52 protein-coding genes are annotated in these 55,023 nt (G+C 73.5%); 22 read left to right on the forward strand and 30 right to left on the reverse strand.

Features of this window, described 5'->3' with window-relative positions; genetic code table 11:
• Positions 1-81: 81 nt before the first annotated feature.
• The 3 genes from V1258_RS08365 to V1258_RS08375 all read right to left on the reverse strand — a co-directional run bounded on the left by V1258_RS08365 (position 82) and on the right by V1258_RS08375 (position 2,547).
• On the reverse strand, positions 82-567 hold the full coding sequence (locus V1258_RS08365) for a hypothetical protein (protein ID WP_329749208.1): 486 nt from the start codon (positions 565-567) through the stop codon (positions 82-84).
• Between the two features lie 67 nt (positions 568-634).
• Positions 635-1,444, reverse strand: a complete 810-nt coding sequence (locus V1258_RS08370) for a methyltransferase domain-containing protein (RefSeq protein WP_329749209.1) — start codon at positions 1,442-1,444, stop codon at positions 635-637.
• Between the two features lie 56 nt (positions 1,445-1,500).
• Complete coding sequence (locus V1258_RS08375; RefSeq protein WP_329749210.1) at positions 1,501-2,547, reverse strand: FUSC family protein; 1,047 nt, start codon at positions 2,545-2,547, stop codon at positions 1,501-1,503.
• Between the two features lie 239 nt (positions 2,548-2,786).
• Between V1258_RS08375 and V1258_RS08380 the strand changes: the two genes are divergently transcribed.
• The 4 genes from V1258_RS08380 to V1258_RS08395 all read left to right on the forward strand — a co-directional run bounded on the left by V1258_RS08380 (position 2,787) and on the right by V1258_RS08395 (position 6,435).
• Complete coding sequence (locus tag V1258_RS08380; protein WP_329749211.1) at positions 2,787-4,322, forward strand: purine-cytosine permease family protein; 1,536 nt, start codon at positions 2,787-2,789, stop codon at positions 4,320-4,322.
• Positions 4,319-4,888 carry a cysteine hydrolase family protein gene (locus V1258_RS08385; RefSeq protein ID WP_329749212.1) on the forward strand — a complete coding sequence of 190 codons (570 nt, stop codon included), beginning with the start codon at positions 4,319-4,321 and terminating at the stop codon, positions 4,886-4,888. Before V1258_RS08380 ends, V1258_RS08385 begins: the two co-directional genes overlap by 4 nt.
• 88 nt (positions 4,889-4,976) lie before the next feature.
• Positions 4,977-5,540 (forward strand): DUF488 domain-containing protein, encoded by a 564-nt coding sequence (locus tag V1258_RS08390; protein ID WP_329749213.1) that lies wholly within the window; start codon positions 4,977-4,979, stop codon positions 5,538-5,540.
• Positions 5,541-5,607: 67 nt separating this feature from the next.
• Positions 5,608-6,435: an SDR family oxidoreductase gene (locus tag V1258_RS08395; RefSeq protein WP_442878603.1), complete on the forward strand. Its 828-nt coding sequence runs from the start codon at positions 5,608-5,610 to the stop codon at positions 6,433-6,435.
• 106 nt (positions 6,436-6,541) lie between these two features.
• On the opposite strand, the gene V1258_RS08400 is transcribed toward V1258_RS08395, so the two are convergent.
• The 6 genes from V1258_RS08400 to V1258_RS08425 all read right to left on the reverse strand — a co-directional run bounded on the left by V1258_RS08400 (position 6,542) and on the right by V1258_RS08425 (position 14,433).
• Positions 6,542-7,525 (reverse strand): TerC family protein, encoded by a 984-nt coding sequence (locus tag V1258_RS08400; protein WP_329749215.1) that lies wholly within the window; start codon positions 7,523-7,525, stop codon positions 6,542-6,544.
• A 173-nt stretch (positions 7,526-7,698) separates the two neighbouring features.
• Positions 7,699-9,240 (reverse strand): histidine ammonia-lyase, encoded by a 1,542-nt coding sequence (hutH, locus tag V1258_RS08405; protein WP_329749216.1) that lies wholly within the window; start codon positions 9,238-9,240, stop codon positions 7,699-7,701.
• A gap of 54 nt (positions 9,241-9,294) precedes the next feature.
• Entirely contained in the window at positions 9,295-10,629 is a 1,335-nt protein-coding gene (locus V1258_RS08410; protein ID WP_329749217.1) for an amidohydrolase family protein, read from the reverse strand.
• An 11-nt stretch (positions 10,630-10,640) separates the two neighbouring features.
• On the reverse strand, positions 10,641-12,323 hold the full coding sequence (hutU, locus tag V1258_RS08415; protein ID WP_329749218.1) for a urocanate hydratase: 1,683 nt from the start codon (positions 12,321-12,323) through the stop codon (positions 10,641-10,643).
• Positions 12,324-12,631: 308 nt separating this feature from the next.
• Positions 12,632-13,417 (reverse strand): IclR family transcriptional regulator, encoded by a 786-nt coding sequence (locus V1258_RS08420; RefSeq protein WP_329749219.1) that lies wholly within the window; start codon positions 13,415-13,417, stop codon positions 12,632-12,634.
• A gap of 11 nt (positions 13,418-13,428) precedes the next feature.
• On the reverse strand, positions 13,429-14,433 hold the full coding sequence (locus V1258_RS08425; RefSeq protein ID WP_329749220.1) for a formate/nitrite transporter family protein: 1,005 nt from the start codon (positions 14,431-14,433) through the stop codon (positions 13,429-13,431).
• Between the two features lie 231 nt (positions 14,434-14,664).
• On the opposite strand from V1258_RS08425, the gene hutG reads away from it, so the two are divergent.
• Complete coding sequence (gene hutG, locus V1258_RS08430; RefSeq protein ID WP_329749221.1) at positions 14,665-15,768, forward strand: formimidoylglutamase; 1,104 nt, start codon at positions 14,665-14,667, stop codon at positions 15,766-15,768.
• 15 nt (positions 15,769-15,783) lie between these two features.
• On the opposite strand, the gene V1258_RS08435 is transcribed toward hutG, so the two are convergent.
• The 3 genes from V1258_RS08435 to V1258_RS08445 form a co-directional block, all read right to left on the reverse strand.
• Complete coding sequence (locus V1258_RS08435) at positions 15,784-16,215, reverse strand: GNAT family N-acetyltransferase (RefSeq protein WP_329749222.1); 432 nt, start codon at positions 16,213-16,215, stop codon at positions 15,784-15,786.
• The gene (locus V1258_RS08440) at positions 16,212-16,742 is read right to left on the reverse strand and encodes a DinB family protein (RefSeq protein WP_329749223.1); all 531 of its coding nucleotides are present in this window, start codon (positions 16,740-16,742) and stop codon (positions 16,212-16,214) included. The genes V1258_RS08435 and V1258_RS08440 overlap by 4 nt, the downstream gene beginning before the upstream one ends.
• Before the next feature lie 189 nt (positions 16,743-16,931).
• On the reverse strand, positions 16,932-17,576 hold the full coding sequence (locus V1258_RS08445) for a GNAT family N-acetyltransferase (RefSeq protein WP_329749224.1): 645 nt from the start codon (positions 17,574-17,576) through the stop codon (positions 16,932-16,934).
• Between the two features lie 95 nt (positions 17,577-17,671).
• On the opposite strand from V1258_RS08445, the gene V1258_RS08450 reads away from it, so the two are divergent.
• Together V1258_RS08450 and V1258_RS08455 are read left to right on the forward strand one after the other, a co-directional pair.
• Positions 17,672-18,826 carry a phosphotransferase family protein gene (locus tag V1258_RS08450; protein WP_329749225.1) on the forward strand — a complete coding sequence of 385 codons (1,155 nt, stop codon included), beginning with the start codon at positions 17,672-17,674 and terminating at the stop codon, positions 18,824-18,826.
• An 84-nt stretch (positions 18,827-18,910) separates the two neighbouring features.
• Positions 18,911-19,699, forward strand: coding sequence for a fructosamine kinase family protein (locus V1258_RS08455; RefSeq protein WP_329749226.1), 789 nt, complete (start codon positions 18,911-18,913; stop codon positions 19,697-19,699).
• 21 nt (positions 19,700-19,720) lie between these two features.
• On the opposite strand, the gene V1258_RS08460 is transcribed toward V1258_RS08455, so the two are convergent.
• The gene (locus tag V1258_RS08460; RefSeq protein ID WP_329749227.1) at positions 19,721-20,602 is read right to left on the reverse strand and encodes a helix-turn-helix domain-containing protein; all 882 of its coding nucleotides are present in this window, start codon (positions 20,600-20,602) and stop codon (positions 19,721-19,723) included.
• 103 nt (positions 20,603-20,705) lie between these two features.
• Here V1258_RS08460 and V1258_RS08465 point away from each other — a divergent pair, with 103 nt between their 5' ends.
• Positions 20,706-21,365, forward strand: coding sequence for a TIGR03086 family metal-binding protein (locus V1258_RS08465; protein WP_329749228.1), 660 nt, complete (start codon positions 20,706-20,708; stop codon positions 21,363-21,365).
• Between the two features lie 61 nt (positions 21,366-21,426).
• Here V1258_RS08465 and V1258_RS08470 read toward each other — a convergent pair whose 3' ends face one another.
• The 10 genes from V1258_RS08470 to V1258_RS08515 all read right to left on the reverse strand — a co-directional run bounded on the left by V1258_RS08470 (position 21,427) and on the right by V1258_RS08515 (position 31,453).
• Positions 21,427-22,851: a hypothetical protein gene (locus tag V1258_RS08470; RefSeq protein ID WP_329749229.1), complete on the reverse strand. Its 1,425-nt coding sequence runs from the start codon at positions 22,849-22,851 to the stop codon at positions 21,427-21,429.
• A gap of 223 nt (positions 22,852-23,074) precedes the next feature.
• Entirely contained in the window at positions 23,075-24,418 is a 1,344-nt protein-coding gene (gene gdhA / locus V1258_RS08475; RefSeq protein WP_329749230.1) for an NADP-specific glutamate dehydrogenase, read from the reverse strand.
• Positions 24,419-24,620: 202 nt separating this feature from the next.
• The gene (locus V1258_RS08480; RefSeq protein ID WP_329746024.1) at positions 24,621-24,833 is read right to left on the reverse strand and encodes a helix-turn-helix transcriptional regulator; all 213 of its coding nucleotides are present in this window, start codon (positions 24,831-24,833) and stop codon (positions 24,621-24,623) included.
• 11 nt (positions 24,834-24,844) lie between these two features.
• Positions 24,845-25,234 (reverse strand): hypothetical protein, encoded by a 390-nt coding sequence (locus tag V1258_RS08485; protein ID WP_329749231.1) that lies wholly within the window; start codon positions 25,232-25,234, stop codon positions 24,845-24,847.
• A 100-nt stretch (positions 25,235-25,334) separates the two neighbouring features.
• On the reverse strand, positions 25,335-26,126 hold the full coding sequence (locus V1258_RS08490) for a CPBP family intramembrane glutamic endopeptidase (RefSeq protein ID WP_329749232.1): 792 nt from the start codon (positions 26,124-26,126) through the stop codon (positions 25,335-25,337).
• Between the two features lie 297 nt (positions 26,127-26,423).
• A complete protein-coding gene (locus tag V1258_RS08495) occupies positions 26,424-27,146 on the reverse strand; it encodes a glycerophosphodiester phosphodiesterase (protein ID WP_329749233.1) in 723 nt (240 codons plus the stop codon).
• Positions 27,143-27,913, reverse strand: a complete 771-nt coding sequence (locus V1258_RS08500) for a glycerophosphodiester phosphodiesterase (protein WP_329749234.1) — start codon at positions 27,911-27,913, stop codon at positions 27,143-27,145. Before V1258_RS08500 ends, V1258_RS08495 begins: the two co-directional genes overlap by 4 nt.
• A 41-nt stretch (positions 27,914-27,954) precedes the next feature.
• Complete coding sequence (locus tag V1258_RS08505) at positions 27,955-29,358, reverse strand: ABC transporter substrate-binding protein (protein WP_329749235.1); 1,404 nt, start codon at positions 29,356-29,358, stop codon at positions 27,955-27,957.
• Positions 29,359-29,390: 32 nt separating this feature from the next.
• Positions 29,391-30,338: a carbohydrate ABC transporter permease gene (locus V1258_RS08510; protein WP_329749236.1), complete on the reverse strand. Its 948-nt coding sequence runs from the start codon at positions 30,336-30,338 to the stop codon at positions 29,391-29,393.
• Positions 30,335-31,453 (reverse strand): carbohydrate ABC transporter permease, encoded by a 1,119-nt coding sequence (locus V1258_RS08515; protein WP_329749237.1) that lies wholly within the window; start codon positions 31,451-31,453, stop codon positions 30,335-30,337. The genes V1258_RS08510 and V1258_RS08515 overlap by 4 nt, the downstream gene beginning before the upstream one ends.
• Positions 31,454-31,963: 510 nt before the next feature.
• On the opposite strand from V1258_RS08515, the gene V1258_RS08520 reads away from it, so the two are divergent.
• Both V1258_RS08520 and V1258_RS08525 read left to right on the forward strand, forming a co-directional pair.
• Positions 31,964-33,013 carry a LacI family DNA-binding transcriptional regulator gene (locus tag V1258_RS08520; RefSeq protein ID WP_329749238.1) on the forward strand — a complete coding sequence of 350 codons (1,050 nt, stop codon included), beginning with the start codon at positions 31,964-31,966 and terminating at the stop codon, positions 33,011-33,013.
• 196 nt (positions 33,014-33,209) lie between these two features.
• Positions 33,210-33,731: a ferritin gene (locus V1258_RS08525; RefSeq protein ID WP_329749239.1), complete on the forward strand. Its 522-nt coding sequence runs from the start codon at positions 33,210-33,212 to the stop codon at positions 33,729-33,731.
• Between the two features lie 237 nt (positions 33,732-33,968).
• On the opposite strand, the gene V1258_RS08530 is transcribed toward V1258_RS08525, so the two are convergent.
• A complete protein-coding gene (locus V1258_RS08530; RefSeq protein ID WP_329749240.1) occupies positions 33,969-34,883 on the reverse strand; it encodes an endonuclease domain-containing protein in 915 nt (304 codons plus the stop codon).
• Between the two features lie 366 nt (positions 34,884-35,249).
• On the opposite strand from V1258_RS08530, the gene V1258_RS08535 reads away from it, so the two are divergent.
• The 6 genes from V1258_RS08535 to V1258_RS08560 all read left to right on the forward strand — a co-directional run bounded on the left by V1258_RS08535 (position 35,250) and on the right by V1258_RS08560 (position 43,725).
• The gene (locus V1258_RS08535) at positions 35,250-35,696 is read left to right on the forward strand and encodes a VOC family protein (protein WP_329749241.1); all 447 of its coding nucleotides are present in this window, start codon (positions 35,250-35,252) and stop codon (positions 35,694-35,696) included.
• 197 nt (positions 35,697-35,893) lie between these two features.
• A complete protein-coding gene (locus tag V1258_RS08540; protein WP_329749242.1) occupies positions 35,894-36,964 on the forward strand; it encodes an LLM class flavin-dependent oxidoreductase in 1,071 nt (356 codons plus the stop codon).
• 122 nt (positions 36,965-37,086) lie between these two features.
• Positions 37,087-38,004, forward strand: coding sequence for an exodeoxyribonuclease III (locus tag V1258_RS08545; RefSeq protein ID WP_329749243.1), 918 nt, complete (start codon positions 37,087-37,089; stop codon positions 38,002-38,004).
• Positions 38,005-38,205: 201 nt separating this feature from the next.
• Complete coding sequence (locus V1258_RS08550; RefSeq protein WP_329749244.1) at positions 38,206-39,198, forward strand: hypothetical protein; 993 nt, start codon at positions 38,206-38,208, stop codon at positions 39,196-39,198.
• Entirely contained in the window at positions 39,189-40,127 is a 939-nt protein-coding gene (locus tag V1258_RS08555; RefSeq protein ID WP_329749245.1) for a hypothetical protein, read from the forward strand. Before V1258_RS08550 ends, V1258_RS08555 begins: the two co-directional genes overlap by 10 nt.
• Before the next feature lie 70 nt (positions 40,128-40,197).
• Positions 40,198-43,725: a S41 family peptidase gene (locus V1258_RS08560; RefSeq protein ID WP_329749246.1), complete on the forward strand. Its 3,528-nt coding sequence runs from the start codon at positions 40,198-40,200 to the stop codon at positions 43,723-43,725.
• A gap of 26 nt (positions 43,726-43,751) precedes the next feature.
• Here the strand turns inward: V1258_RS08560 and V1258_RS08565 are convergent, their stop codons facing one another.
• A complete protein-coding gene (locus tag V1258_RS08565) occupies positions 43,752-44,060 on the reverse strand; it encodes a hypothetical protein (RefSeq protein WP_329749247.1) in 309 nt (102 codons plus the stop codon).
• An 89-nt stretch (positions 44,061-44,149) separates the two neighbouring features.
• On the opposite strand from V1258_RS08565, the gene V1258_RS08570 reads away from it, so the two are divergent.
• Positions 44,150-45,178, forward strand: coding sequence for a LysR family transcriptional regulator (locus V1258_RS08570; protein ID WP_329749248.1), 1,029 nt, complete (start codon positions 44,150-44,152; stop codon positions 45,176-45,178).
• Between the two features lie 55 nt (positions 45,179-45,233).
• Positions 45,234-45,782, forward strand: coding sequence for a hypothetical protein (locus V1258_RS08575; RefSeq protein WP_329749249.1), 549 nt, complete (start codon positions 45,234-45,236; stop codon positions 45,780-45,782).
• A 103-nt stretch (positions 45,783-45,885) separates the two neighbouring features.
• Here V1258_RS08575 and V1258_RS08580 read toward each other — a convergent pair whose 3' ends face one another.
• The 5 genes from V1258_RS08580 to V1258_RS08600 all read right to left on the reverse strand — a co-directional run bounded on the left by V1258_RS08580 (position 45,886) and on the right by V1258_RS08600 (position 50,130).
• Entirely contained in the window at positions 45,886-46,869 is a 984-nt protein-coding gene (locus V1258_RS08580; protein ID WP_329749250.1) for a hypothetical protein, read from the reverse strand.
• Positions 46,866-47,360, reverse strand: a complete 495-nt coding sequence (locus V1258_RS08585) for a heme-degrading domain-containing protein (RefSeq protein ID WP_329749251.1) — start codon at positions 47,358-47,360, stop codon at positions 46,866-46,868. The genes V1258_RS08580 and V1258_RS08585 overlap by 4 nt, the downstream gene beginning before the upstream one ends.
• Positions 47,357-48,484: a Gfo/Idh/MocA family protein gene (locus V1258_RS08590; protein ID WP_329749252.1), complete on the reverse strand. Its 1,128-nt coding sequence runs from the start codon at positions 48,482-48,484 to the stop codon at positions 47,357-47,359. The genes V1258_RS08585 and V1258_RS08590 overlap by 4 nt, the downstream gene beginning before the upstream one ends.
• A gap of 234 nt (positions 48,485-48,718) precedes the next feature.
• Positions 48,719-49,762 (reverse strand): LacI family DNA-binding transcriptional regulator, encoded by a 1,044-nt coding sequence (locus tag V1258_RS08595; RefSeq protein ID WP_329749253.1) that lies wholly within the window; start codon positions 49,760-49,762, stop codon positions 48,719-48,721.
• A gap of 77 nt (positions 49,763-49,839) precedes the next feature.
• Positions 49,840-50,130 carry a DUF1905 domain-containing protein gene (locus V1258_RS08600; RefSeq protein ID WP_329749254.1) on the reverse strand — a complete coding sequence of 97 codons (291 nt, stop codon included), beginning with the start codon at positions 50,128-50,130 and terminating at the stop codon, positions 49,840-49,842.
• A gap of 219 nt (positions 50,131-50,349) precedes the next feature.
• On the opposite strand from V1258_RS08600, the gene V1258_RS08605 reads away from it, so the two are divergent.
• The 4 genes from V1258_RS08605 to V1258_RS08620 all read left to right on the forward strand — a co-directional run bounded on the left by V1258_RS08605 (position 50,350) and on the right by V1258_RS08620 (position 54,942).
• On the forward strand, positions 50,350-51,039 hold the full coding sequence (locus tag V1258_RS08605; RefSeq protein ID WP_329746000.1) for a hypothetical protein: 690 nt from the start codon (positions 50,350-50,352) through the stop codon (positions 51,037-51,039).
• A gap of 131 nt (positions 51,040-51,170) precedes the next feature.
• A complete protein-coding gene (locus V1258_RS08610; RefSeq protein WP_329749255.1) occupies positions 51,171-51,896 on the forward strand; it encodes a copper chaperone PCu(A)C in 726 nt (241 codons plus the stop codon).
• Positions 51,896-53,131: a Dyp-type peroxidase gene (locus V1258_RS08615; RefSeq protein ID WP_329749256.1), complete on the forward strand. Its 1,236-nt coding sequence runs from the start codon at positions 51,896-51,898 to the stop codon at positions 53,129-53,131. The genes V1258_RS08610 and V1258_RS08615 overlap by 1 nt, the downstream gene beginning before the upstream one ends.
• A gap of 323 nt (positions 53,132-53,454) precedes the next feature.
• A complete protein-coding gene (locus V1258_RS08620; protein ID WP_329749257.1) occupies positions 53,455-54,942 on the forward strand; it encodes a gluconokinase in 1,488 nt (495 codons plus the stop codon).
• Positions 54,943-55,023 lie beyond the last annotated feature (81 nt).

Consider the following 55,023-nt stretch of genomic DNA (forward strand, 5'->3'; position numbering starts at 1 on the left):
TTTCGCCTCTGCCCCTCAAAAAAAAAAAACCCCACCCCCCACAACCGGTGGGGCGGGGCGGGGGCCCGGCCGGCGCGGGGGTCAGTCGGCCTGCTTCTCGAGGGCGCGTTCGAGCTTCACGGCGCGCTTCTCGGCCTGCTTGGCGGCCCTCTTCGCCTCGCGGGAGCCGCTGCCGGTGCCGATGATCAGGGCGAGGGCGATCGCCGCCATCCAGGAATCCTTGGCCAGCGGGGTCCCGGACTGCGAGGGACGCACGCCATCGGCCTCGGTCATCTCCGGGGTGCGGAAGTACATCGAGAGCATCGAGCCGGAGAACCCGGAGAGCGCGAGGCCCGCGACCTTGGTGGGCACGAAGGGCAGCAGCAGGGAGGATCCCACGGCGATCTCGCCGAACGCGACGAGCCGCCCGAACTGCTTCGGGGAGAGCGTCTCGACCGCGGGGATGCCGTTGACGGCCATCCCCTGGAGATGCGCGGCGGTCTGCTCGTCCATGCCGAGCTTGCCGATGCCGGAGTTGAGGATGAACGCGCCGGGGACGGCGCGCAGGATGGCGGAGCTGAGGTTCATCAGGGGATCCTCCCGAAGTGACAGTGGTCGGGACCAGGGTAGGCCGCTCCCGTGGCCGCGGGTGCGCTCACGGCGAGACGGCGAGGATCTCCCCGTGCAGCAGCACGAACCAGGCGTCGGGGTGTGCCGCCCAGTCGCGGAAGGCGCGGGCCACGTCCTCACGCACGGCGGCGTCGGCGAGCCCCTCGTGCTCGAGCTGCCCCGCGAGCGGGTCGGAGGTGATGCGGCCGGACCAGGTCGCGCCCCAGGCCGCGCGGGCCTCCTCGGTGGCGTGCAACCAGGTCGACGCCCCGGGGGTGACGTCGGTGAAGCCCGCCTCGTGGGCCCAGGCGAGCAGGCGCCGGCCGGCGTCGGGCGTCCCGCCGTTGGCTCGGGCGGCGGCGAGGTAGAGCGTGAGCCAGCGGTCCAGCCGCGCATCCTCGGGGAACCAGCGGAAGCCCTCGTAGTCGCTGTCCCGCACGGCGACGAGGCCGCCCGGACGGGTCACGCGGCGCGCCTCGCGCAGCGCGTCGACAGGCCGCGGGAGGTGCTGGAGCACCTGGTGGGCGTGGACCACGTCGAAGGCGTCGTCGGGGAGGTCCAACGCCTGGGCGTCGCCGACCACGACCGTCACCTCGTCCAGCCCCTGCGCCGCGAGCTCCGCGCGGGTCAGCGCCGCAGACTCCTCGGCGACCTCGAGCGCGGTGACGTTCCCCGGGCCGACGATCCGGGCGAGGCCCGCGGTGATCGTGCCCGCGCCGCTGCCCACGTCGAGCAGGCGCATCCCCGTGCGGAGGTGCGGCAGGAGGTACGCGGCGGAGTTCTCGGCGGTGCGGGCGCGGTGGCTGGTCAGCACGGCGGGGCCGTAGCCGTGGGTGTACACGGTCTCGTCGGTCATGCCGTCGACGCTACGCCGGGGGCCGGGACGACATCGGCCCGGTTCACAGGGCGGCGCTATACCGCGCGCTGCTCCCGCGCGTAGCGGCCGAGCACCAGCACGAGACCGACGACCACACCGATCGCCGTCTCGAGCACCCGCGCCTGCAGCATCGGCACCGCGGGCTGCGGGTGCCCCAGCTGCACCATGAGCAGCGCGAGCGGGGTGACGAAGAGGAGCGCGAGAGAGTAATTGCGCAGGATGAACATCTCGGCGAGGAACTGCAGCACCACGACCCACACCACGAGCTGCCACGGCTCGGCCGGGAAGGACAGCAGGAACGCCGTGACGACCACACCGAGCACGGTGCCGACGAGACGGTGCACCGCCCGCTCGACCCGTGCCCCGTGCCCGGGCGAGGACAGCGGCGCGACGGCGGCGACCTGCGCCCAGTACGGGAACGGCAGCCCCGAGAGGAGGCCCAGCGCCCCCGCGACAAGCGCCGCGACGGTGTAGCGGACGAACTCACCGCCCAGCTGTCGGGCGGTGAACAGCTCGTGGTCGCGGCCCACGACCGCGTCCGGGTGACGCTCCCCCGCCCAGTGCCCGAGCAGCCCGAGGACGATGCACAGCGCGGCGCAGGCCGCGGCGACGAGGCCCGCGAGCCAGAACGGGGCGGCCACGGCCGCGGAGGCGACGGCGGAGACCGCGAAGACCGGGAAGATCGCGCCGCCCGGCTTCAGCCCGCGGGAGGTCACGAACGCCGCGGAGCCGCCCGCGACCAGGGCGGTCACGACGATCACGAGCCAGGAGCCGGCCGCGACGGGCAGGACCTCGGTGAGCTGGGCGAGGCCCGCGCCGAGGGTGACGCAGAGCGTCAGCTGCGCGCCCGCGAGGCCCTGCCGGCGGAAGCGCACGCGGGTCGGCTCGTAGCGGGAGTAGATGCCGGTGAATGCCCCGAAGCCCGCATACATCGCCCAGTCGACCCGGCCGGCGGCGAGCAGGATCGCGAGCGGGATCGCGAGGCCGACGGCGATGCGCAGCGCGGGGAGGTGGTCGACCCGGGCGGGGGCGATGCGGAGCAGGCCGCGGGCCCGCGCGGCGAGGTCGGTCGGCGAGCTCATCGGGCTCCTTCCGGGCAGGTCGGGGCCGTCCGGGAGGGCGTCCCGGCGGTCGGCGTCGAGGGGTCTGCCCACCGGGACGCGCGCACACGGGGCGTCGACCGGGGGCAGGACCAGCTCAGCGTAGATCCGCGCGGACGTGCCCCGCCATGAGCCAGCAGACACCTGGGGCGGCTGTGACGTGGGAGACTGCCGCCAGCGCCCCCTCGCGGGCGGTCCTCTGCCCACCCCCGGAGCCTCGTATGTCGCCTTCTCCCGACTCTTCCTCCGCCTCCTCCGCGTCCGCCGGAGCGTCCGGCCCGACGGCCCCGTCGGCCCCCGGTCTCGTCGAGACCACCGGCATCGAGATCATCGAGGAGTCCGCGCGCACCGCCCGCCCGCGCGACCTCTTCTGGCCGTGGTTCGCCGCGAACGTGTCCGTGTTCGGGATGAGCTACGGCTCCTACCTGCTGGGCTTCGGGATCAGCTTCTGGCAGGCGACGATCGTCGCGGTCCTCGGCATCATCATCAGCTTCGCGCTGTGCGGGCTGGTGGCGATCGCCGGCAAGCGCGGCTCCGCGCCGACGATGGTGCTCTCCCGCGCGGCCTTCGGCGTGCACGGGCAGAAGGTGCCGGGCATCGTCTCGTGGCTGACCTCGATCGGCTGGGAGACCTCGCTCGCGATCTCCGCCGTGCTCGCCACCGCCACCGTCTTCGAGATCCTCGGGATCGGCGCCGGCGGCGCCGTCACGGTCATCGCGGCGCTCGCGATCGCGGCGCTGATCGTCGGCGCCTCCGTGCTCGGCTATCACACGATCATGAAGCTGCAGTCGATCCTGACCTGGGCGACCGGGGCGATGACCATCCTCTTCATGATCCTCACGATCCCCCACATCGACCTCGTGGCCGTGCTCTCTGCCCCGTCGGGCCCGCCGCAGGCGATGATCGGCGCGCTGGTGATGGTGATGACCGGCTTCGGGCTGGGCTGGATCAACATCTCCGCGGACTGGTCGCGGTACCAGAAGCGCACGGCGTCCGACGGCTCGATCGTCCTGTGGAACACCGTCGGCGGCGCCGCCGCCCCGGTGGTGCTGGTGATCTTCGGGCTGCTGCTCGCGGGCTCCGACGAGGAGCTGAACGGTGCGATCGCGGGCGACCCCATCGGCGCGCTGATCTCGATCCTGCCCCTGTGGGCGCTGGTGCCGTTCTGGATCGTCGCCGTGCTGACCCTGGTCTCCGGCGCGGTGCTCGGCATCTACTCCTCGGGCCTGACCCTGATCAGCCTCGGCATCGACATCCCCCGCCCGGCCGCGGCCGCCGTGGACGGCGTGATCCTCACGGCGGGCACCATCTGGGTCGCCTTCTTCGCGCAGAACTTCATCGGCCCCTTCCAGAGCTTCCTCATCACCCTCGGCGTGCCGATCGCCGCCTGGGCCGGGATCCTCATCGCCGACGTGCTCTCCCGCCGTGCCGACTACGACGAGCAGGCGCTGTTCGATCCGGCGGGCCGCTACGGCTCCGTCGACTGGATCTCGGTGGGCACCCTCGTGGTCGCCTCGGTGGTCGGCTGGGGCCTGGTGGTGAACTCCTTCGCGGACGACGCCCCGTGGAACAACTGGCAGGGCTACCTGCTCGAGCCGCTGGGCCTCGGCACCTTCGTCGAGGATCCGGCCGGCTCCTACTGGGACGGGAACTGGGCATACGCGAACGTGGGCGTGCTCTTCGCGCTGCTGTTCTCGTTCGCCGTGACCTGGTTCGCCCGGCGCGGGAAGATCCGAGAGCAGGAACGCGGCGCATGAGCCCGGCCCCCGCCCCCTGGCTGCTGGTGATCGACCCGCAGCGGATCTTCGCCGACCCCGGCTCGGACTGGGCCTCCCCGTTCTGGGACGCGACCTGGGAGCGGATCCGGGAGCTCGCCGCCGCCGTCGGCCCCGAGCGGACCCTGATCAGCCGCTGGCTGCCGACGGCGGACCGCGAGACCTCTTGGGGCGACTACTTCCGCACCTGGCCCTTCGCGGACGCTCCGGCCGACGACCCGCTGTACGCGCTGGTGGACGGCGCGGCCGGTCTCACCGCGCACCCCACGGTCGACGAGCCGACCTTCGGGAAGTGGGGCCCGCAACTGCGCGCGCACCTCGGCGAGGACGCGACCCGCGCCCCGCTGCTGATCGCCGGGGTCTCCACCGACTGCTGCGTGATCGCGACCGTGCTCGCCGCCGCCGATGCCGGGGCGCACCTGACCGTCGTGACCGACGCCTGCGCCGCCTCCACCGCCCCGAACGGCGCCGCGGCCCTGCAGACCATGGGCCTGTTCGGCCCGCAGGTGGATCTGCGCAGCACCGCCGACGTGCTCGCGGGTCCCTGAGCGCCGCGGACCCTTCTCCCCGACTGAGAGGAACGACGATGACGAAGCACGAACCGGTCCAGGCGGTCGCTCTGGACGGCCCGCGGGCGTGACCGCGGAGGTGCCCTCTCCCGCGCTGCTCACCGTCGGTCATGGTCGACTGGAGCCGGAGGAGCTCGCCGATCTGCTGACGGGCGCGGGCATCCGGCAGCTGGTGGACGTGCGCCGCTTCCCGGGGTCCCGGACGAACGACGCCGCCGCCCGCGGCAAGGTCGAGGAGATCTGCCGCGGCGCCGGTATCGACTACCGCTGGGACGAGCGCCTGGGCGGGCGGCGACGGCTCACGACGGAGGAGGACGCCGCCACCCGGGACCCCTGGTGGCGGGTCGCCCAGTTCCGCGCCTACGCCGCCTGGACCCGCAGCGAGGAGTTCCGGGCCGGCATCACGGAGCTGCGGGCCGACGTGGCGCGCGAGCGCACCGCGGTGATGTGCTCGGAGGCGGTCTGGTGGCGCTGCCATCGCCGCCTCATCGCCGACGTGATGCTGCTCGAGCACGGGGTCGAGGTGCTGGACCTGATGCACTCGGGCCAGCAGCGGCCGCACGAGCCGGGCGCCGGCGCCCGGCTGGACGAGGACGGCCACGTGGTCTGGGACCGGACCGACGAGGGCTGACCCGGCGCGGCCTGCCCGGGAAAAGACCTGGCCACGGGCCGCTGCCGGGATCTACCGTCGGCCCATGATGTCCCCCGCCGGCTTCCCCGTCTCCCCCGCCCCGCCCCGCGCCGCCCTGCTCACCGGGGTGGGTCGACGCCGCGGCATCGGCGCCGCCCTGGCCCGCGGCCTCGCTGCCGACGGCTTCGCTCTGGCCCTGTGCTCCCTGGACGCCTACGACCGCCGGGTGAACGGCGAGCCCTCCGACGTCACCGACCTCGCCGAGGAGCTCCGCGCGGAGGGCACGGAGGTGGTGCTGCTGGACGGCGACCTCGCGGATCCCGCGGTGCCGCCGCGCCTCGTGGCCGAGGCCCATGAACAGCTGGGCCCGCTCGGCGCGCTCGTGATGAGCCACTGCGAGTCGGTGGACTCCTCGATACTGGACACGACCGTGGAGAGCTTCGACCGGCACTACGCGGTCAACGTCCGCGCGAGCTGGCTGCTGCTGAAGGCCTTCGCCGAGCAGGTCGCCGTCGAGTCCGAGGCCGGCGGCGCGGGTTCTGCCGGCGGCGCTGGTTCTGCCGGCGGCGCAGTGATTGCCCTGACCAGCGACCACACCGCCCACAACCTCCCCTACGGCGCGACCAAGGGCGCTCTGGACCGGCTCGTGCTCGCCGGCACCCACGAGCTCGCGGACCGCGGGATACGCACCAACGTGATCAATCCCGGCCCGATCGACACCGGCTGGATGGACGACCGGGTCCGCGCGGCCTGCGCCGCGCAGACCCCGGGCGGCGAGCTCGGCGAGCCCGGGACGGTCGCGGACCTGGTGCGCTTCCTCGTCTCCGAGCGGGGCGCCTGGATCCGCGGCCAGCTGCTGCTGTCCAACGGCGGCTTCGCGACCCCGGCGGTCTGATCCGCAACGCCAGCGGTCAGATCCGCGAGCCCAGCGCTCCCGTTCCCGGACGCGGAACGGCCGACGGGCCCGCTCAGCGGGTCCCGTCGGCCGTTCGTGCGGTGGATCAGGCGGCGGTCTCGGCGCTGTCCTTCCGGTTCGACGCCACGAGCGAGGCGATGATCGCGACGCCCATGGCGACCACGATGAAGGTCAGCGAGAGCCAGATCGGCACCTCGGGGATCTTCTGCAGGGTGGAGAAGCCGGGGATGAAGCCGAGCGGCGCCTCGTGGATCGCGTGGATCAGCAGCTTCACGCCGATGAAGCCGAGGATCGCCGCGATGCCGTAGTGCAGGTAGGCGAGGCGGTCGAGCATCCCGCCGAGCAGGAAGTACAGCTGGCGCAGGCCCATGAGCGCGAAGATGTTCGCGGTGAAGACCAGGAACGGGTTGCGGGTGACGCCGAAGATCGCGGGGATCGAGTCGAGCGCGAACATGACGTCGGTGATGCCGAGCGTGATGAACACCAGCAGCAAGGGGGTGAACATGGTGCGGCCGTTCACGACGGTGCGGAGCTTGTTGCCGTCGTAGTGGTCGGCCACCGGGATCACCTTGCGGACCATGCGCATGATCCACGAGTCCGAGTCGCCGTCCTCGTCGGCGAAGGCCTGCTTCCATGCGGTGTAGAGCAGGAACAGGCCGAAGAGGTAGAAGATCCCGACGAAGTGCTCGATGATCACCGAGCCCGCGAGGATGAACAGTCCGCGCGCGACCAGCGCGATGATGATGCCCACCATCAGCGCTTCCTGCTGGTACCTCCGCGGCACCCCGAACTTCGCCATGATGATGATGAAGACGAAGAGGTTGTCGACGCTCAGCGAGTACTCGAGCAGCCAGCCGGTGAGGAACTCGGAGGACGGCTTCGCACCGCCCACGAAGAACAGCACCGCCGCGAAGACGAGCGCGAGGCCGACGTAGAAGCCGATCCACGCCGCGCACTCCTTCATGGACGGCACGTGGGGGCGCTTGAGGACGAGCAGAAGATCGGCGAGCAGGATCACGCAGAGCACGACCAGAGCGGCGATCTCGAAGCCGAGATGCAGTTCTCCCATGGGGACTTCTTTCAGAGGGCTCCGGGGCGGAGGGGGGACGGGACGCCCCCCTTGCGGACCTTTGCCCCGGGGAACGACGTCTCAGGCTAACCCCGGGCCGCCCCTGCGCACCCGGCGAACGGCGGTGACCTCACGCTCATCGCCCCGGTCCGGCACGGGGCGGCAACCCCTCGTCAGGCGAGGGGCCCGGTGACCTCCTCGACGGCGGTGAGCACCGAGCCGTCGCGCAGTCGCGCCTCCGCCTCGGCGATGTCCGGGGCGAGGAAGCGGTCCGGACCGGGGCCGTCGACGGTGCGCCGCAGCACCGCGATCGCGGCGGCACCCGCGGCCGACGGGGTCAGCGGGGCGCGCAGGTCGATCGCGCGGGCGGCGGTCAGCAGCTCGATCGCGAGGACCCGGCGGAGATTCTCCACGCTGGTGCGGAGCTTGCGGGCGGCGTGCCAGCCCATCGAGACGTGGTCCTCCTGCATCGCGGAGGACGGGATCGAGTCCACGCTCGCGGGCACCGCGAGGCGTTTCATCTCCGAAACCAGGGCGGCCTGCGTGTACTGGGCGATCATGAAGCCGGAGTCCACGCCGGGGTCGTCGGCGAGGAAGGGCGGCAGGCCGTGGGAGCGGGCCTTGTCGAGCATCCGGTCGGTGCGGCGCTCGGCGATCGAGGCGAGATCCGCGCTCGCGATCGCGAGGAAGTCCAGCACGTACGCGACGGGCGCCCCGTGGAAGTTGCCGTTGGAGGTGACCGTTCCGTCCTCGAGCACGACGGGGTTGTCGATCGCGCTCGCGAGCTCCCGGCCGGCGACGGTGCGGGCGTGCTCGATGGTGTCCCGCACCGCCCCGGCGACCTGCGGGGCGCAGCGCAGCGAGTAAGCGTCCTGCACGCGGGAGCCCTCGGCGGCGACGTCGGCGATGATCCCCGAACCCGCGAGCAGGGCGAGGATGTTCGCGGCCGAGGCCTCCTGGCCCGGATGGGGGCGCAGCGGGCCGTGCAGCTCCGGGCGGAACACCGTGTCCCGGCCGCGCAGGCCCTGCACCGACAGGGAGGTGGTGAGATCGCTGATCCGCACCAGCTCGTCGAGGTCCGCGAGCGCCATGAGCAGCATGCCGAGCATGCCGTCGGTCCCGTTGATGAGCGCGAGGCCCTCCTTCTCCTCGAGGAGCACCGGCTCGATCCCGGCCTCGGCGAGCAGCTCGGCCACGGGCCGCTCCCTGCCGTCGCGGTCGCGGGCCCGACCCTCCCCCATGAGCACGAGCGCGCAGTGGGACAGCGGGGCGAGGTCCCCCGAGCAGCCGAGCGAGCCGTACTCGTGGACGATCGGGGTGATGCCGGCATCGAGCAGGGCGAGCATCGTCTCGACGACGACGGGGCGCACGCCGGTGCGACCGGAGGCGAGGGTGCGGGCGCGCAGCAGCATCAGGGCGCGCACCACCTCCGTCTCGACCTCGGGCCCCGCCCCGGCGGCGTGGGAACGGATCAGCGAGCGCTGCAGGGCGTGGCGCATCGACGGCGGGATCGACGTGTCGGCGAGCGCGCCGAAGCCGGTGGAGACGCCGTAGACGGGGGTCTCCCCCGCGGCGAGGGCGTCGATGTGGGCGCGGACCGCGGCGACCTGCTCCCGCGCGGCGGGGTCGAGCTCGACGCGCGCCCCGCGACGGGCGACGGCGAGCACGTCCGCGGCGGTGATCCCGACGGTGGAGAGCGTGACGGTGTGGGTCATGAGGAAGTCCTCTCGGTCGATGCGTCGGCTCCGGGAGAGCCGGTGGGGCGGTGGTCAGGCGATCCGCTCCCCGCGACGCCGCACCTGGTGGGTGAGCGGCATGCCGGGGCGGTAGGCGAGGTGGATCGCCGCGGGGGCGTCCAGCACGTGGAGGTCGGCGCGGGCGCCGATCCCGAGATGGCCGACGTCGGCGCGGCGCAGCGCGAGCGCCCCGCCGCGGGTCGCGGCGCGGAGAGCCTCGTCGAGGCTGAGGTGCATCTGCAGCACGGCGGTGGAGACGCAGAAGCCCATGGCGCTGGTGTAGCTGGTGCCGGGGTTGCAGTTGGAGGCGATCGCGAGAGCGGCACCGGCGTCGAGGAGCGCGCGGGCCGGCGCGAGCGGGGCCCGGGTGGAGAGGTCGCAGGCGGGCAGCACGGTCGCGACCGTCGGCCCCGCATCGACCGCGAGCAGGCCGGGCGCCTCCCCCTCCGCCGCGGCTGGCCCGGTGGCAGACTCGGTGGGCTCCGCCGTCGCCGGCACGGTGGGCCGGGAGGCGGTCGCGGCGAGCGCCTCGATGTCTTCGGCCGAGAGGTGGTTGAGGTGGTCGACGCTCGCGGCACCGAGCTCGGCGGCGAGCGCGACCCCGCCGCTGCGGCCCAGCTGGTGGCCGTGGACGCGCAGTCCGAGGCCGGCCGCGGCCCCGGCGCGCAACACCCGCTCGGACTGCTCGGGGGTGAAGGCGCCCTCCTCGCAGAAGACGTCGATCCAGCGCACGTACTCGGCGACCGCGGCGAGCATCTCCCCGGCGACGAGGTCGACGTAGGACTCGGCCCCGGGCCGGCCGTCCGTGCCGTCGAACTCCCGCGGGACGAGATGGGCGCCGAGGAAGGTGACCTCGTCGATCTCCCCGTCGGCCGAGAGGGCGGCGAGCAGGCGCGCGGCCCGGGCCTCGTCGGCGACGGTGAGGCCGTAGCCGGTCTTCGTCTCCATCGTGGTCGTGCCGCCCGCGGCGGCCTCGGCGAGCCGGGCGCACACGAGTCGGCGCAGCCGCTCGTCGGACGCCTCCCGCGTCGCCGCGGTGGTCACGCCGATGCCGCCCGCCGCATAGGACTGCCCCGCCATCCGGGCCTCGAACTCGGCGGCGCGGTCCCCGTCGAAGACCAGGTGGGAGTGGGAGTCCACCCAGCCGGGCAGCACGGCGCGGCCGCCGAGATCCTCGGCCGCATCGGCGGGCGGCGCCTCGGCCTCGGGGCCGGTCCAGGCGATGCGGCCGTCCTCGATCACGACGGCGGCGTCGTGGAGCACCTGCTCCTCGGTGACCCGCCCGGGGCGCGCGGGGTCGTCGAGGGCGGGATCGAGGGTCCACAGCTCGGAGATGCCGGTGAGCAGCATCGAGGTCGGGGCGGCCATCGGCGTGCTCCTCAGTCCCGTCGGGTGGGGGTCATCGGGATGCGCACACCGCGCTCGTGGGCGACCTGGTCGGCGCGCGAGTAGCCGGCGTCGACGTGGCGGATGACGCCCATCGCCGGGTCGTTGGTGAGCAGGCGCTCGAGCTTGCGCCGGGCGAGGTCGGTGCCGTCGGCGAGGCCGACCTGGCCGGCGTGGATCGAGCGGCCGATGCCGACGCCGCCGCCGTGGTGGATCGACACCCAGGTCGCGCCGGAGCTGGTGGCGGTCAGGGCGTTCAGCAGCGGCCAGTCGGCGATCGCATCGGAGCCGTCGAGCATCGCCTCGGTCTCCCGGTAGGGGGAGGCGACGGAGCCGGAGTCGAGATGGTCGCGGCCGATGACGATGGGGGCCTTGACCTTCCCCTCGCGGACGAGGTCGTTGAAGAGCATCCCGGCCTGGTGGCGCTCGCCGTAGCCGAGCCAGCAGATGCGGGCGGGCAGGCCCTCGAACTCGACGTGCTCGCCGGCCGCGTCGAGCCAGCGGTGCAGGTGCTCGTTCTCGGGGAAGAGCTCCTTGAGCGCGGCGTCGGTGACGGCGATGTCCTCGGGGTCGCCGGACAGCGCGACCCAGCGGAACGGGCCGAGGCCCTCGCAGAACAGGGGGCGGATGTAGGCGGGGACGAAGCCGGGGAAGGCGAAGGCGCGGTCGTAGCCGGCGTGGCGGGCCTCGTCGCGGATCGAGTTGCCGTAGTCGAACACCTCGGCGCCGGCGTCCTGAAACTCGACCATGGCCTGGACCTGGCGGGCCATGGCCTCGCGGGACTTCTTGGTGAACCCCTCGGCGTCGGCCTCGGCCTCGCGCTGCCAGTCCTCGACGGAGATCTCGGAGGGGAGGTAGCTCAGCGGGTCGTGGGCGGAGGTCTGGTCGGTGACCACGTCGATCTGCAGGTCACCGGCGCGGTGGCGCTCGAGCAGGGCGGGGAAGACGTCCGCCGCGTTGCCGACGATGCCGATCGAGACGCCGCGCTTCTCGGCCTTGGCGGCGTTGGCGCGGGCGATCGCGTCCTCGAGGTCGTCGGCGATCTCGGTGAGATAGCGCTTGGCGACACGGCGCTCGAGGCGGGAGCGGTCCACGTCCACGATCAGGCACACGCCGTCGTTGAGGGTGACGGCGAGCGGCTGCGCGCCGCCCATGCCGCCGCAGCCGCCGGTGAGGGTGATGGTGCCGGCGAGGGTGCCGCCGAAGCGCTTCTGCGCCACGGCCGCGAAGGTCTCGAAGGTGCCCTGCAGGATGCCCTGGGTGGCGATGTAGATCCAGGACCCCGCTGTCATCTGGCCGTACATCATGAGGCCCTCGGCCTCGAGCTTGCGGAACTCGGGCCAGGTCGCCCAGTCGCCGACGAGGTTGGAGTTCGCGAGCAGCACGCGCGGGGCCCACTCGTTCGTGCGCAGCACGCCGACGGGCTTGCCGGACTGGACCAGCAGGGTCTCGTCGTCCTCGAGGTCCTTGAGGGTGTCGACGATCGCGTCGAAGGCCTCCCAGGAGCGGGCGGCGCGGCCGGTCCCGCCGTAGACCACCAGGTCATCGGGGCGCTCGGCGACCTCGGGGTCGAGGTTGTTCATGAGCATGCGCAGCGGCGCCTCGGTCTGCCAGGACTTGGCGGAGAGGGCGGTGCCGCGGTCAGCGCGGACGGGGCGGGCTCCGGGGAGGGACATCGTCGGCTCCTTCGTCGAGAGGGGTCTCGGGGGTTCTCCCCAGGACATCACCGCCCCGGGGCCGGGTCGAGGGGCCGGATCGCAGTGATGTCCGGGATCCCGGACTGGCGATACCCGAGCTCAAGCACACGCGCACTCCCACGCCGACGCCGACGCGGACGCCGACGCCGACGCGGACGCGGACGCGGACATTACTCGCGAGTCATGTGCATCTCTGTTCCGTGGAGGGAACACAGGCGCACATGACCGATCGGTCACCGGCGAGGTGGGCGGGGCGGGAGGGTGGGGGCTGGGCGAGCGGCGTGGGGTCAGCGCGGGGGCGCTCCGGTCCGCCCACCGAGGCGCCGCGTGATCTCCTCCGCAGCGCGACGCACCGAGGCGGCTAGGCGCTCGCGCTCGGCCGGGCCGACGCGGGCCTCGACGAAGGTCAGCGCCACGGCGGCGGCGGGCCAGCCGGCATGGTCCCGCACGACGGCGGCGACAGAGCCCATCTCGTCGCTGACCTCCCCGGACTCCCTCGCGACCCCGTCGGCCCGCACGGCCGTCAGCAGCTCCCGCAGCGCCTTCGGCGTGGAGGGGCCGGGAGCGTCGGTGCGGGCGGCGAAGTCGGCCGCGGTGCCATAGAGGGCGCGCAGCTGCGCGGCGGGCAGGTGGGCGAGGATCGCGCGGCCGCTCGCCGTGAGATGGGCGGGGATCCGCACGCCGACGTCGGTGACGAGGCTCGGCCGGTTCCGGGCGCGCTCCTCGACGACGTAGAGCACGTCCCGGCCGTGCAGCACCGCGAGGTGCCCGCTCTCCCCCACCTCGTCGACCATCGCCTCGACGACCCGTCGGCCGATCCGGGCCAGCGGCTCCTGGCGCAGATAGGCGCCGGAGAGCTCGTGCGCCGCCGGCCCCAGCCCGTACAGCCGCTCCTGCTCGAGGTGCAGGACGTACCCGTGCTCGACGAGAGTCGCGAGCAGGTCGTAGGTGCGAGAGCGCGGCAGGTCCAGCTCCTGCGCGATGCGCGCGGCGGGCACCGGGGCGCGTCGCGAGGCGAGGAACGTCAGCAGGCGCAGCGTCGCGTCGGCCGCGGGGACTTTCGGGGAGGTCATGGTAGGCGCCACTATGACACCCCGGCGCCCGGGGATCGGCCCCTGCCCGCGCCCTCCTGCTCCCGCTCCCGCCGCTGGGCCTGCCTCTCCGCCGTGGACAGCTCCCAGGTGCGCACCAGGCGCGGGAGAGTGAGGATGACGAGCCCGCCGACCATGTTCAGCGGGATCACCCAGCTGAACCAGACCAGCCACTCGAGGTAGGTGGTCGGATCGCCCGCGTGCATCGACGCGAAGACCACGACCGAGCCGAGGGCGCCGTGCAGCATCCCGAGGCCCACCACCAGCAGCCCGGAGATGAGCGCGTTCGCGAGCGTCGCGATGCCCTCGTTCGAGCCCTGGCTCATCCGGGTCACGAGGGTGATCGTGAAGCCGGCGAGCACGGCGAGCGCCCCGGTCTCGAGGGTCAGACCGGGGTCGAGATAGCTCGCGGTGGTCTCGCGCAGCACGTCCTCGAAGCGGGGGAACGCCGCGATCACCACCCAGGTGAAGGCCCATCCGCCCACCAGGTTCGTGACGAGGGTGACCGCCCACAGTCGCAGCAGCTGCGGCCAGGTGCCGTGCCCGGCCATGATCGCGTTGATGGGAACGAGGAACTCCTCGGTGAACAGCTCCGAGTGCGCGAGCCGCAGCGCGTAGAGACCGATACCGAAGGCGAGCCCGCCGAGCAGCTTGGAGCCGGTCGCGTCGACCACCGCGAGCATCGCCAGCAGGCCCAGGCCCACGTCGATCCCGCCGAAGAGCCCGGTGACCACGAGCGCGCGCCAGGTGCGGTTCAGCCGGTTCGCGCCCTCGGTGACGGTGTTCTCGAATTCCTCGACGAGGGCGTCCTCGACGGCGTTGTCGCGTTCGCCCAGGCGTCGGCGCTCCGCCGCCTCGTCGGTATCGGCCGGGTGCTCGGCGGCCTCCGGCTGCTCGTCCGCTCCCGACTTCTCGGCGGCCACCGACGGCTCGGTCGCCTCCGGCTGCCCGGACTCCGCCGGCCCCTTGTTCTCCGACGTCTCCGCGGTCCCTGCCATGGTGCCTCCTCGTCGTCACGTGGTCGCGGTCCGGATTGGACGACGCCGGGCACCGGCGGCCGGCGCCGGCACCTCGGCCGGGCCCGTGCTCGTGCCCGGTCCATCCGGGCGAGACCGTGCCCGGTCCGTCCGGCGGGCCGGACGCTGGACGTCGACCGGCGGATCCGCGCCCCGCTCCCGGTGCCATGATGGGCTGAACCTACCCCCTGCCGACGCGATCAGGAGACATCGATGACGAGCTCCCCCGCCCCCGCGACCGAGTGGACTGGACGACACGACGGCGACGGCCCCGAGCACGCTCGCTGGCACCAGGCGGTGCGCGTCGTCGGAGCCGGGACGGGCAGCGCGACGACGGGTGCCGCGACCACGGACGGCGCGCCGGCCCCCGCGAGCTCCGGCGCCGCAGCCGTCGATGCTGCGGCGCCCGGAGCCACGGCCCCCGTCACGGCACCGGATCCCGCCGCCGATCACGTGGCGCTGCTGGGCTTCCGCTCCGAGGAGGGGGTGCGCCGCAACCGCGGCCGGGTCGGGGCGGCCGACGGTCCCGCGGCGCTGCGCCGGGCGCTCGCCCCGATGGCGCTGCACGGCCCGCTCGCCCGCGGCGAGGTGGAGCTGCACGACCTCGGCGACGCCGCGACCGTCGGCGAAGATCTCGAGGCGGGGCAGACCGCGGCCGCAGCGCTGACCGCGCACGGCCTGGACCGGGCCGGCTCCCGTCTGACCGTCGTGCTCGGTGGCGGACACGAGACCGCGTGGTCCTCGTACCGGGGGCTGATGGACTCGGGCATCGGCCCGCGCGCCGGCCGGAGCTGGGGCGTGCTGAATCTCGATGCGCACTTCGACCTGCGCGAGGAGCCGCGCCCCACCTCCGGCACGCCCTTCGCGCAGATGGCCGCCGCCGAGCAGGCCGCGGGCCGGGACCTGCACTACGCGGCCCTGGGGATCGCCGAGCCCTCGAACACGGGCGCGCTGTTCGCGCGGGCCCGTGAGCTGGGCGTCCGCTGGTGGACGGACGAGCACTGCCTCGCCGCGGGGGCCGAGGGGATCACCCGGTTCGTCGAGGACTTCGCCGCGGAGCTGGACGTCCTCTACCTGACCATCGACCTCGACGTGCTGCCCGCCGCGGTCGCCCCGGGGGTCTCGGCCCCCGCGGGCCTCGGGGTGCCGCTGCCGCTGATCGTCGCGGCCGTGCGCGCCGCGGCCGGTTCCGGGAAGCTCGCCCTGCTGGACGTGGTCGAGCTGAACCCGTCCCTCGACGTCGACTCGCGCACCGCCCGCACCGCCGCCCGGCTGATCGACGAGGCGGTGCGCACCGTGACCGGCTCCCGCGCCTGACCTCGACCATCCTGCTCAGCGCAGTCGCACGAAGGAGCGCAGTCCCGCCTCGTGGTCGTGGGCCTCGACGAAGCCGAGCGCCTCGTAGAAGGCACGCTGCCCGGGATCCGCGTCGGTGAGCAGCACGTGCTGCCGCACCTCGCCGAACGGGGCCAGCGCCGCCTCGACGAGTCGTCGGCCGATCCCCTGTCCCTGTGACTCGGGCCGGACCAGCACGTCCTGCAGGTACGCGATGACGGCTCCGTCCCCGACCGTCCGCGCGAGGCCGATCAGGTCGCCGTCGCGCCGTGCGGTGACCACCGATCCGCTCCCGGAGAAGGCGCGCTCGAGGATCGCTGGGTCCTCGGTGTACGCGCTCCACCCGACCGCGTCGTAGAGGTCGAGCGCCTCGCCGAGCGCGGGCACCTCGGCGCGGACCACGACCCCGCCACCTGCCGCGTCGCTCACTCGCCCGTCCTCCCGTCGATCGCCTCGCGCAGCAGGTCGAGGTGTCCCACGTGGCGGGCGTACTCCTCGATGAGGTGCATGAGGATCCAGCGCAGATTCAGCGGCTCGCCGGCGCGGCCGCCGCGCACGGGGGCGTCGAGGTCCGTCCAGCTCGCCTGGGCGGCACGGGCGTCCCGGACCCGCTCCCGATAGAAGGCGAGGTCCGTCGCGGCTGTGGCAGGGGTGCCGTCCAGGTGATCGCCATCGGGGCGCTCCGGCGTGCAGTACGGGTCGGGCCGAGCTTCGCCGAGCAGCACCTCGCGCAGCCAATACTCCTCGACGACGCCCAGATGGCGCACGAGACCGAGCGGGCTGAGGTCGGAGGGCGGCACTGCGCGGCGGCACAGCTGCTCCGCGTCGAGCCCGGCGACCTTCTGCAGCACGGTCGCGCGATGGAACTCGAGCCAGGCGTCGAGGGACTCCCGCTCGGAGGCGAGGAAGGGCGGATCGACGCGCGCCGCGTCGAGCGGGGTGGGGTCATGGCTCATGACGTGCACTCTTCCACGCCCCATCGACCCGAGGTGAGGAGATCTCAGCGCGCGGGGCGCCCCGCTCCTTTCCGCACCCCGTCATCCCCTCAACCCGCCACCTCGACCGGGATCCGGGTCGCGGTGGTCAGGTACGGGCGCAGGGCGTTCCAGTACGGCTATATAGCCGTAGTGGAACGCCACACGCCACTAGTCGACCATCCCTTCCCGCACACCCGCACCCCCACTGCCCACAGCCGGACCCGCCTTGCCCCCGGCGCCCCCACCACCGGCAGGCCGCCACCCGGCGTGGACCAGCTGGAAGAGGCGGCAGTCCGCCCACTTCCCGCCGAGGCGGAGATAGTCCCTGGCCAGGCCGTACTCGGCAAAGCCGCACTTCTCGAGCACCCGCACGGAGGCGTCGTTGCCCACCTGCACCTCCGCCTGCAGCCGATGCAGGCCGAGACCACCGAAGGCCACGGCGAGCGCGGCGCGCACCGCATGGGTGGCGATGCCGCGGCCGGCCTCCTCGTGGTCGACCCAGTAGCCGAGCGAGGCGGACTCGAAGGCGCCGCGGATGATCCCGGAGAGGGTCAGGCGGCCGACCAGCCGTGAGGATCCTCCCTCGAGCACCCGTATCCCCAGCGGCAGCCCGAGCCCGGCGTCGGCGGCGGCGAGAGCCTGGGCGATCGCCTCCCGCTGTCCCGCCTCGGTGAACCATTCCGCGGGCCGCACCGGGGCGCCGACGAGCAGCCGCTCCCGATTCCGGGTCTCCAGAGCGAGCAGCGCGGGGGCGTCGGACGGGGCGAGGAGTGCGAGGTCGACTTGAGCCCGACGGAACGGCGTGTGCGGCATGACCAGCACTCTCGCACAGGTCGACGGTCGGCGAGCCCCCTGCCCGCGAGCACCCGTCGGCGTAGACTCGACCCTCCCGCGCCCCAGGAGCCGCCATGTCCGCCGCGTCCCCCGACCACCACCACTCCGCGCTGCTGGACCCCGCCTCTCCGGCGATGGGCGAGCGGCTCGTCGAGGCCTGGCGCACCGGCACGCTGGTGATGCCGCTGCGGGACGACTCCTCTCCCGTGCGCCTGCCCGGGTTGCATAAGTCGGTGCTGCCGCCGACGCTGTCGGGCCCGGCGCGGGTGACGCTCGCGGGAGTCGGCGAGCGCTTCGCCGCCTGGAGGGTCTCGCCGCAGGAGAACGCACCGTTCATCGTGCGGATCCCGCATGTCGCGCCCGACGAGCTGCACCAGGATCTGGCGCACGAGATCGCCGCGCTGACCCTGATCCCGCCCGAGGTGGGGCCGGACCCGGTCGCCTTCCACGACGATCCCGCGACCAGTCCGATCGGTCACCCGTACGTCGTCACCACGGACGTGCCCGGCACCGCCGCAGCTCCCGAGGCGTGGACCGCGGCCCATCTCGCCGCCCACGCCGAGCTCCTCGCCCGCCTGCACTCGGTGCCCGCCCCGGGCCGCGGACCCGTCTCCCTCGGCGAGGACCCGTGGGCCGCCGTGCCGTCGGGGCCGCCCTCGCTGCTCAGCGAGGTGGAGGAGGAGATCGCCGCATGGCGGGCGCTGCACGGTCCGGTGATCGCGGAGCACGGCCTCGATCGGTTCCTCGACGCGGCGCGGGAGCGGGTCGCCGCGATCGAGCCGCAGATCGCGGGGCTCGACGGGTTCGTCCTCGCGCACGGCGACCTGTGTGCGACCAACATCCTGTGGGAGCGGACCGGGGACGACGCGGGCGGACTGCGTGTGCGCTGCATCGACCTCGAGTGGGCCCAGGGCGACGATCCAGCCCGCGACCTGGCGATCATCGGCGGCGCCGTGCACGGCGGGCCCTGGTACGTGCCGCTCGAGGAGGAGGCGGTGGACGCCTTCGTCGGCGCCTATGCGCGCGCCCGCGCCGAGCAAGGCGAGCTGCCGGGGTCCGCGGCCGACGTCGGCGCGTTGCGCGAGCGGATGCGCGCCTGGACCGCTTATGAGCGCACCGCGATGCTCGTCCACGTCGCATCCCGCGCGACGACCCGCACCTCGCACCGACGGGTGCTGCCGATCCTGCGGGGCACGCTCGCCGCGGAGCTGGGCATCGCGGACGACTGAGCCGTCGTCGCCCGTCGACCGCGCTGCCCCCACCGCGGCCTGCACGGCTGGCCCTCCCCCGGTCCCCGATGCCACGGTGGCCCCATGGACGACTTCGTCAAGAGATCACCGAACGCCCCCGCCGGGTACGCCGCCGCCGAGGCCGCGGGGCTGCGCTGGCTGGCCGAACCGCGCGCCGTGCCCGTCGTCGAGGTGCTCGAGGAGGGGAGGGATGAGCTACGGCTGGTGCGGCTCGAGTCCGTCGAGCCCACGGCCGACGCCGCCCGGGAGCTGGGCCGGGGACTCGCCCGGCTGCACGATGCGGGAGCGCCCGGCTTCGGCTGGTCCCCCGCCGAGCCCGCGTTCTTCGGGCCGCTCGAGAAGCCCTTCCCCGTCTCGACCCGGGTCGAGGACGACTTCCCCGACTTCTGGGCCGAGGGTCGGCTGCGCCCGCTGGCCGACAAGGTCACCCGCACCCTCGGCGCCGACGGGCACGACACCGTCGACGAGGCCATCGACGTGATCGCCGACGGCGCCTACGACGGCATCAGCGGCCAGGGCACGGAGGAGCCGAGCCGCGTGCACGGCGACCTGTGGTCGGGGAACGTGCTGTGGACGGCGGCCGGCGCGACCCTCATCGACCCCGCCGCGCACGGCGGCCACCGCCTCGAGGACCTCGCCCTGCTGTCGCTCTTCGGCGCGCCCTTCCTCGAGGAGATCTTCGCGGGCTACACCGCCGAGCATCCGCTGCCGGGCGACTGGGAGCAGGACCTCCCCGCGCACCTCTTCTTCGCCCTGCTCGCCCACGTGCACCTGTTCGGCGAGGCGTACGTGGACCAGGCCATCGGCACCGCCGAGGCGATCATCGCCCGGGCGGACGCACTGGGGTTCTGAGCCCGGGACGGCGCGCGAAGATCAGTCCCGCCAGCGCCGGGCGAACCGGCCCGGGGACAGGCCCGTGGAGGCAGTGAAGTCCCGGGTGAAGTGCGCCTGGTCCGCGTAGCCGAGTCGGTCGGCGAGCTGCGCGAGCGCCTCCGGGCCGCGCAGCGCACCGGCCGCCTCGTGGAGCCGGCGCCGGCGGATCAGCCAGGCGGGGCTGAGCCCCAGCCGCCGGGCGGTGAGCCGCTGCAGGCTCCGCTCGGTGATCCCGAACCGCTCGCACAGCGCGCCCACGGCGAGCAGCTCCGGGTCCTGTTCGACCTCCTCCACCAGGGCGTTGACCAGCAGGTCCTCCTCACCCGGCGGCCCGAGCAGTTGGAGGCGCCGCACCCACAGCGCGCAGCACGCGGCCTGGGCGTCGGGATCCGTGGGATCCGCCGCCATCCGCGCCCTCACCTCCGCGGTGAACCCGGCGAGCAGCGGGACCGCGTCGAGCTCGCGGTAAGTGCCGGTGAGCTCCGCGACCGGCCCGCCGTGCAGCACGGCTCCGGCGGCCGGGGCGAACATCGCCCCGAAGCCCCAGCCGCGCCCCTCGAGCACGGTCGTGGACAGTCCCGGGTTCGGCCCCAGCAGCCGCGAGTATGCGGGGGTCGTGATGGCGAGGCAGACGGGATACTGCAGCACCTTCTGCTCGGCGGTCCCGCCGCGGGGCACGTCCCAGACCGGGATCCAGAAGCGGCGGAGCCAGCCGCGCACGTGCTCCGGCGCGGACGGGCGGGCGATGGTGAAGCTGCGGTCCGCGGGATCGCGCAAGTGGGCGCGCTCGATGTCGTCCGGCGTTGTCGCGTCGTCCCCGGCGTCCGGCCTCTCGCCCCCGTCCCCGGGAGCGCCCGCCGGTGCGCCGCTGTCGGTCCCCATGGCCGCAGGGTAGCGCTGTCGGGAATGTGCAAGACCGCCCCCGCGGGGCTCCGTAACGTCGAGGGGGCGCGGCGGAGGGACCGCCGCGGAGGAGGAGCCCGCCATGAGCATCACGACCGGAGAGTCCACGACCCAGGACCCTGCACCTCGGGAGCCCGCGTCCGGAGAGCCCGCTGCCGGGAACCCCGCTGCCGCCGACGTGCACGGCGCTTGGCGGCAGCTCGCCGGGCCCTTCACCGCCGAGGTGGAGGCCGTGCGCGACTGGTCGGCGGCGAGCCCCTGCGCCGGGTGGACCGCCCGCGACGTCCTGGACCATGTCCGCGGCACCCAGCGGGAGTTCCTCGCCGGGCACTCCCTGATGCCGGAGACGGCCGGGGGATCGGCCGACGGGGACCCCGCGGCGACTGGGGCCGACGGGGACCCCGCCGCGCAGTGGGCCGCGCACCTCACCGCGGTCGAGGCGCTGCTCGCGGATCCAGAGATCGCGGGGCGGGAGTACGACGGCGCCTTCGGCCCCACCACGATCGGCGCGACCCTGCTCGAGTTCTACGGGGTGGACCTGCTGCTGCACCGCTGGGACCTGGGAACCTCCCAGGGCCGCGACGTGTCCTTCACCCCGCGGGAGATCGACGTGGTGGACGCAGCGGTCGACGCCTGGGGCGAACACGCCTACGGTCCCGGCATCTTCGCGGCCCCGCTGCCGGTGGCCGAGGGCGCCGACGCACGCACCCGCCTGCTCGCGCGGACCGGACGCGCCGGCTGATCCGGCTCCGCCCTCGACGTCCGGGCGGACGTCGAGGGCGGGAGCGGGTCAGGGGCCGGGATCAGTGGTCGTGACCCTCGTGGTCCTCGTCGCCGCCGGCGTCGGAAGCGCCGTGATCGTGGCCCTCCTCCTCGGCGTGGTCGTGGCCCTCGTGGTCCTCGTCGGACTCGCTCTCGGAGGAGCCGCCCACCTCGTACTCGCCCGACGTGGTCCCGGTGGTCACCTGGATCTCGTGGGGCACGACGGGCAGGTCGAGAGTCCGGTAGACCTCGCCGCTCGCGACGTCGACCATGCTGAGCGTCTGCGTGGCGGGGTCGACCACGAAGGCGGTACCGTCGGCGACCGCGAGCATCGGGCCGGCCTCCTGCCACTCGGCGGGCTCCTCCCACGGCTCGACCACGGGCACCTCGTGGAGCATCTCGCCGGTCTCGGGGTCGAGGATGTTCAGCTCGCCGTCGTAGGTGAGCACGAGCGCCTCTCCGTCGGGGCCGCGGTCGAGGCTGCGGAACCAGTAGGACGAGCCCAGGTCGACGATCTGCTGGGTCGCGTCGCGGGTGTCGATGAGCGCGATCGAGGTGGGGTGCTCGGTGCCGCCCGCCGGCTCGGCCTCGACCTTGTTGTCGGCGAGGACGATCGGGGAGTCCTCGCGACCCTTCTGGTTGCCGGAGCGCTGGTAGTCGGTGTCGACGGCGACCTTGTGGAACGCGCCGTCGCGGTAGATCACGGAGCCGTTCTCGCAGCCCAGGGAGATGACGTCCCCGGACTCGGTGGGCAGGGCGGCGGCCTCGCCGTGGACCCCCGGGCAGTCGTCGGTCTGGGCAGTGACGTTCCCGTCGGCGTCGAGGACCTGCACGGTGCTGCGGGCGTCCTCGGTGCCCTGGGTGGTGAGCAGTCCGCCACCTGTCAGGGGGACGGCGACGCCGTGGTGCGGGGCGTCGGTCGAGAGCTCCTCGAGGACGGTCAGCTCGCCGTCGGCGAGGGCCGACGGGTCGATCACGGTGATCGCGCCGGTGCCGTCGGCGAAGATCGCGGTGCGGTCGCCGTGGGGGACGACGTGGCCGGGGTGCGGGGCGTCGACGGCCATCCCGGTGAGGGCGGGTGCCTGCGTGTAGTAGTGGTTGTGATCGCCGTGGGGCTGGACCAGGAGGCCGGTGTCGTACATGGTCACGGCGTCGGAGGCGCTGACGGCGACGTGGCGGCCGTCGCCGGTGGGGTTCAGGCGGACGTAGCCCTCGAGCGGGGTCTCGTTCAGGACCGACCCATCGGAGGAGTCGAGGGTGAGGACGCCGCCGTCGTAGGCGAGGACGATGCGGGGACTGAGCGCGCCGACCTCGGTGCGGTCCGAGCTGGACTCGGTCGCGGTGCCGGAGCCGGCATCGGACGTGCCGGAACCGCTGGTGGTGCCGGTGCCCGCGCAGGCCGAGAGCGCGAGCACGCCCGCGCCGAGGAGGGCGACAGTCCGCCGCTTGGTGATAATGCTTCTCATCAGGTACATGCCAGGAAGCTACCAGCCGATGAGAATGTTTCCCATTTACGGGGCTGTGGGCTGGGTCACTCGTGGGGCCAGACGGCCGACCGCCCCGGAGCGCGGCTCGACGCGCCCCCACGCGCCCCTCAACGCACCGAGTGCTGCATCCGGGCCGCTACGACAGTGTCATAGCGGTCCAGATGCAGCACTCGATGAAGAGCGACCTCCGCGCCGAGTCGGCTCAGATGACGCCGAAGGCGATCATCGCGTCGGCCACCTTGCGGAAGCCGGCCACGTTCGCACCCACCACGTAGTCGCCCGGGCGGCCGAGCTCCTCGGCGGTCTCGAGGCAGGTGGAGTGGATGTTCTTCATGATCTCGGTGAGGCGGCGCTCGGTGTGCTCGAAGCTCCAGGCGTCGCGGCTCGCGTTCTGCTGCATCTCGAGCGCAGAGGTGGCCACGCCTCCCGCGTTCGCGGCCTTGCCGGGGCCGAAGGCGGTGCCAGCCTCGCGGAACACGGTCACGGCCTCGGGGGTGCAGGGCATGTTCGCGCCCTCGGAGACCGCCTCGACGCCGTTCTTCACCAGGGTCTGCGCATCGGCCTCGGAGAGCTCGTTCTGGGTGGCGCTGGGGAGGGCGATCGCCGCCGGGACGTCCCAGACGCTGCCGCCCTTCACGAAGCGCGCGCCGTTGCCGCGGCGGTCGGCGTACTCGTGGATGCGGCCACGCTCGACCTCCTTGATCTGCTGGAGCAGCTGCAGGTCGATGCCGTTCTCGTCGACCACGTAGCCGGAGGAGTCCGACGCCGTGATCGGCACGCCGCCGAGCTGCTGCGCCTTCTCGATCGCATAGAGGGCCACGTTGCCGGAGCCGGAGACCGCGACGCGCTTGCCCTCGAAGGAGGAGCCGCGGGCCTTCAGCATCTCGTCGGCGAAGATCGCCGCGCCGTAGCCGGTGGCCTCCTTGCGCACCAGCGAGCCGCCCCAGTCCAGGCCCTTGCCCGTGAGGACGCCCGCCTCGTAGCGGTTGGTGAGGCGCTTGTACTGGCCGAAGAGGTAGCCGATCTCGCGGGCGCCCACGCCGATGTCACCGGCGGGGACGTCGGTGTACTCGCCCATGTGGCGGTGCAGCTCGGTCATGAAGGACTGGCAGAAGCGCATGACCTCGCCATCGCTGCGACCGTGCGGGTCGAAGTCGGAGCCGCCCTTGCCGCCGCCGATGGGCAGGCCGGTGAGCGAGTTCTTGAAGATCTGCTCGAAGCCGAGGAACTTCACGATGCCGAGGTTCACGCTCGGGTGGAAGCGCAGGCCGCCCTTGTACGGGCCGAGGGCCGAGTTGTACTCGACGCGGAAGCCGCGGTTGACCTGGGTGACGCCCTGGTCGTCGACCCACGGGACGCGGAAGATGATCTGCCGCTCGGGCTCGCACATCCGCATCAGGATGCCGTGCTCCTGGTACTCGGGGTGACGGTCCTGGATGAGCTCGAGGGACTCGAACACCTCCCGGACTGCCTGGTGGAACTCCGGCTCGCCAGCGTTGCGGCGGAGGACCTGGTCGAAGGTGCCCTGGAGCGTCGAGTCGAGCATCGCAGTCCTTTCAGGGGCCCGATGGGCCCGAAGTCGCGGGGCCCTCGGGATTCGGAGGGCGGAGCGGGGTCAGCGTACGCGCGCCGTGCGCGCGGAGCACGGGGTGTTCGGAGGGCGGTCGGCGTGAGGTGCGCGCAGAGCGGCGGGCGGCCGACGGGGACCCCGTCGGCCGGGGCGATCGTCGGCCCGCACCCACCGGCACTCAGCCGTCGGCCCCGCCGTCCTCGTCCGGGCTGAAGACCTCCTCGATGCGCACCCCGAAGAGTCGGGCGATCGCGAAGGCGAGCGGGAGGGAGGGGTCGTACTTGTCGTTCTCGATCGCGATGACCGTCTGCCGGGAGACGCCGAGCTCCTTGCCCAGCTCCGCCTGCGACCAGCGGCGCTCGGTGCGGCGGGCCTTGATGTCGTTGCGCATGGCGGGGCTCCTCAGCGGTAGCGGACGGTGGAGAGGACGGTGCCGATCAGCCATCCGATCATGAGGATGGAGAAAGCGAAGATCCAGTTGATCTGCGGCAGGCCGAAGAACTGCAGGGCGCCGACGATCAGGATCAGCGGCGTGGCGATCACGAAGGCGAAGAGCACCGCCTCGGCGATCTTGCGCCGCTCGAACTCGTCACCGCTGCGGTACATGGCGATGTTCGCGATCGCCATCAGCGCGATCCCGGGGACGGAGAGGACGAGCGCCGGCAGCCAGAGCGGCAGACCGATCGTGACGCCGAGCGGGCTGAACGCGAGGCCGAGGGCGTAGAGCAGGACGCCGGTGAGGAAGCGGGCGACGAAGGCGCGGTTGGCGGAGCGGCGGGTGGTGGTGGCCATGAGGTGGGTCCTTCCAGGGAGGGGGAGATCGGATCGAGCGGGGGCACGGGGGTGGGCGGGCGACCGGGCCGACGGGGCCGACGGGGTCGCCGCCGCTGGCTCAGAGGAGGGCGAGGGCGAGCGTGGGCAGGCCCAGGAACAGCAGGTCCAGACCCCAGTGGGCGAGGACCAGCGGCATCAGGCGCTTCAGCCAGAGCCACAGCCCACCGAGGATCAGTCCGGCGAAGAGGGTGGTGAGGACCTTGGCTGCGACATCGGGACCGGAGGTGAGAGCGAAGCCGATGTGCTGCACACCGAAGACGATCGCGACGACCACGAGGGAGCCGATCCGGCCGAGGCTGCGCTGCAGGCGGGGCTGGGCGTAGCCGCGGTACACGGCCTCCTCGGCGAGGGCGATGGTCAGCGGGGCGATGAGGAAGGCCACGAGACCCACCCACAGCGGGATGGACGGGACCGCACCGGTCGCGACGGGCGGGGCGCCGCCGTAGACGATCAGGTTCGCCGCGAAGTTCGAGACGAGGAAGCCGATGACCACGATGACCAGCATCAGCACGCCCCAGAGGAGGTCCATCCAGCGCCAGGGGCCGAAGAGGTCGCGGAGTCGGGAGCCCTCGGCGCGCAGCGCGAGGCCCACGGCGGCCAGCGCGAGCACGTCCACGATCACCACCAGGGCGTTGGAGTAGACGAGGGAGAGGTTCAGGGCCAGCAGCGCGGCGCCGAGGGCGAGGATCAGCACGGGCCGGAGGGCGAGGACGCCGGCGATGCGGAGCACCGGGACGGCGGGGGTTGCGGCGGAAGCGACGTCGGCGGTGACGGTGGCGTTGACGGCGACAGGACCGGTATCGGTGCTGGTAGCGGTGCCGGAGACCGGGGCGGAAGCGGTGGAGTTCATGCTTCGAAGGTAAGGAGTCCTTAACATCTCTGTCAAGCGATCTTGACAGATTTAGTCAAGATTCCTTGACTCCGCAGGTCAAGGGGCCTTGACCTGCAGCTGGGTCGGCGCCCCGTCGGCGCCGCGTCCACGCCGAGTGCTGCATCTGAGCCGCCACGCGTGGCCCGAAGCGGTCCAGATGCAGCACTCGGTGAGATCGGTCCGGATGGGCAGGCCCCGACACGGTCCAGATGCAGCACTCGGTGAGATCGGCCGCGTCGGCCCGGCTCACCGCCCCCGTCGACCGGACCCGGCCCGTCAGCCGGCGAGAACCCCGCGGACCCAGGCCGGGTCGTCGGTCGTGATCGTGTCGGCCCCGCAGGCCAGCGCGACGGCCAGCTGCTCGGGCGTGTTGATCGTCCACGGGTTCAGCCGCAGCCCCGCCTCGTGCACCGCGCGGGCGGCCGCGAGGGAGAGGCCGTCGATCGCGGGGCCGAGACCGGACGCGCCGATCTCCCGGGCGGTCGCGACCGCCGCCTCGTCGACGACGCCCACCAGGTAGCTCACCGGCACCCCGGCGGTGCGGCGGATCTCGGCGAGCGCCTCGGGGTGGAAGGAGATCACGGTCGAGGCGGCCGCCGGCGAGCCCTCGGGCAGCTCGCGCAGCAGGGTGGCCACGGCCGACGCCGCCGCAGCGGCCTTGACCTCGATGAACACCGGCACCGTGGTGAGCGCGAGCAGCTCCTCGAGGCTCGGCACCTTCTCCCCGCCTTCGAGCAGGACCTCGTCGAGCTCGGCGCGGGTGAGCTCGCCGATCGCCCCGGTGCGGCGCGGGGAGTCCGCGGCGGCGGTGCGGTCGATCGCCTCGTCGTGCATCACCACGACGTGCCCGTCGGCGCTCAGGTGCACGTCGCACTCGAGCAGCTCGGCGCCGTCGGCGAGGGCGCGTCGGAAGGCGGCGAGGGTGTTCTCGGGGGCGTGGGCGGGCGCTCCGCGATGGCCGACGACGAGCGGTGCCGGGGCGGCGGCGGGGACGGTCACGGTGCCTCCAGGGGAGCGAGGGGATCGGGGCCGACGATAGCGCGGGCCCATACCGGGTCGTCGACGGTGAGCGTGTCGCAGCCCAGCTCGAGGGCACGCTCGAGCTCGACCTCGGAGCGAGCCGTCCACAGGTTCAGCAGCACCCCGTGCTCGAGGCACCAGGCGACGTCCGCGGCGCGGGCGTCGGCGATCCGCACCCCGATCTGGGCCACCGCGAGGTCTTCCGCCGCCGCGAGGAACTCCGGGGAGGTGGCGGTGGTGGTGAGCAGGCGGGGGATCTCCGGCGCCAGCTCGCGCGCGGTCCGGAGTGCCTCGGCGTGGAAGGAGATGATCCAGGCCGGGGCCGTCCCCGGGTCCGCGAAGGCCGCGGCGCCGAAGCGTTCGCGGAGGATGCGGACCACGAGTCCGGCCGCGGCCGGGGCCTTGACCTCGACCAGCAGCGGCACGACGGTGCCGTCCTCCCGTCGGGCCGCGTCAAGCACCGCGGCGAGGTCGGGTACGCCCTCCCCCTCCCCCACGAGCACCCGGTCGATCTGGGCGCGGGTGAGCTCGGCGACGGCGCCGGTGCGCAGCGGGGAGTCCGGCTGCGCGGTGCGATCGAGGGTCGCGTCGTGGAGGACCACGTCGTGGCCGTCGGCGCTGAGGTGGACGTCGCACTCGAGCAGCGCCACCCCTTCCGTCGCGCCGCGGCGGAAGGAGCGCACCGTGTTCTCCGGGTCCAGGGCCGCCGCGCCGCGGTGGCCCACCAGCGCGGGGCGTGCGGGCATCGCGGCCCGGGGACGGCCGCGCTGCCCGGGCGCCGGGGCGGTCACTTCCAGCCCTCGAAGGCGATCGCCTCGATGTCCTCGCGGTTCTCGTCGAGGATGTCCTGGAGCTTCGTGGCGGCGGCGCTGAGGGCGTCCTCCGCGGAGGTGCCGTCGCCGTAGACCTTGGTCTGGGCGGAGGAGATCTCGGTGACGGCCGCCTGGAACCAGTTGGTGTAGTCGGCGGTGCGGGCGTTCTCGAGCTGTGCGAGGGCGACCCCGTAGTTGGGGTTCTTCGCGACGAGGTCCTTCACGGTGGAGGTCTCCGCCGCGGCCTGGACGATCGGCACGTAGCCCGTCGCGGCGTGCCAGGCGGCGGACTGCTCCGGCAGGGCGAGGAAGCGGAAGAACTGGGCGGCGGCGTCCTGGCGGTCCTTCGAGTCGCCACGCACCACGGACAGGCCCGAGCCGCCCGTGGGGACGGCCTTCTCCTGGCCCTCCTTGGCGAGCATGAACGCGGTGCCCACCTCGAAGACGCCCTCGGTCGCGGCGGTCGTGCCGGTGAGGCTCGCGGTCGAGCCGCGCATGCCCGCGGAGATGCCCGAGGTGAAGTCGGTGCCCGCGGCCTGCGCGAGGTAGCCGAACTTGTCCTCGTGGATGAACTTCCGCTGCCACTCGAGCCACTCGAGGCCCGGGTCGTCGGCGATGGTGACGGCGAAGTCCTGGTTCGCGTTCGCGCCGCCGAAGCCCCAGATGTCGGCCTGGCCGTGCCACGCGTCGTCGGCGGTGAAGGCGAGGGCGGCGAGCGGACGGCCGTCGACCTGGATCTTCGCGAGCTCGGGGCCGAAGGCCGCGAGGTCCTCCCAGGTGGAGGGGCCCTCCTCGGGCAGGCCCGCCTCGAGGTAGCGGGTCTTGTTGAAGTAGAACAGCGGCGTGGAGCGGGCGAAGGGCACCACGTAGGTCTTCCCGTCGGCCTTGCCCTCGGCGACGTAGTTCTGCAGGTAGACGTCGAGGCTCCACTCGTCGTCGAAGTAGTCGTCGAGCGGCGCGAGGGCGCCGGAGAAGTAGAACTGGAGCCACTGCATCTCGGGGAAGCAGACGATGTCCGGGACGGCGCGGGCCTGCAGGGCGGCGGTGAACTTCTGGTTCAGCTCCGCGTAGCCGCCGACGGACTCGGCGACGACGACCACGTCTTCCTGCGACTCGTTGAACTCGGTGATCATGCCGGAGAGCGCCTCGAAGGCGCCGCCGGTCCACGGGGCCCAGAACAGCACCGCGGTGCGGTCCTCGTAGCCGGCGGGGATCTTGAGGTCGGCCTGGGCGAAGCCGTCGCGGACGGGTCCGTCGGAGGCGTCGCCGCCGCCGTTGGGGGCACCGCAGGCGGCGAGGCCGGTGCCGGCGGCGCCCAGGGCGAGGGCGGCGAGCATCCGGCGGCGGGACAGGGGGCTGAGGTGGCTGAACGAGGACATGGTGGTCTCCTGGGATGGGGTGGGGTGAGAGGTCACTTGAGGGCGCCGGCGGCGAGGCCGCCGATGATGCGCTTCTGGCCGAGGAAGAAGAGGAGGAGCATCGGCAGGGACACGAACAGCGCGCCGGCCATGATCGAGCCCCAGTTGGAGTAGCCCTCCTGGGTGCGCAGGAACAGCAGGCCGATGGGCAGCGTGCGCATGTCCGCGGTGCTGGTGACGATCAGCGGCCACACGTACTCGTTCCACTTCCCGACCATCACGATGAGCGTGCAGGTGAGGATCATCGGGGCGGAGAGCGGGACGACGATCGTGAGCATGCGGCGCAGGTGGCCGGCCCCGTCGATCTCCGCTGCTTGGAGGATGTCGCGGTCGATCCCGCGCATCGACTGGTACAGCAGGAACATGGCGAAGGCGCTCGCGATGCCGGGCAGGATGAGGCCCTGGTAGGAGTTCAGCCAGCCCAGGTTCGCCACGGTGATGTAGTTGACGATCAGGGTCACGTGGCCGGGCAGCATGAGCGAGGCGATGATCAGGCCGAACAGCACCTTCTTGAACCGGAACTCGACGAACACGAAGGCGTAGGCGCTCAGGATCGCGAGGGTCACCTCGAGCGCGGTGCCGACCCCCGTGGTGATGATCGAGTTGAGGAAGAAGCGGTCGAAGGGCGCCGAGGTCCACGCCTCCACCACGTTGTCGAGCGTGAGGCGGGACGGGATCCAGCGCAGCGGCCAGGAGTAGATGTCCGGGCGCGGCTTGAACGCCGAGGAGAACAGCCAGTACAGCGGCACCAGGAACACGGCGATGGTGGCGAGCACGCCCGCCAACAGCAGGGCCGTCTGCCAGAGCGGCCGACGGGGGCCGCGTGCGCGGCGGCGGTCGCGGCTGGTGCCGGAGCCGTCGGCGCGGCCGGCGGCATCGGTGGCACGGCCGGTGGCGTCGGCGGCGAGGGCCGCCCCGGGACCGAGGAGGTCGGCGCTCATGCGGCATCTCCCTGCTTCTGGCTGTAGCGGACCTGGACCCAGGTGATCGCGAGCAGGATCACCAGCAGCACCGTCGCGGCGGCGCTCGCCCGGCCGATGTCGAAGTTCTTGAAGGCTTCCTCGTAGACCATCCAGCTCAGCGTCGTGGAGGAGATCCCCGGGCCGCCGCTGGTCATGATCGAGATGATGTCGAAGCTCTGCGCCGCCGAGATGATCCCGGTGACGGAGAGGAAGAAGGTGATCGGGCGCAGCAGCGGCAGCGTCATGTGGCGGAACAGCGACCAGCCGGCGGCGCCGTCGAGCGCCGCCGCCTCGTACACGTCCCGGGGCAGGTCGAGGATCGCGGTGTAGCAGATGACCGTGACGAAGCCGAGGCGCTGCCAGGTGTACGCGATCGTGATCGCCCACAGGGACCAGTCCGAGGTGGTGGTCCAGTCCGGCGAGGCGAGGCCCACCTGCGAGAACAGCCAGCGGGACAGGCCGTAGTTGGGATCGAACATGAACAGCCAGAGGATGCCGACGGCGGCCCCCGGGAGCATGTGCGGAGCGAAGGCCATGGTCTGCGCGAAGCCGGTCAGCGGCACCTTGGTGGCCAGCAGACTGCCCAGCGCCAGGCCGCCGGCGATCGAGCCGAGCACGCTCAGCGTCGTGAACAGCAGCGTGTTCAGCAGGATCTGCGCGAACTCGCCGTCGGTCGCGAGGTCGGCGTAGTTCTCGAGGCCCACGAACTCCGGGTTCGGGTCCACGAAATCCCAGTCCATGAAGCTCAGCCCGATGTTGTAGAGCGCCGGGTAGTAGGAGAAGACGAGGATCGCCAGCAGGTTCGGGGCGATGAGAGCGAGGAAGAGCAGCGCCGAGCGGCGGGTGCGGCGGCGACGCTGCGGGGAACGGCGGCGGGCGGCGGCTCGGGCGGTGAGGGCCTCTCGACGGTGATCGTCGGTCGGCTCCGGCGCGTCCTGCGGCCCGGTCCGTCCCCCAGCCGACACCGATCCCGGCGCGTCCTCGTCCACGAGAGGGCTTCCAGCGGCAACAGCCCTGTCCGGTGCAGGGCTGGTGCCGCGCTCGGCGGGTGTGCGCCCCTCCGCGGCGGCGCGGGATCCGACGTCCATCGACATGGCTCTCCCGGGTGGATCGGGCGGCCGCTCGGAGCGGTCCGCGGGACGTGGCCGCGAGGAGCGACCGAAGCAGGTGCGCGCATCTCCTCACCGGTGATGCGCTCGGTCACCGTAGGAGCGCTCCCACCGTCCTGGCCAGCAACGACGTCCGGGATGACGGGGGAATGAACGCGGGCTGTCCCTGCAGGTGGGAGCGCTCCCACACCGCGCGGCCGCGCCGCATCGCTCCCGATTCGACGCCGCGATCCACCCCGGCGTCGGCCGATGTTCATCCCGCTGCCGCCGAGAGTTCGCCCCCGCGGCGCGCCCGGCGGAGGTCGGCGACGACCCCCGCACCGAAGCTTCACCCGGACGTCACCCCGCTCCCCCGGTCGGCACGCCCCGGCCGGGTTACCCTGCCTCACCGGGCTCGCCGTCGTGCCCGGCCCCGCGCACCGCCCGTCGGCCCCGTCGACGCCGCCAACGCCGTCGTCACCGCCGTCGCGCCCACCCCGACCCGAGAGGCCGCCCATGACCCGCCCGCCGACGATGCTCGACGTGGCGCGCGCCGCCGGCGTCTCCCGTTCCACCGTCTCCCGGGTCTTCCAGAACGACGGCGAGCGCGTCTCCGCCGACACCCTCGTCGCGGTGCACGAGGCCGCCACCCGCCTCGGCTACGTCCACAACCTCGTCGCGAGCGGCCTCGCGCAACGTCATGGGCGGCAGCTCGGACTGCTGGTCCGCGACGCCACCAACCCCGCCTACGGGCACTTGCTCGCCGAGACGAACCGGGCGGTCGAGCGCGCCGGGCGCACCCTCATCTCCGTCACCGCCTCCCGCCACGACTACGGCACCGCCGAGGTGACGGGGCTGCGGCGCCTGCTCGGACAGCGCGTCGCCGGAGTCTTCGTCGGCACCGGGGTGACCGCCGCCGAGGACCTCGTGGAGACCGTGACCACGGTGCCGATGATGATCCTCGGCCGGCCCAACGACCATCCGCAGATCGAGTCCGTGAGCTACGACGAGCGCGCCCACGGCCGCAGGATGGCCGAGGAGGTCGCCGCCCGCGGACATCGGCGGATCATCGTGCTCTCCGCACCGCTGCTCTACTCGCGCGTCTTCGACCTGCGGATCCGCAGCCTCGTCGAACGGTGCGGGGAGCTCGGCATCGCCACTCTCCCGGTCGACCTGCTGCCGGTGGAGCAGGGTGTGGTGCGCGCTCTCGACACCGCCCGGGAGCAGGGAGCGAGCTGCATCGCCTGCCCCGTCGACTACGTCGCCCTGGACCTGCTGCGGGCCGCCGCCGAGCGCGGCGTGCGCATCCCCGAGGACGTCAGCACCCTCGGCTTCGACGGCCTCGGCGACGGCCTGGACCTCGTGGGCCTCGCGACCCTGCGCCTGCCGGTGGAAGAGGTCGTCAGCCGCGCCGTCGAGCGGATGGAAGAGCTGCTCGTGCTGGCGCAGGAAGACCGCGAGGGCCCCCTGGCCGAGGCCCCGACGCCGGCGCGGCACAGCCTGGTCGAGGGGACGTTCCTGCCCGGCCGCACCCTGGGCTCCGCTCCCGCACACCTTCGGGCCTGATCGGGACCGGGTCGCGAGCCGACCGGAGGCGCGGGTCGCCGACGGGGACTTTCCGCCGCCTCCGCGGTCGCCCGCGGCACGGGGCGCCGTGAGGTCAGGGTGCGGGCCGGGGAAGCCTGCCCGAAGTGTGTCGTCGCAGGTCAGGAAAGGCTCAGCGGGGATGACAGCCACCCGTCGACGGACTACCGTCGTCCCCATGAAGATGAGCCACGACCTCGAGAAGAAGTTCCAGGACCAGATCACGCTGGAGTTCGCCGCGTCGATCACCTACCGCCAGCTCGCCATCGAGGCCGACGAGCAGGATCTCCCCGGCATCGCCGCCTGGCTCCGCCACCAGGCCGACGAGGAGATCGTCCACGCCAACAAGTTCATCCAGCACGTCTCGGACCGCGGGAACCACGCCGCGATCGGCACCATCGCGGCGCCCGGCGTGACGCCCGGGCTGTCGGTGCTGGAGATCTTCGAGGCCGCCCTCGCGCACGAGCAGAAGGTCTCCGAGGCGATCCGCGAGTTGTACCGCAGCGCCGACAAGGAGGGCGACTACGACTCCCGTCCGCTGCTGAACTGGTTCGTCGACGAGCAGATCGAGGAGGAGGCCACCGCCTCCGAGATCATCGGACGCCTCAAGCTGATCGGCGAGGACGGCTCCGGCCTCCTCCGCCTCGACGCCGAGCTCGGCTCCCGGCCCACCGCCTCCACGGAGGCCGACGAGGACTGAGTTCCCCGGCCCGGGTCCGGTCCGGTCCGGTCCGGTCCGGTTACATCCGGTCCGGCCTGGCCCGGTCCGGTCCGGTTACATCCGGTCCGGCCTGGCCCGGTCCGGTCCGGTCCAGACTGTTCTGATTCCGATCCGGTTCCCGTCCGGGCTGGCCCGGCCCACGCGGGTCTGTCCACCAAAGGGACGTGAGCGGCACGAGGCCTGCTATATGCACGCCGCGTGCCGCTCACGTCCCTTTCATGGACACGGCCGACCCGGACCGAGGAGGAGACCCCGCTCATCGGTCCCGGTCGGACGCCGGGACCGCGGGATGCGGTGGTCGCCTCGCCGCAGCATGACCAGCAGGTCCGCGAGTGTCGCGTCCCAGGCGAGCATGACGTCCTCATAGGTCAGCCGGACGACCGTGTAGCCGAGGCGCCGAGCGGCTCGGTCCCTCCGCCTGTCGTTCGTGTACTTGGCCTGCTCCGCGTGATGAGCGACGCTGTCGCACTCGATGACGAGCCGCTCCCCCACCAGCAGATCGACCCGCCCCACCTCCGGGATCGCAACCTGGGGTCTCACCACGAACCCGCGTCGTGTGAGGGCGCGACGCACGATCGTCTCCGTGCCGGACTCCGCGACCCTGCTCAGCGGAAAGATCTCCCGTCGACGCTTTCGCGACAGCGACCGGCACACCGCAATCGCGTCATCCCCGCTGATCAGGCCTCGGTTCAGCCCGGATTCGAGGACCACGGCGGCGAGTCTCGGCTCGAGGCAGTGGACGGCGTGCTCGAGAGCGGTCAGGAGCGGGAGCACCGGGTGTTCGTCCGGCCAGGTTCGCAGGATCGGCGCATGCAGGACCACCCCCTCGCCGATCTCCCGAGCCGTGCGGCCCGTCCCAGGACCGACACGGCGGCGGGCCTCATGGACGCACCCCACCCGCGGCACCCAGAAGCCGTAGAGCTCGAGGGCATCCACACAGGTCAAGCGGTTCCCTCGGAGCAGCGCGGCTCGGACCTTCGGTGGAGTCCCCGGGGTTCCGTAGAACCCGCCGCCCAGCCGCTCCACCGCACCGCTCTCCAGCAGAGCCTCGATCGACCGCCGGCCGTGACCGCCCTCCTCGAGCTGGCGTCGGGTGCGGACATGGACCTCGGGGCGATGAGCGCTGACCATTGCCCCAGCCTGGATCGACGGCTGCCGCGACGGGAGGAGACGGGGACGGCTGTGGATGACGGGGCGCTGGGGAGGAGAGGTGCGGGACCGGCGGCTGCGGAGCTGTCCACCAAAGGGACGTGAGCGGCACGAGACCTGTTATATGCACGTCTCGTGCCGCTGACATCCCTTTCGTGGACAGGCCGCCGGAGGAACGGGGCAGGGCGGGCAGGCCGGAGGAACGGGCCAGGGCGGGCAGGCCGGAGGAACGGGGCAGGGCGGGCAGGCCGGAGGGGGCAGACCGGTCCGGACCGGGACGCGGCGGGGCTCGGCGTGGAAGACTGGCCGCAAGCCTCTCCACCTGTCACCGCAGACCGAGGAGTCACCATGGCAGCACCGCAGTTCAGCCCGTACATCAGCTTCCCCGGCACCGCGCAGGCCGCCTTCGAGCACTACCGCGAGCTGTTCGGCGGGAAGCTCGAGATCATGCTCTACGAGCAGTTCCCGGACCTCTCGGGCTTCCCCTTCACCCCGCCTCCGGGCTCGGTCGCGCACGCCCAGCTGCACGGCGGGCTGGTCACGCTCGCGGGCGGCGACGGCATCGCCCCGCCCGGAGAGGAGCTGCCGCCGCTCAGCTCCGAGGTCTACTCCTTCTTGATCGGCCTGGACGAGGTCGTGGACGCCCGGGCGCTGATCGAGCGGATCGTCGCCGCGGACGGCAGGGTGGCGATGCCCTTCGAGCTCGCCCCCTTGGGCGACCACTACGGCCAGGTCGTGGATCGCTTCGGCGTGATGTGGGCGCTGGTGGTGGAGGGACCGCGACAGGAGGGCTGAGCGGAATTCGCGGCCGCTCCCTGCCCCGGCCGACGGCCCCCAGCCGACGGCCCCACCCCGCCCCGGCCCCTGCCACGGCCGACGGCCGACGGCCGACGGCCGACGGCACCAGCCGACAGCCCCGGCCCCGGTCCCGCCCCGAAGTCGCCCTCCCTACCCTGTTGATTTTATTTTCAACCATCAGTTTGGGTGGCCCCATGCGTGCTTTCGGATTCCTCAGCTTCGGTCACTACGGCGGCAGCCCCGCCCAGGGCGGAATCACCGCCCGCCAGATGCTCCACGACGCGATCGATATCGCCGTCGGGGCCGATGAGCTGGGCGTCAACAACGCCTCCTTCCGTGTGCACCACTACGCGCGGCAGTCGGCCTCCCCCATGCCGCTTCTCTCGGCGGTCGCCGCGCGCACCCAGCGGATCGAGGTCGGCACGGGCGTCATCGACATGCGCTACGAGAACCCCCTCTACCTCGCCGAGGAGGCCGCGGCGCTCGACCTGATCGCGGACGGCCGCGTGGCGCTCGGCATCTCCCGCGGCGCCCCCGAGGCGGCCGACCGCGGCTGGGAGTCCTTCGGCTACACCGGCTCCACCGACCCGCGCGGCGCCGACATCGCCCGCTCCAAGTTCGACGTCTTCCTCAAGGCCATCCAGGGCGCGCCGATGACCCGCGCCGCCGCGCAGCCCTACATGTCCGACGCCGCCCCGCACGCCCCGCTCGCGATCGAGCCGCAGTCCCCGGACCTGATCCGCCACATCTGGTGGGGCGCCGGATCCCGGGCGACCGCCGAGTGGACCGGCGAGCTGGGCCTGAACATGATGAGCTCGACCCTGCTCACCGAAGCCACCGGCGCCGCCTTCGGCGACCTGCAGGCCGAGCAGATCGACGCCTTCCGCACCGCCTTCGCCGCCGCAGGCCACAGCCACACCCCGCGGATCTCGGTCTCCCGCAGCGTCTTCCCGATCGTGACCGATCAGGACCGTCGGCTGTTCGGCATCCGCTCCGGCCAGGACGCGGACCAGATCGGCATCATCGACGGCACCCGCTCCACCTTCGGCCGCACCTACACCGGCGAACCCGATCAGCTGATCGAGCAGCTGACGGCCGACGCCGCCGTGCAGTCCGCAGACACCCTGATGCTCACGATCCCCAGCCAGGCCGGGGTCGAGCTGAACCTGCACATCCTGCAGAGCTTCGCGGAGCACGTCGCTCCGGCGCTCGGCTGGAAGCCCAACACCGAGGGCCCCGTCGTCGGCGACCCGGTCGCGAGCTGAGGCAGGGCTCGCCGCCGGCGACCCTACGCCGTGCCGGGCCACCCTGCCCTGGGGCCGGCCCCCTCGCTGGGCCCGCCGCAGCCCGACACCCGCACGTCGGCCTTACCGCGTAGCCTGCAGGAATGCTCCGCATCGCGACCGCTAACGTCAACGGGATCCGCGCCGCCCATCGTCGGGGCCTGGGCGATTGGCTCGCCTCCCGCGGGGCCGACGTGATCGCGCTGCAGGAGGTCCGCGCGCAGGCCGCCGCGCTGCCCGAGCGGGCTTTCGGCGACTTCCACGTCGCGCTGGACACCGGCACGCTCCCGGGACGGAACGGGGTCGCGGTGCTCACCCGCCGGCCGCCTGCGGCGGTGCGCACCTGGGGCGGGGCGGCGCTGCTCGGCGCCGCCGACGGCCTCCTCGTGCCCGTCGCCGCGCCGGACCGGGTGCCGCTCGCCCGGGGCCTCGAGCGGTTCGTCGCCGAGGGCCGCTACCTCGAGGTCGATCTCGCCGACGTGCCGCTCACCATCGCCTCCCTCTACCTGCCCAAGGGTGGCCTGCCCGCGCATCTGCAGCGGCCCGAGCGGATGCGGGAGGCGCTCGACGGAGGGGCGCGCTACGCGCGGAAGATGCAGTTCCTCGACGGCTTCGCCCGGCAGCTCACCCGCACGCGCCGCGCGGCGCAGGCCGACGGGCGCGAGTACCTGCTGATGGGCGACCTGAACATCGCGCACACCCCGCAGGACCTCGCCGCGTGGCGCCGCAACCAGCAGACCGACGGGTTCCTGCCCGAGGAGCGGGAGTGGTTCGGACAGCAGCTCTCCCCGCGCACGCTCGTGGACGTCGTCCGCTCCCTGCACCCGGAGCAGGACGGCCCCTACTCGTGGTGGTCGTGGCTGGGGCGGGCCTTCGCCGAGGATCGCGGCTGGCGGATCGACTACCACCTGGCCACGCCGCGTCTCGCCCGCAGCGCGGTGCGGGCGGTCGTCGATCGCGAGGTGGCCGGCGAGCGGATCTCGGACCACTCTCCCGTGGTCGTCGACTACGCCTGGCCGTGAGTCACAGCGCCGGTGCGCGCGGGGCCGGTGCGCCGGTGCGCGCGGGGCCGACGGGAGACCGCGCGCAGGCCGCGGAGCACCCGCCCGGAGGGCCGCAGTGATGTCAGCAGACGGCCCTTACCCCCGCCCCTCCGCTCCCGTAAGGTAGGGCCTCGTGGGTGCCGGTGGGGCATCCCCTCAGCACCGCCCCGGAGGATCGCGATGCCCGCGCCGCAGACCGCCGCCCTGGCCGCGCCTGCCGCTCCCCTCCTCGCCCCCGCGGCACCCCTCCCGGCCCCCGCCGCCCCTGTGCACACCGCGTCGACCGGCACCGATGCCTCCCGCGCCCTGCTCTCGCCGACTACCTCGCCCCGCCCCCTCACCCTGTGGGGCTCCTCGTCGATGAGCTCGCAGGGCGGCGCCGAGGCGACCCCGCTCGAGATCCGCATCCACGACCATCTCTCCCTCGCCGCCGCGCCCGCCGTCGTGCACGCCTTCGGCGTCGGCGCCACCCGCTCGGCGCACACCCTGCTGATGCGCGGACTGGACACCCCGACGCTGCGGGTCACCGGTCCCGCCGACGCGACGACGGGCGCGGTCCCCGTCACCCTCGAGCCCGCCCTGAACCCGGCCGGCCCGCTGCAGATCCCGGGAACCTGCGGCGACGTCGCCGGCACGCTCGACGGATCCACCGGCACCTGGTCCTTCCGCCCCGACGATCCCGTCGCCCCGGTCGCGGACGGGGTCTTCTCCTCCTCCCTCGCGGCCATCGCCCAGGGCTCGCGGCAGATCCTGTGGATGGGGAAGAACAACATCACGGACACGGCCGGGGTCCTCCACGACACCCAGCGCATGTGGGACGCGGCCGAGCATCCGGCGCACGACACGCTCGTGCTCGGGCAGTGGCCGACGGGCCAGGATCCGACGGGCTCCGCCACCGGGACCGCTCTCGCGCTGGTCAACACCGAGCAGCAGCGTCGCTACGGGGACCACTTCCTCGACCTCGCCTCGCTGCTGACCACCGTCGAGGGGCTCGCCTGCCCGCCGCTGCAGGGTCTGCGGCTCGGGGAGCAGGCCTCCGCCCGGGACGCGCTCGCGGCGGGCGTGGTCCCCGAGGAGCTGCGGGCGCCCGACGGCATCCACCTCAACGGCTGGGGCAACCTGGCGGTGAGCTGGGCGATCGTCGATCGGCTGCGGGAGCTGGGGTGGCTGTGAGACGACCTGCCGCCCCGCGCGCCCGCCGCGGCGACGCCCTCGACCCCGCGCTCCCGCCCGTCCCCGCCGCGACCGCACCGGCTGCACAGGTACCCGAGGTGCTCCCGTCGGCAACCCCCGCGGCACCGCCGTCGGCCGCCGCCCCCGACGTCGCCCCGTCGGCCCCGGCCCCCGCAGCATCCCCGTCGTCCGCCCCCGCCGCGCGCCGCGGGCCGGGCCGCCGCACCGTGCTGCTCGCCGGAGCCGCGGCGGCCGTTGTCGCCGTGCCCGTCGGCGTCGGCACCCTGCTGAACCGGTCGGGATCCGCGCTCACCGCTTCCTCCGCCGAGGCCGGCACGGGCGCGGCCCCGACCAGCAGCCCCTTCGCCGACGTCGCCGATGACGCGGACGACCTCGCGGCGATGCTCTGGGCGCACGAGACCGGCGTCCAGACCGCGCTCGAGGGCGACGCCTACGCGCCGGACCGCACCGTCACCCGCGGCCAGCTCGCCGTGGCCCTGCACCGCTTCGGAGGCTCCCCCGAGGTGCCCGTCGCGAGCACCCCCACCCTGTTCGTCGACCTCGGGGATGATGCCGAGCAGACCGCGGCTCTGCTGTGGCTGCACGGCCGCGGAGCGCTGTGGGGCGATGCCGCGCTGCAGGTGCACCCGGACGGCGACGCGACCCTCGGCTGCGAGGCGTCGATGCTCACCGCGCTGCTGCGTCCTTCGCTCGCTGCCGTGGGTGTGACCTGGTCCCCCGTCACCGAGCTCTCCGCGAGCGAGGACGCAGCCACGGCCCCCGATCTGCTCGACCTCGGCTGGCTGGTCGCGGCCGGGATGCTGCCCGCGGGCACGACGCTCGGCACCGGCGACCGCGTGCTGACCCGCCTCGACGTCGCCCGCACCCTGCACCAGGCCGACGCCGCGATCACCGACGCCACCGCCTGAGCGCGGGAGCGGGCCCGGATCGGCCCGCGCAGCGCGCTCCTGTGTCGGCGATCACCCTAGAGTGGTCTCCATGCCCGAGACTCCTGCGCACGCCGCCTATCTCCGTCACCCCGACGTCCACGGGGACGCCATCGTCTTCACCGCCGCGAACGACGTCTGGACCGTCCCGCTCGCCGGCGGCCGCGCCTGGCGCCTCACCGACGAGGGTGCGCCCGTCGCCTACCCGCGCTTCTCCCCGGACGGCGCGCACGTCGCCTACATCTCCCGCGCCTCGGGCGGCCCGGAGGTCTGGGTCACCGCGGCCGACGGATCGACCGCGCCGCGCCGCCTGACCACCTGGGGCAAGCCGTCCACGAAGGTCGCCGGCTGGCTGCCCGACGGGCGCGTCCTCGCCGCGAGCAGCCATGAGGCTCCGCTCGCCCGCGACATGCAGCTGTGGGCCGTGGACCTCGAGGGCCGCGCCGAGCTGCTGCCGCTCGGCCGCTCGGCCGAGGCCGCGATCCACCCCGACGGCACGACCGTGGTCGCGACCCCGTGGCGCCGCGACCAGGCCTCCTGGAAGCACTACCAGGGCGGCACCGCCGTGAAGCTGTGGATCTCCCGCCAGGAGGTGCCGCTCGACGCCGAGCCCGCCGCGCACGCCGCCCGCCCCTGGGAGCCGCTGCTCGACGAGCTCCTCGCCTCGAAGCTGCGGATCGCCTGGTATGGCGACCGCCTGATCTTCGCCTCCGACACCCCCGGCGAGGGCGCGGGGCGCACCGACCGGGCCAGCGCCAACCTCTGGTCGGTCGCGCAGGACGGCTCTGATCTGCGTCGCCACACCGCGCTGACCTCGGCCGACGGTTACCTGCGGGAGCCCGCCACCGACGGCACCACGATCGTCTTCACCTCCCGCGGCCGGCTCTTCGCGATGGACTCCCTCGACGCGGAGCCGCGCGAGGTGGAGGTGCTCGCGAGTGGGGTCGGCTCCGCCCGTCGGCCGCGCCCCGCGCCGACCAGCCGGAACCTGCTGGCCCTGCGTCCCGTGCACGATGCCCGCTCGAGCGTCGTCGAATGGCGCGGCAGCGCGCACGCGCTCACCCACCGCGGCGGCCCGTCGCGTCTGCTCGCCGGGTCGTGCGGACTCCGCTACCGGGAGGTGCGGCCGCTGGGCCGCAGCCCCTTCGCGCTGATGGTCTCCGATACCGAGGCCCTCGCCGACCGCGAGAACGGAGGGGTGGGCTCGGACGTCCTCGCGCTCCGGCGCCTCGACGGCGGCGGCGAGCCGATCCGCCTCGACCTCGGCGAGGTCGGCCGCATCCTGCACGCGATCCCCTCCCCCGACGGTTCGAAGGTCGCGATCTCCACCCACGACAACGTGGTGCGCCTGGTGACCCTGCGCGGGGTCGTGGACCCGGCAAACACGGCAGCAACGGGGCACGGCAAGACCGGCACGGCCGACGGTGGCTCGACCGAAGCGGTCCCCTCCGCCCCGCGCCTCGAGCACGTGCGCGAGGTGGGCCGCTCCACCGGCGGCGAGGTGCAGCATCTGACCTGGTCCCCAGACAGCCGCTGGCTGGTGTGGGCCGAGCCGAACTCGTGGCTGCTGGGGCGCCTGATGATCTCGGACACCGCAGACCACGAGCCCACCGGCCGGGCCCTCACCTCCGGGAAGTACCAGGACTCCGAGCCGGCCTTCAGCGCCGACGGCAAGCACCTGGCCCTGCTGTCGCTGCGCACCTTCGAGACGGTGTACGACGACATGGTCTTCGACCTCGGCTTCGTCAACGCCGAGCGCCCCTTCCTGATCCCGCTCGAGTCGACCACCCCCGACCCCTTCGGCCCGCACCCGGACGGCTGGGGCGGCAGCGCCGACGAGAAGGACGGCAAGGACCCGAAGGACGGCACGGGCGCCGCGCCGGCGGTCACCTCGGCGGCCGGCGCGACGCCGACGGGGGCCGCGTCGGCCGGGACGACCGACCCCTCGCAGCGCCCCGCGACGGCGACCAGCCCCGCGGGCACCGAGGACGCCGATGCGCCGCCCGCGACCATCGTCGACCTCGAGGCGATCGAGGCACGGATCGTGCCCTTCCCGGTGCTCTCGGGCTCGTACTCGCACCTCACCGCCGTCAAGGGCGGCTTCGTCTGGCTGCACCACCCGCAGCAGGGCGTGCTCGGCTCCTCGCGGGCCGGCGTGGAGGGCGAGGACCCGGCGCCGACCCTCGAGTTCTGGTCCCTCGCGGACCGCAAGCTGACCGTGCTCGCCGACGGGGTCAGCGATCTCGCCGCCTCCGGCGACGGGGAGACGCTCGTCGTGCTGCAGGGCGAGAACCGGGTGCAGATCCCCGCGACCCGCAAGGCGGACGAGGACTCCCCCGATCGCGTCGTCATCGACCTCTCGCGCCTGCAGCTCACGGTCGACCCGGTGCTCGAGCGCCGCGGCATGCTGTGGGACAACTACCGGATCATGGCCCAGCAGTACTGGCGGGCGGACATGGACGGCCAGGACTGGCACGCCATGACCTCGTGGTACGACCCGGTGATCGAGCGGGTCGTCACCGACGACGACTTCCAGGACCTGATGTGGGAGGTCGTCGGCGAGCTCGGCACCTCGCACGCCTACGTGCAGGGCCGCGTCCACCAGGCATCCCCGCCGATGCTCCCCGCCTATCTCGGGGCGGACCTCGTGCGCCGCGACGAGGGCTGGACGATAGCCCGGATCCTGCCGGGCGACTCCTCGGATCCCGACGCCCGCTCGCCGTTGCTCGCCCCCGGCGTCGGCGCGCGCGAGGGCGATGCGATCGTGCGGATCGGCGGCCGGGAGGTGGGCGCCGAGGGCGTCGCCCCGCTGCTGATCGGCACCGCGGGGAAGGCCACCGAGTTGGTGCTGCTGCGCGACGGGGTCGAGCGGCGCGTGGCCGTCACGCCCCTCGGCGACGATTCCGAGCTGCGCTATCAGGACTGGGTCGCGTCCCGCCGCGCCCTCGTCGCCGAGCTGTCCGAGGGCCGCCTCGGCTACCTGCACATCCCGGACATGGTCTCTTCCGGCTGGGCGCAGATGCACCGCGACCTGCGCGAGGCGACCACCAAGGAGGGGCTCGTCGTCGACGTCCGCTACAACAGCGGCGGCCACACCAGCCAGCTGGTCACCGACCGGCTCGCCCGTCGGGTGCTGTCCTGGGACTACCCGCGCCACGAGTCCCCCGGCACCTACCCGCAGTTCGCGCCGCGGGGCGCGGTGGTGCTGGTGACGAACCAGGAGGCGGGGTCCGACGGCGACATCGTCAACGCCGTCGCGCAGGCGATGCGGATCGGGCCCGTGATCGGCACCCGCACCTGGGGCGGCGTGATCGGCATCGACGGCCGCTACGACCTGGTCGACGGCACCGGCGTGACCCAGCCGAAGTACGCGAGCTGGTTCGAGGGCCAGGACTGGGAGATCGAGAACTACGGCGTGGACCCCGACATCGAGGTGCCGCTGCCGCCGAACGCCTGGGCCGCCGGCGAGGACCCGCAGCTGGCCCGCGGGGTCACCGAGGCGCTCGCGCTGCTGGCCGAGACCCCCGCCAAGACCGCGCCCCCGCTGCCCGCGCCCCGCTTCGCGCAGCGCGAGGGCTGATGAGCATCCCGGCGGTCCGGGCCGGGTCAGCGGAGGCCGTGGCCGGCGAGGACCGGGTGATCGGCCACGAGGTCGAGCCGCGGATGATGCGCGGGCGAGGGCTCGGACGGCTCGACGAAGGTAGCCAGCCGGGCGGTCGGATGCGTGCCGTCGGGCTGCAGCTCCCGCACGACGAGGGCGTTGCCGCGCAGCAGCCGATCCCCCGGTCGGAGCGCGGCGTGCTCCTCGCGCGGGATGACGATCCAGGCGGCGAGCAGTCGGGTGGCGGCACCGAGGGCGATGGTGACGAGCGGGATGAGGACGAGGAGGGCGAGGCCCAGGAGTGCGGCGGTCATGACTCGATCCTTCGCGCCTCAACCCGTCAGCACAAGCGATGATTCCCAACCCTCTGTTCAGTGACGCTGAACGAAGGTAGGGTCGCCGCATGCTCGATCCCGTGAAGCTCCGCGTGCTGCGCTCCGTCGTCGAGACCGGCAGCATCCGCGCCAGTGCCGAGGCGCTCGGCTACACCCCGTCGGCCGTGAGCCAGCACCTCACCAGCCTGCGCCGCGAGACCGGGCTGGAGCTCGTGGAGCGCTCGGGCCGCGGCATCGAGGTGACCGCGCACGGGCGGCTGCTCGCCGAGCAGGCCGGGCCCGTGCTCGACGCCCTCGCCGCTCTCGACCGCGCCGTGCTGGACCTGCGCTCGGGTCGCTCCGGGTCGGTGCGCCTGGGCTATGCCGCCTCGGTCGCCTCCACCTGGATCCCCGAGCTGGCGCGGGACGTGCGCCGTCGCTTCCCGGATCTCGGCCTCGACCTGGTGCTGCGCAGCTGCTCGATCGACGACCTGCTCGAGGACGGCATGGACGTCGCCGTCGGCGAGACCAGCGACTCCCCCCGCGTCGAGGACTGGGACGCGCAGGACATCCTCGAGGAGGGGTACGTGGCGATCGTCGGCGCCGAGCATCCGCTCGCCGGGCGCACCGCGATCCAGCTCAAGGACCTCGCCCACGAGTCCTGGACGACGGACGACCCGCCCGGAGCCCCCTGGTTCGGCCGGATCCGCTCCGCCTGCCTCGCCGCGGGCTTCACGCCCTGCGTGGAGATCAACCCCCCGGACTATTCGACCGTGCTCGGCTTCGTGGCCACCGGCGACTACGTGACCGTGCAGCCCTCGGTGATCGCCCAGGACCTCCGCGCGGACCTGGTCGCGGTCCCGATCGAGGACCAGGCCCTGCGTCGGCGGATGAGCGTGCAGGTGCGTCGCACCGCCGCCCGGCACCCGGCGGTGCGCTACATCGTCGAGAGGGTGCACGCCATGGCCGAGGACCGCGCCCGGGACATCCCCGGGGTGGTGCACCTGAACGCCCCGCGCGCTGCGGCCGCCGGCTCGCGGGAGCGGGCGCGGGCGCCGGAGCAGGAGCGGGAGCGGGCGCCGGACACCCCGCCCATGGCCGCCGCACCCGTCCTCTGAGAAGATCGAGGTGGTGCGACGCGACCCGGCGCCGTGGAACCCGCAAGGAGGACGCATGACCGCGAAGGACACCCCGGACATCGACACCCGCATCTCGAACCTCCTGGTGAGGGCCGAGATCACGGAGGACAGCCTGGTGATGGAGGTCGACATCACCGGCACCGCCGCCCAGCTGTGGGAGGCGGTCACCGACCCGGAGCGCCTCGCGCAGTGGTCGCCCGTGGTCCCCGACCGGGCGCTCACCGCGATCGGCCCCGCCCTGGCGCGCGAGAACCCGGAAGACGACCCGGTCGCGGCCGACGTGCTCGCCCTCGCCGCCGACCATGCCGTCACCCATCGCTGGGGCGACGCGACGCTCGGCTGGGTGGTCGACGACGGCCAGATCGACCTGCAGGTCACCCTCGGCGACGTCCAGGAGGCCCAGTACTTCGCGGCCGGTTGGCACGTGTGCCTGGGCGTGCTCGACGCGCTGCTCAGCGGCGAGGAGCAGGAGCGGATCGTGGGTATGGACGCCCTCGAGCACGGCTGGCGGGAGCTGCAGCAGCGCTACGCCGAGGAGTTCGGTCACCCGGTCGGCCCGGCCCCCGGGGCTACCGGCGAGTAGCGGCGCTCCAGGGAGCATGTTGGCCGCACCATGCTCCCTCAGCCGCCGCTACCCCGCGGTAACCGGCGGTGGGACGGCCCCGCTCCGGACAAGCCCCCCGCTCTCAGTCCAGCGGGTAGTCGACGAAGGCGAAGCCGGAGCCGTCGGGGGCCCAGCTGGGCACGTTGATGGTGCCCTGGCCGCCGTGCAGCGCCATCAGGGTCCGCGGCTCCTGCCACGCGCCGACCTCGACCATCCGCAGCTCGACCTGGCGGTTCTCGGGATGCCCCGTGGTGCCCGGCTCGAAGCTGAGGTAGACCGCCACGTCACCGGTGGGGGCGATGTGCGGGAACCAGTTCACGCGCTCGTCGACGGTCAGCTGCTCCAGCTCACTGCCGTCGGGCCGCACCCGGGCGAGCTGCGCATGGCCGGGCAGCTCGGAGAACTGCTCGGTGTTGAAGAGGATCCACTCCCCGTCGGGCATGTACTCGCTGCCGTCGGCCGGACCGGGATCGGTGGTGACCGCACGATCGCCGGTGCCGTCGACGCCGATCAGGTGGATCGTGCCGCGCGCCCACCAGTCATCGCCCTCGGGGGCGAGGTGCACGTAGGCGAGGGTCGTCCCGTCGGGGCTGATGCCGTGCAGGAAGTGCAGGGCGCCGTCGTCGGGGGTGATGCGGCGCGGGGTCCCGGCGGCATCGGGGCCGGTCAGCGGCACTTCCCAGATGTGGAAGTCGTTCGCGGAGGCAAAGATCGCGGAGCCGTCGGGGGCGAGCACGTGGTCGTTGTTGACCGGCGGCAGGCCGGGGACCTCGAGGAGCGCGGGCGCCCCGGAGCCGTCGGCCGGCAGCCAGAACAGCAGACCGTCGGCGTTGACGAGCAGCCGCCCGTCGGCGGACCAGTTAGGCGCCTCGTACAGCCGCTCGGTGGTCTCGTGGACGGTGCGGATCTCGCCGGTCGCGCGATCCCAGACGCGGATCCGGCAGCGCTGTCCGGGCAGGAGGCGGCGGCCCGACAGGGTCTCCTCGGCGGCGGGCTCCCCGGTCGCCACGGGCTCCACCGACTCAGCGGGCTCAGCGGACGAGGAGGTGGGGGCGTCGGCGGTCATCGGGCGGCTCCTTCGCCGAGGTGGGCGCGCAGGGCGGCGACGACCAGGTCGTGGTCCTGCTGCGAGGTGAGACCGGAGGCGGTCATCGCGGCGACCACCCCGGCGCCGCGCACGCGGATCGGGAAGGATCCGCCGGTCACGGCGTAGGTCTCATCCAACCAGCCGATCGCCCGCGGGTCCACGCCGGCCTGCGACAGCCGCGCGTCGACGAGCGCGCTCGAGGCCTCCATGCGCAGCACGACCCGCGCCTTCCGCTCCGCCCAGACCTCCTGGTCGGGGCCGACGCCGGGCAGCACGGCGCGGAAGAGCACGAGCTGCGGCCGACGGATGTCGAGCAGCACCCCGTGCCCCGTCTCCTGCGCGATGCGCACGGCGGCGGTGCCGAGCGCCCAGGCGTCGGCCGGCTCGAAGCGGTCCAGCACCAGCTCCAGTTCCTGCGCCTGCAGCGTCTCGATCGTCGTCGGGCCCGCGGCCGTCCCCGCGGCCGTCATCGGGCGCTCCCGACGATCGCGGCTGTCGCGGCGGGACGGGTCTCGCCGTGGGCGGGCGGGGCGTCGGCGAGATCCTGCGCGGGGGCCGCCACCCCGGCGGCGAGCACCTGCACACGGGCGGCCTCGAGCATCTCCATGACGGCGATGGTCTCGGCGTGGGTGTGCACGGGCGACTCGGTCCGGCCCTCCCCGGAGTAGCGGGCGAGGGCGGTGGCCTCGTAGGAGAGCGCCGCGAAGCCGCGCAGCATGGTCGGGTCCTGCCAGCGCACGGTCGGCGAGCCATGGGCGGCGCCGTGCACGGTGAAGCTCGTAGGGTTGTAGAAGGGGCCCTCGACCTGCACGAACGCGGAGGTTCCGGCGATGGTGGCGGTGGTCGGGGTGCGCTCGAGCATCGAGGTGTAGAGCGTGGAGACGGCGCCGCCCGCGTGGGTCGAGACGACGACGGCGTTCGCGTCGACGCCGGTCCCGGTGACGGTGCCGCGGGCCTCGATCGAGGTCGGGGCACCGAGCACCATCTGCAGGAACTGCGCGGGGTAGACGCCGAGGTCGAGCAGCGCGCCGCCGCCGAGCGCCGGGTCGTACATGCGGTGGTCGGCGGGGCGGACGATGCGCTGGCCGTGGTCGGCGGAGGCGCTGCGCACGTCGCCGAGGTCACCGTTCGCGACCAGGTCACGCAGCACGGAGGTCTGCGGGAGGTAGCGGGTCCACATGGCCTCCATGACGATTACCCCGGCGGACTGCGCGGCGGCGGAGAGCTCGCGCGCCTCGGCGGCGGTGACGGTGATCGGCTTCTCGATGAGCACGTGCTTGCCGGCGGCGATCGCGGCGAGGCCGATCGCGGCGTGCTCGCTGTGCGGCGTCGCGATGTAGACGACGTCGATCCCCGGGTCGGTCACCAGCGCTTCGACGCTGCCGTGGGCGCGGTCGAGCCGGTGAGCGTCGGCGAAGGCGCGGGCACGCTCGGGGCTGCGGGAGCCGACGGCGACGACGCGCTGCGCGCTGTGCGCGTGGACCGCGCGCACGAACTCGCCGGTGATCCAGCCGGGGCCGACGACGCCCCAGCGCAGCGACGGCTCGCCAGCGCCCGGGAGGTGGATCTGGGCGTCGGGCAGGGTGCTGAGCATCGAGAAGCCTCCGGAGGGGGTCGCGTGCCGACGACCGCTGGTCACGAGGACCGCGGATCACGAAGTCCCGGGATCACGAGAACTGCAGAGTACGAGGACCGCGCCTAGCACGAGCTAACGTTCGGTGCTCCAGACCCTAGCACGTGCTAACCCGCCGTGAAGGGTCTGTCCCGGCAGACTGCCACTGCGCCGCTCAGGGCCGGCGCGCAGGGTTCAGCGTCCGGCGCGCACCGTTCAGCGCCCAGCGCGCACGGTTCCCGTCGACCCGCGCACCGTCAGGCGCGTCGGCGTCGCCACCACCCGCCGAGCGCGCGCGCCGTCGGACGTGCCCTCGAGCCGCTCGACCAAGATCGAGAGCGTCGCCTCGACGGTCGCCGCCACGTCCTGATGCACGCTGGTCAGCGCGAGATACGAGAGCGCCGCGACGTGGCTGTCGTCGAAGCCGATCACCGACACCTGCTCGGGCACCCGCACCCCCGCGCGCTGCAGCACCGCGAGGAGTCCGGCCGCCGCGTGGTCGCTCCCGCAGACCACCGCCGTCGGCAGCTGCTCGCGCTCGAGCAGCGTCCGCCCCGCCGACGCGCCGTCCTCCTCGCCGAAGCCCGCGTCGAGCACGTCGACCTCCCCCTCGAGCCCCGCCTGCGTCATCGCGGCGCGGTAGGCATCCGCGCGGTCGGCGCCGACCAGCCCGCCGAGCGGCCCGCCCACGTACGCGATCTCGCGGTGCCCCAGCCCGACCAGGTGCTCGACCGCCTGGCACAGCCCGCCCCGCTCGTCGACGTGGACGGTGTCGAGGGAGTCGTCGCGGGTCCACTCGCCGAGCAGCACCGCCGGCAGCAGGGTGCTCGCCGCGGCCAGGGCGGTCGCGTGCGGGTCCGGGTTGAACACGGCGAGCGCCTCGACCCGCTCCTCGAGCAGTGCCCCGATCGCCTCATCGGTCCCGCGGCCCGCGTCGACCGTGCCCAGCGCGACCCGGTAGCCGCGCGCCGAGGCCGCCGCGACCAGCTCCTCGACGTACCGCACCTGGAAGGCGTTACGCATGCTGAAGACCACGCCGAGCGTGCGGGTGCGCGCCTGCCGCAGCAGCCGGGCCGAGGCGTTCGGGCGGTAGCCGAGCTCCGCGGCGGCCGCGAGCACCTTCTCCCGGGACTCGGTGCTGGGCCCGTCGGCCCCGCGCAGCACCAGCGAGACCAGCTGCCGCGACACGCCCACGTGCTCCGCGATGTCCTTCATCGTGGGCAGACGGGAGGGGCCCTGGGGTGGGGTGCGCTCGACCATGGGGGAAGTCTGCCAGGAGCTCAGCGGCCGACGAGGCGGGTCGGGGTTCGGGCCGGTGCGCGCGCGCCCGTTGGGGCTCAGACGCCGTCGATCAACAGCTCGAGCGCGACCTCGTCGCCCAGCCCCACCTGCTCCGCCCGCTGCACCGCGACCTTCACCGGCACCAGGTAGCCGCCTTCGCGCGGGAACAGCGAGGTGGTGTACTCGGTCGCCCCGAGGCGCACCGTCGCGGGGATCGCGCCCCAGCCGTAGGTGACCTGCCGGGCCACGGCCCCGATCGCGTCGGCCTCCTCGTCGGGCACGCGCACGAACAGGAACGGGGCAGGGCCCCGCCACTCGATCACCTTCCCGGCGAAGCGCAGCTGCATGCGCCGAGGGTACGCCGATGGGAGCGGCGGGCCTGGACGGCGGTCCCTGTCCATGAAAGGGACGTGAGCGGCACGAGGCCTGTCATATGACCGGTCTCGTGCCGCTCACGTCCCTTTGACGGTCAGCCTCCTGCCCACGACTCGACGTCCGAGCCGGGCCGGGCCCACGGTCGAGCCGCCGACGCGGCCGCCGACCGACCGCCGACGTAGAGTGGCCGCGTGCCCCAGTCCCGCTCCCCGCTGCGCCTGCTGCGCGGGGCAGTCGCCGCGACCATCGCGACCGCCGTCGCGCTCGGCGGTCACGTCCTCGGCGGCGGGGACACCCCGGCCTGGATCGGGGTGGCGTTGCCGTGGTGGCTGTCCGTCACGGTGTGCGTGGCCCTCGCCGGATCACGCTTCTCGCTGCCCCGGCTGGGGCTCGCCGTGCTCTCCAGTCAGCTGCTCTTCCACGGGCTGTTCCTCGCGGGCACGCCCGGCGACCCGACGGTCCAGCTCGTGGATCCCCCCGGCAGCCACCTCGGCCACGGCGCAAGCGGCCTGCACGATGCGGTCGGGCTGCACGGCACGGTCGACGCGCAGCATGCCACCGGCACGCACCTGGCGACGTCGGCCGAGCACGCGCTCCACACCGCGCACCTGGACGCACCGATGGTGCTGGGACACGTGATCGCCGCTCTCGCGACCACCCTGCTCCTGCACCGCGGCGAGCAGACGCTCTTCCGCTGCCTCGGCGCCGCCATCCAGCTGCTCGCGACGCTCGGACGGGTGTTCCTGCTGGTCGTCGCGCCGCTCCCGGTGCTCCCCGCGCCGCGCCCGATCACGGCCGATGCCGAGCCGCGTCGTGCCGTGCAGCAGGCGGTGCTCTCACCGCTGCGCCGTCGGGGTCCTCCCCTGGTCCTCGCCGCCTGAGCCCCGCGACCTGATCGCGGGGCCCGCGGCTCCCGGACCATCGCCCGTGCACGCCCGCGCGTCACGGGATCCCCCCTGCTCCGCGCCCCCTGTCATCGGCGGCGTCCCGGAGCGTCCCCGAGAGGACCCCCATGTCTCACCTGTCCCACCCTGCCCTGCCCGCCTCCGACTCGTCGGGTCGCGGCGAGCCCGCCCGCGTGCCGTCCGCCCGCGTGCCGTCCGGTCGCGCCCTGACCACCCCCACCGTCTCCCGCCGCGCCGCCCTGCTGGGCGCCCTCGGCCTGGCCGCTCTCCCCCTCGCCGCGTGCACCCGCGGCGCGGACAATGGCACCGACTCCGACGGGGGCTCCGCTGCCGACGGGAACGGCGCGTCCGCCGGGAACGGCGCATCCGCCGGCGGCACCGGCACGAACGCCGGCACTCCCGCCCCGCTCACCGTCACCGACCCCTGGGTGAAGGCCGCGGAGTCCGGGATGACCGCCGCCTTCGCCACCCTCCGCAACACCTCGAACCAGCCGGTGCAGCTCATCGGGGCCAGCACTCCGGCCGCGGGCATGGTCGAGCTGCACGAGACCATCTCCGACGGCTCCGGCGGCATGAGCATGCAGGAGAAGGAGGGCGGCTTCGCGATCCCCGTCGGCGGCGAGCTCCTGCTCGAACCCGGCGGCAACCACCTCATGCTCATGGACCTCCCCGCGCCGCTCGCCCCCGGCGAGAGCATCGAGATCGTCCTCGAGCTCGAGGGCGGCGCCACGGTCCCGTTCACCGCGACCGTCAAGGACTTCGCCGGCGCGCAGGAGCACTACGAGCCGGAGGGATCCTCGGGCGAGCACGCCTCCGACGGCGGTGGCCACTGATGCCCGGCTCCGCGCCGCGCCCGGACCGTCGGCGACTGCTGCTGGCCGGGTCGGCGGGCGCCGGAGCGCTCGGCATCGGCGTGGCCTCGATCGGTCTGGATCGGGCGCTGGGACGATCCGCCGAGGGCCCGGTCCCGTCGGCCGCCGAGCCCGCCCTCCACGGCGGCGAGACCGTTCCGTTCCATGGCGAGCACCAGGCCGGGATCGAGACCTCGCCGCAGTCTTCGGCGACCTTCCTCGCGCTCGACCTGCGGGAGGAGGTGGACCGCGACGGGGTGCTGCGCCTGTTGCGGCTCCTCACCGACGACGCCGCCCGGCTCACCGAGGGGCGGGCGGCGCTCGCGGACACCGAGCCGGAGCTCGCGACCGAGCCCGCACGCCTGACCGTAACGGTCGGCTTCGGTCCGGAACTGCTGCGGCGCGCCGAGCGGGACGTCCCCGCATGGCTCGCCCCGCTGCCTGCCTTCGCCATCGACCGGCTCGAGGAGCGGTTCTGCGACGGTGACCTGCTGCTGCAGGTCGCGGCCGACGACCCGCTCACCGTCTCCCATGCCGCCCGGATGCTGCTGAAGGACGCCCGTTCCTTCACGCGGGTGCGCTGGATCCAGCGGGGTTTCCGCCGCGCCGCCGGGGTCCAGCACCCCGGCACGACGCAGCGGAACCTGTTCGGCCAGCTCGACGGCACGGCGAACCCGCCTCCCGGCAGTGATCGCTTCGCGCGGACCGTGTGGATCCCCGACGGTCCGTTCGCGGGCGGCACCTCGCTGGTGCTGCGCCGGATCCGCATGGACCTCGACGGCTGGGACGAGGCCGACAGGGGAGCGCGCGAGCAGTCCACGGGCACGCGCCTGGACGACGGCTCACCGCTCAGCGGCGGCGGGGAGTCGTCGGCCGCGGACTTCACCGCCGTCTCCGACAACGGCTTCTCGATCATCCCCGAGTTCTCGCACATGCGGCGGGCCCGCGGCGTCGACGAGGGCGCGCAGCAGGAGATCTTCCGTCGGCCGTACAACTATGACCTGCCGCCGGAGGAGGGGTCCGACGCGGTCTCCGAGTCGGGGCAGATCTTCGTGTCGGTGCAGGCCGATCTGCTGGGCCAGTTCGTGCCGATCCAGCAGCGGCTCTCCGATCTGGACCTGCTGAACCAGTGGACGACGCCGATCGGCTCGGCCGTGTTCGCGCTCCCGCCCGGGTGCGCGGAGGGAGAGTTCCTGGGCGAGAGCGTGCTCGGGTAGGGCCGGGCCGGGCGGACCGTCTTCGGGGCCGGCTGCCCTGCCTGAGTCACGGGGTCGCTGTCCACGAAAGGGACGTGAGCGGCGCGAGACCTGTCATATGACCGGTCTCGTGCCGCTCACGTCCCGTCGGCGGACACCAACCCCCACGCGGCACCCAACCCCCGCGCGGCACGACGCCAGCTGCCGCCGCGGCCCGCTGGCAACCCGTGGCGCGACCGCTGACGCACCGCCGATCCCCTGCCTATCCTGGGCGGACGCCATGCGCCCTCGCATCGGTGCTCGACGGGGCGCTGGCGACACCACGATCTCCAGGAGACCCCGCCATGCCCCGCTTCAACATCCCCGCCGAGGACGCCCAGGGACCGCTGGTCGTCGGCATCGACATCGGCTCCGGCGGCACGCGCGCCGCGGTCTACGACGTCAGCGGGCGTGAGATCGGCAAGCGGACCCACAAGGAGGCGCACACCTTCACGGTCGCCGACGACGGCACCTCCACGATCGACGCCGACCTGGTGGTCGCGGAGATCCGCGCCGCCCTGGCCGCGGTGCTCGAAGGCTCGCTGCCGGGCGAGGTCCTCGCCGTCGGCATCGACACCTTCGCCTCCTCGCTCGTCGCCGTCGACGCCGCCGGGAACGCCCTCACCCCCTGCATCACCTACGCGGACACCCGCTGCCACGCGCAGGTCGGCACCCTCGCCGAGCAGCTCGACCTCGACGCCCTCCACGAGCGCACCGGGGCCCGCCTCCACTCCTCGTACACGGCGCCCCGCCTGACCTGGCTGCGCGACACCCAGCCCGAGATCTTCGCGCGCACCGCCCGCTTCATGGCCCTCGGCGAGTACGCGGCGCTGAAGCTGCTGGGCACGCCCGCGCTCGGCACCGCGTCGGCCGCCTGGTCGGGCATGATCGACCGCCGCACCGGCGAGTACGTGCTCGAGCTGCTCGCCGCGACCGGCGTCGACGCCGACATGATGGGCACGGCCCTCGATCCCTCCGACGCCCTCCCGATCGCGGGCACCCCCCTCGCCGCCGAGTTCCCGCAGCTCGCGGGCGCGGTGTGGATGCCGGTGATCGGCGACGGGCTCGCCGCGAACATGGGCATCGGCGCGCTCGGCACCGGCACCTGGGGCATCTCGACCGCGACCTCGGGCGCGATCCGCCAGCTGCTCGACACGGAGATCGCCGCGCTCCCCAGCGGCCTGTGGGCGTACCGGGTCGACGCGCGCCGCACCCTCGTCGGCTCCGCCATGAGCGACTGCGGCCGGGTGCTCGACTGGGCCCGCTTCCAGCTCGGCATCCCCGAGGACATCTCCGAGACCGACACGGAGACCCTGTTCTCCGCGCCGCCGACGGCGGGGACGCCGCTGGTGGTCCCGTTCTTCTCCGGCGAGCGCGGGACGAAGTGGCGGGGCAGCTCGCGGGCGCTGATGGCGAACGTCGGCGCCTCCACCACCGCGCAGGACATGCTGCGCGGCGCGATGGAGGGCGTAGCGCTGTCGTTCCTGCGCATCGCCGACCAGATGCGGGAGGCCGGCGGCGAGCCCGAGCGGATCGTGCTCTCCGGCGGGATGACCGAGGCGATCCCGGCCTGGCTGCACCTGCTGTCCGACGCGCTCGGCGCGCCGATCGACCACGTCGCCGTGTCCCGCTCGACCATGCGCGGCTCGGCCGTGATGGCCCTCGAGGCCGCCGCCCCCGGGCAGGCTGTCGCCGAGGTGCCCGTGCTGCGCCGCGTCGAGCCGGTCGCCGCCCACACCGAGCACTACCGCGAGCGCCTCGACCGCTTCGAGAAGCTGGCTGACCTGGCCTGAGGGGCGTCGGGCGAGCCGGGCCGGCCCGGACTGAGCAGCGCCGGGCGGCGCGCCCCGAGCGCTTCCCGAGCCAGTTACTCA

Origin of the sequence: Brachybacterium sp. J153 (assembly GCF_036311905.1) — a bacterium.
GTDB lineage: Bacteria > Actinomycetota > Actinomycetes > Actinomycetales > Dermabacteraceae > Brachybacterium.

What these genes read in the sequence shown, in the direction of transcription:
- V1258_RS08365 (WP_329749208.1), bottom strand. Translation starts at nt 567, where the DNA reads ATGAACCTCAGCTCCGCCATCCTGCGCGCCGTCCCCGGCGCGTTCATC.
- V1258_RS08370 (WP_329749209.1), bottom strand. Translation starts at nt 1,444, where the DNA reads ATGACCGACGAGACCGTGTACACCCACGGCTACGGCCCCGCCGTGCTG.
- V1258_RS08375 (WP_329749210.1), bottom strand. Translation starts at nt 2,547, where the DNA reads ATGAGCTCGCCGACCGACCTCGCCGCGCGGGCCCGCGGCCTGCTCCGC.
- V1258_RS08380 (WP_329749211.1), top strand. Translation starts at nt 2,787, where the DNA reads ATGTCGCCTTCTCCCGACTCTTCCTCCGCCTCCTCCGCGTCCGCCGGA.
- V1258_RS08385 (WP_329749212.1), top strand. Translation starts at nt 4,319, where the DNA reads ATGAGCCCGGCCCCCGCCCCCTGGCTGCTGGTGATCGACCCGCAGCGG.
- V1258_RS08395 (WP_442878603.1), top strand. Translation starts at nt 5,608, where the DNA reads ATGTCCCCCGCCGGCTTCCCCGTCTCCCCCGCCCCGCCCCGCGCCGCC.
- V1258_RS08400 (WP_329749215.1), bottom strand. Translation starts at nt 7,525, where the DNA reads ATGGGAGAACTGCATCTCGGCTTCGAGATCGCCGCTCTGGTCGTGCTC.
- hutH (WP_329749216.1), bottom strand. Translation starts at nt 9,240, where the DNA reads ATGACCCACACCGTCACGCTCTCCACCGTCGGGATCACCGCCGCGGAC.
- V1258_RS08410 (WP_329749217.1), bottom strand. Translation starts at nt 10,629, where the DNA reads ATGGCCGCCCCGACCTCGATGCTGCTCACCGGCATCTCCGAGCTGTGG.
- hutU (WP_329749218.1), bottom strand. Translation starts at nt 12,323, where the DNA reads ATGTCCCTCCCCGGAGCCCGCCCCGTCCGCGCTGACCGCGGCACCGCC.
- V1258_RS08420 (WP_329749219.1), bottom strand. Translation starts at nt 13,417, where the DNA reads ATGACCTCCCCGAAAGTCCCCGCGGCCGACGCGACGCTGCGCCTGCTG.
- V1258_RS08425 (WP_329749220.1), bottom strand. Translation starts at nt 14,433, where the DNA reads ATGGCAGGGACCGCGGAGACGTCGGAGAACAAGGGGCCGGCGGAGTCC.
- hutG (WP_329749221.1), top strand. Translation starts at nt 14,665, where the DNA reads ATGACGAGCTCCCCCGCCCCCGCGACCGAGTGGACTGGACGACACGAC.
- V1258_RS08440 (WP_329749223.1), bottom strand. Translation starts at nt 16,742, where the DNA reads ATGAGCCATGACCCCACCCCGCTCGACGCGGCGCGCGTCGATCCGCCC.
- V1258_RS08445 (WP_329749224.1), bottom strand. Translation starts at nt 17,576, where the DNA reads ATGCCGCACACGCCGTTCCGTCGGGCTCAAGTCGACCTCGCACTCCTC.
- V1258_RS08450 (WP_329749225.1), top strand. Translation starts at nt 17,672, where the DNA reads ATGTCCGCCGCGTCCCCCGACCACCACCACTCCGCGCTGCTGGACCCC.
- V1258_RS08455 (WP_329749226.1), top strand. Translation starts at nt 18,911, where the DNA reads ATGGACGACTTCGTCAAGAGATCACCGAACGCCCCCGCCGGGTACGCC.
- V1258_RS08460 (WP_329749227.1), bottom strand. Translation starts at nt 20,602, where the DNA reads ATGGGGACCGACAGCGGCGCACCGGCGGGCGCTCCCGGGGACGGGGGC.
- V1258_RS08465 (WP_329749228.1), top strand. Translation starts at nt 20,706, where the DNA reads ATGAGCATCACGACCGGAGAGTCCACGACCCAGGACCCTGCACCTCGG.
- V1258_RS08470 (WP_329749229.1), bottom strand. Translation starts at nt 22,851, where the DNA reads ATGAGAAGCATTATCACCAAGCGGCGGACTGTCGCCCTCCTCGGCGCG.
- gdhA (WP_329749230.1), bottom strand. Translation starts at nt 24,418, where the DNA reads ATGCTCGACTCGACGCTCCAGGGCACCTTCGACCAGGTCCTCCGCCGC.
- V1258_RS08480 (WP_329746024.1), bottom strand. Translation starts at nt 24,833, where the DNA reads ATGCGCAACGACATCAAGGCCCGCCGCACCGAGCGCCGCTGGTCGCAG.
- V1258_RS08485 (WP_329749231.1), bottom strand. Translation starts at nt 25,234, where the DNA reads ATGGCCACCACCACCCGCCGCTCCGCCAACCGCGCCTTCGTCGCCCGC.
- V1258_RS08490 (WP_329749232.1), bottom strand. Translation starts at nt 26,126, where the DNA reads ATGAACTCCACCGCTTCCGCCCCGGTCTCCGGCACCGCTACCAGCACC.
- V1258_RS08500 (WP_329749234.1), bottom strand. Translation starts at nt 27,913, where the DNA reads ATGCCCGCACGCCCCGCGCTGGTGGGCCACCGCGGCGCGGCGGCCCTG.
- V1258_RS08505 (WP_329749235.1), bottom strand. Translation starts at nt 29,358, where the DNA reads ATGTCCTCGTTCAGCCACCTCAGCCCCCTGTCCCGCCGCCGGATGCTC.
- V1258_RS08510 (WP_329749236.1), bottom strand. Translation starts at nt 30,338, where the DNA reads ATGAGCGCCGACCTCCTCGGTCCCGGGGCGGCCCTCGCCGCCGACGCC.
- V1258_RS08515 (WP_329749237.1), bottom strand. Translation starts at nt 31,453, where the DNA reads ATGTCGATGGACGTCGGATCCCGCGCCGCCGCGGAGGGGCGCACACCC.
- V1258_RS08520 (WP_329749238.1), top strand. Translation starts at nt 31,964, where the DNA reads ATGACCCGCCCGCCGACGATGCTCGACGTGGCGCGCGCCGCCGGCGTC.
- V1258_RS08525 (WP_329749239.1), top strand. Translation starts at nt 33,210, where the DNA reads ATGAAGATGAGCCACGACCTCGAGAAGAAGTTCCAGGACCAGATCACG.
- V1258_RS08530 (WP_329749240.1), bottom strand. Translation starts at nt 34,883, where the DNA reads ATGGTCAGCGCTCATCGCCCCGAGGTCCATGTCCGCACCCGACGCCAG.
- V1258_RS08535 (WP_329749241.1), top strand. Translation starts at nt 35,250, where the DNA reads ATGGCAGCACCGCAGTTCAGCCCGTACATCAGCTTCCCCGGCACCGCG.
- V1258_RS08540 (WP_329749242.1), top strand. Translation starts at nt 35,894, where the DNA reads ATGCGTGCTTTCGGATTCCTCAGCTTCGGTCACTACGGCGGCAGCCCC.
- V1258_RS08545 (WP_329749243.1), top strand. Translation starts at nt 37,087, where the DNA reads ATGCTCCGCATCGCGACCGCTAACGTCAACGGGATCCGCGCCGCCCAT.
- V1258_RS08550 (WP_329749244.1), top strand. Translation starts at nt 38,206, where the DNA reads ATGCCCGCGCCGCAGACCGCCGCCCTGGCCGCGCCTGCCGCTCCCCTC.
- V1258_RS08560 (WP_329749246.1), top strand. Translation starts at nt 40,198, where the DNA reads ATGCCCGAGACTCCTGCGCACGCCGCCTATCTCCGTCACCCCGACGTC.
- V1258_RS08565 (WP_329749247.1), bottom strand. Translation starts at nt 44,060, where the DNA reads ATGACCGCCGCACTCCTGGGCCTCGCCCTCCTCGTCCTCATCCCGCTC.
- V1258_RS08570 (WP_329749248.1), top strand. Translation starts at nt 44,150, where the DNA reads ATGCTCGATCCCGTGAAGCTCCGCGTGCTGCGCTCCGTCGTCGAGACC.
- V1258_RS08575 (WP_329749249.1), top strand. Translation starts at nt 45,234, where the DNA reads ATGACCGCGAAGGACACCCCGGACATCGACACCCGCATCTCGAACCTC.
- V1258_RS08580 (WP_329749250.1), bottom strand. Translation starts at nt 46,869, where the DNA reads ATGACCGCCGACGCCCCCACCTCCTCGTCCGCTGAGCCCGCTGAGTCG.
- V1258_RS08585 (WP_329749251.1), bottom strand. Translation starts at nt 47,360, where the DNA reads ATGACGGCCGCGGGGACGGCCGCGGGCCCGACGACGATCGAGACGCTG.
- V1258_RS08590 (WP_329749252.1), bottom strand. Translation starts at nt 48,484, where the DNA reads ATGCTCAGCACCCTGCCCGACGCCCAGATCCACCTCCCGGGCGCTGGC.
- V1258_RS08595 (WP_329749253.1), bottom strand. Translation starts at nt 49,762, where the DNA reads ATGGTCGAGCGCACCCCACCCCAGGGCCCCTCCCGTCTGCCCACGATG.
- V1258_RS08600 (WP_329749254.1), bottom strand. Translation starts at nt 50,130, where the DNA reads ATGCAGCTGCGCTTCGCCGGGAAGGTGATCGAGTGGCGGGGCCCTGCC.
- V1258_RS08610 (WP_329749255.1), top strand. Translation starts at nt 51,171, where the DNA reads ATGTCTCACCTGTCCCACCCTGCCCTGCCCGCCTCCGACTCGTCGGGT.
- V1258_RS08615 (WP_329749256.1), top strand. Translation starts at nt 51,896, where the DNA reads ATGCCCGGCTCCGCGCCGCGCCCGGACCGTCGGCGACTGCTGCTGGCC.
- V1258_RS08620 (WP_329749257.1), top strand. Translation starts at nt 53,455, where the DNA reads ATGCCCCGCTTCAACATCCCCGCCGAGGACGCCCAGGGACCGCTGGTC.